Origin of the sequence: Prevotella sp. P3-122, from assembly GCF_002251365.1 — a bacterium.
GTDB lineage: Bacteria > Bacteroidota > Bacteroidia > Bacteroidales > Bacteroidaceae > Prevotella.
Window position 1 is genome coordinate 1 of the sequence record NZ_NPJH01000016.1, and the last position, 57,671, is coordinate 57,671.

Below are 57,671 nucleotides of genomic sequence, written 5' to 3' on the forward strand. Positions count from 1 at the left end.
AATAATATTCTTATGGAAAAAGACATTTGTTGTATAGGACATATAACCCGTGATAAGATTATAACTCCTGACAATACGGTTTACATGGCTGGCGGAACATCTTTCTATATGGCATGGGGAATAAACTGTCTTCCTCCAAAGACCTCATTCAAGCTTGTTACCAAGGTTGGCGAGGGACAGATGGGCGAGGTAGAGAAAATGAGAAATGCCGGTATTGATGTGGAATGTCACAAAAGTACGCATACGGTTTATTTCGAGAACAAGTATGGAGCTAATTCCAACAACCGTACTCAAAGGGTGTTGGCAAAGGCCGACCCGTTTACTCTGGATGAGTTAAGAAACCTTGATGCAAAGATATATCATCTCGGCACGCTGCTTGCAGACGACTTTTCGTCGGATGTTGTGAAATATCTCTCCACAAAGGGACTTATCTCCATTGATGTGCAGGGTTATCTACGTGAGGTACGAGGCGAGAGCGTTCATGCCATAGACTGGAAAGACAAGGAGGACGTGCTCAGATGTACGGATATTCTGAAGCTCAACGAGCACGAGATGGAGGTGATAACGTCATACAAGAACCCACGTACCGTGGCCATGCACCTTGCCGAGTATGGCGTCAGGGAGATAGTAATTACTCTCGGCAGTTACGGCTCGCTTATCTATGCCGATGGCAAGTTCTATGAGATTCCGGCATACAAGCCTTCCGTGCTTGTGGATGCTACAGGCAGCGGCGACACCTATTCTACTGGATATCTCTATTGCCGCTCACAGGGAATGGGATGCGAGGAAGCCGGAAAGTTTGCTGCGGCCATGTGTACCCTGAAGCTTGAGCACTCAGGACCTTTCGACCGTACCATCAAGGACATCAGAAAGATAATCAGATAGTTGCCCGTGCGACATCTCGTGCAATGTTTTCTCCATCCACCAAATGCTGTCGGCCATTTTTTCGGCAAGCAGCAGGTCGTGTGTGGAGAGCACAATTGTTTTGTTCATGTTATGGGCAAGACTTCTGAAGAGTTGCATCATTTCCACCTTGCTTTGGAAATCGAGAAAGGAGGTCGGCTCGTCGAGCATTATTACAGGTGTAGACTGTGCAAGTGCCTTGGCCGTCATCACCTTCTGACGTTCGCCGTCACTGAGCTCGCGCATGGGCCTGTGTGCGAAACTGCTCATGCCAACATCATCAAGATGACTGGTCACTATTCTTTTGTCGTCATCTGACAGTGTGCCCCAGAAGCCAGTATAGGGATTTCTTCCCATAGCCACCACTTCTGCAACCGTCATGTTTGCAACATCGGGCTTGTCGGTAAGAACAATGCTTACCGAACGTGACAGTTCCTTCAGAGACATCTCCCTGATGCTTCTGTTGCTGTTGCTGTTGCTGTCATTATATATTATGTCTCCATATATTGGCGGTTGCAGCCCCATCATTGTTCTCAGGAGCGTCGACTTGCCTATTCCGTTTGGTCCAAGCAGGCACGACAGCTCACCGTCCTTGAATGTAGCATTAAGTTCGGATGCTACAGTTTTCTTTGAATATCCTATACTGAGATTTGATAATGTTATAGACATAACTGCTGTTTATATGTTGCAAAGTTAGCATAAAGAAATGATATTTCATGTTAAAGGCTGCTTCTTTTGTTTTTTTTCCATAACTTTGCAGTTATGAATAACGACCGTTCAATACAGCTGTTGCAACAGCAGCGCATACTCCTTGAGATGGAATACGCTGCCGAGAAGGAGGCTTTCAGAAAGCAGACGGAAACCATTGGCATCCAGCGTAAGGTAAAGCGTGGCGACGCATGGTTTCCCATCACCATAGGCAAGTGTTTCTACAACTCGCTCAATCAGAGTGTTGTGGAGGTATTCAGAAATGCCGATGATGACACAGAGCATAATTTTGAGTATGGCAGGCCGTTAGTTTTCTTTACTCTCAGCGATGACAAACCTCGTTATTTAAATTTCACGGCCAGTGTGTCTTATGTCGACGGCAACAGGATGCTTGTCGTATTGCCTTCAGCCGAGAAAGCAGCAGAAATGGCGTCTAAGGAGAATCTGGGCGTGCAACTGTCGTTCGATGAGACCAGCTATAGGGCAATGTTCGATGCTTTAGACAGAGTGGCAAGAGCTGGCAGCGGACGGCTGGCCTACCTGCGTGACCTGTTTGCATCGAGACAGATGGAAGCACAGAAGTTCAGGTTCACCGATGTGGCGCTGCCATGGCTGAATGCCACACAGCAGCATGCCGTCAACGAAGTGCTGAGAGCCAAGGATGTTGCCATAGTGCACGGGCCTCCCGGAACAGGAAAGACCACAACCCTCGTTGAAGCTATCAATGAGACTCTTGCCCGTGAGAGTCAGGTACTGGTATGCGCACAGAGCAATATGGCCGTAGACTGGATAAGCGAGCAGCTTGTCGACAGAGGCATAAACGTGCTGAGAATAGGCAATCCGACAAGGGTAAACGACAAGATGCTGGAGTTCACCTATGAGCGGCGCTTTGAGGCACATCCCAGCTACACACAGCTATGGGCCATACGCAAGGCCATCAGGGAACTGAGAACCGTGCGCAGGGGAAGAACAGAAAACTGGCATCAGAAGATGGACAGGCTCAGAAGCCGTGAGGCGGAACTGGAGATAGCCATTAATGCCGACCTCTTCGGGCAGGCACGTGTAATAGCCTCCACACTCGTAGGAGCATCCCACCGCATACTCGACGGACAACATTTCTCTACTCTCTTCATAGATGAGGCAGCACAGGCTCTTGAGGCGGCATGCTGGATAGCCATACGTCGGGCAGGAAGGGTCATCCTGGCTGGTGACCATTGTCAGCTGCCTCCTACGGTGAAGAGCATGGCTGCCCTGAAAGGTGGACTTGGCAAAACTCTGATGGAAAGGCTTGTAGAGACCAAGCCAGAGGTTGTGACGCTGCTTAACGTGCAGTACCGCATGAACGAGGCCATAATGAATTTCTCAAGCCAATGGTTCTACGACGGAAAGGTAACGGCGGCACCACAGACTGCCCACAGGGGAATACTGGACTATGACAATCCCATGGAATGGATAGACGACAGCTCATACGACGAAGGCGATAGTGGCGAGACATTTGTCGGTGAGACCTTCGGACGAGTGAACAAGCCAGAAGCCCACAAGGTAATGGAAGTGCTGCAGGCATACTTCGGAAAAATAGGCAAGAGCCGTATTCTCGACGAGGGCATAGACGTAGGAATAATATCCCCATATCGCGCACAGGTACACTATCTGCGTCATCTTATAAAGAAGAATGTTTTCTTCAAGCCGTTCCGCCATCTGTTGTCCGTCAATACCGTTGATGGTTTCCAAGGGCAGGAGCGTGACGTTATAATAGTATCGCTGGTACGCAACAACGCCGATGGGCAAATAGGCTTCCTGCGTGACCTACGACGCATGAACGTGGCCATGACAAGGGCACGCTCGAAACTCATTATTATTGGCGATCACAAAACACTCTCACATAATTCTTTCTACGATAAGCTATATAAATATGTGCAGGACACGTCCCGCTATCTTTTGCCATAGCAATAGCTTTCAAATGTGCGTATGATATATTAGATATCGTTTCCACAAATAATTGCATCACTGATAAGGTTAATAACCTTACGGCTGTAAGGTTATTAACCTTAAGGCCGAAAGGTTATTAACCTTATCGGCTATGAAATCAATATATACAGACCACGCAGCAATATTCGTTTATCACTCGAACTGTTATATTAACCTAAACAATGTGTTAAAACTATCTGCTAACACAACAAGACAGAGTACGCTCTATCTCCTCTATCTTATCTAACCTTCTCTATCCTTATGCTTTTCCTTGCGGAGTAGACGTAGATATCGGTTTGTCCGTTGGAGTATTTGTCCTCATATCCTTCCTCTACGAGTGCAAAACCCAGTCCCTTGACCTGCTCTACAAGGTTGTTGAATGCGGTGTTGTTGAACACTGCTATCAGCACGTTGCTGTTTATGGCTATATAGCTCGATGTTCCCTTGGCGAGAGGCTTTGGGGTGTCCTCGTAGATGTCGGTGCCGAGTTTCTTTGGCAGCCGGCAGTTCTTGTACATCATCATGTCGTAGTTGTCGAGCCGGTAGATGCCGTACTTGCCTGCAACCTTATAGCTGTGTTTCTTGGCTATGGCCGCGGCGTTGCCGGGATTGTCAAGGAGTGCTATTGCTTCAGCCACGCTGACTACATCCGGGTGTGCCTCTACATCGTAAACAACAGGTTTCTGCACTACAGGTGTGTCAGCAGCAACAGGCTCTGTCGGCTGAACTACAGTCTTTTGGGTGCCGCATCCTGCAAGCAGGAGGGCACCAAGGAAAAAGTATGATAGTCTTTTCATCGTGTTGTCTTTATTTCAGATATTCAGAAAAATCGGTCAGTCTCATGTCTCCCTTTCTCAGGAATGTGTCGTGGAAGGCAAGTGCCGCAACCATCGACTGTGGCTCGTGTCCCATTGGGGCAATATGGTTCAGATAGTCGCGGAGCAATGGCTTGTAGTCGGGATGAGCGCAGTTCTCGATAATCTCATGTGCTCTGCGTACCGGTCCTTTTCCCCTGAGGTCGGCTACACCCTGCTCGGTCACGATGATGTCTACGTCGTGCTCTGTAGAGTCCACATGGCAGCACATAGGAACAATGGCGCTGATCTTGCCTCCCTTGGCAACGGACGGTGTGGTGAATATCGACAGATATCCGTTGCGCTCGTAGTCGCATGAGCCGCCTATTCCGTTCATAAGTGCCGAGCCGCATATGTGGCTTGAGTTCTCGTTGCCGTAGATGTCACATTCAAGAGCAGTGTTCAGGGCTATCACTCCCAGTCGCCTGATAACCTCTGGTGAGTTTGCAATCTCGCTCTGCCGGATGGTGAGGTGTTTGGAGAAATAGTCCATATTGTCGTACACTCTTTGCAGGCACTCGTTGGTGACTGTCATGGCGGTGGCTGACGCATCGATAATCTTGCCCTCAAGCATGTAGTCGACGGCTGCATCCTGTACCACCTCGCTATAGACGTTGAAGCGCGGAATGAGCGGACTCGTTCCCAGGGCTTTCAGTACGGCGTTGCCCGTTGCCCCCACTCCACTCTGTATAGGAAGGAACGACGATGGTATTCGCCCGTGCTTCATGTCGTTGGCAAGCAGGTCGGCCACGTGGAGTCCAATCTGCATGGTGTCGTCATCAGGCTCCTTGAATGCCCTTGCCTCTTCCGGAATACAGCTTTCTATGACACCTACAATCTTCCGTGGGTCTATGCTTACATAGTCTTTGCCCAGGCGGTCGTATGGAGAGTGTATGTCCATGACCTCCCTGTTTTCCCAGCACTCGTGCGGCTCCCATGTGTCGTGCAGGAAGCGTGAATTGGGATTGTGGAACTGGTTGTGTTCTATGATAATCTTCTTGGCCAGTCTGACAATTGTCGACACGATGCCGCCCGCCGAGGTAAGGAAAGCCTTGCACTCGCTCTCTCCCTCCTCCATGCCGCTGACCTCTACGACGGCCCATTCTATCTCACCATAGAAACCTCGGCGCAGTCTCTCTGCCATATGTCCGAGGTGCATGTCCTCGTAGTCCACCTCACCTAAATTGGTGTGCGTGCGGAAATCCTTGTTCGTAGAGAATGGTGCCCTGAACTTCAGAGCCTTTGCGGCAGCCATGTCGCCCTCTACGCTTTGGCACGACGATGCTCCAGTAAGGATTCCTACCTGGAAAGGTATTCCTGCATCGTGCAGTTTTATTGCCCTCTTCGACAGTTCCCTGAAGATTGCTTTCGGGTTGCCGTTTGGTGTAAAGCCTGACAGAGCCATCATGTCTCCGTCGTTAATCATCTCCGCAGCCTCGGCGGCAGTAATTCTTCTGTAAGCCATATATATATATGTATGTTTGTATTGCCATTAGCCGGAGCAAAGATAAGTAAAAAACTTCAAACACCATGTCTGTAGAAGTGTATTTTTATGAAATAAGTGTCTTTTTGTTTTGCATTTAGCCTAATTTGCCGTAACTTTGTAGCCATAAACATGTTATTGACAAACAACTGAACATATATATGTAATAGCAAAAAAAGTCAGAGAGAAAGATCATGGAACAGACACTTGTTATATACAATACCCTTACCAGAAGCAAGGAACGTTTTCAGCCGTTGCATGCACCCAACGTGGGTATGTACGTGTGTGGACCGACCGTATATGGCGACCCGCATCTGGGACATGCCCGTCCGGCAATCACGTTCGATATTCTTTTCCGCTATCTCAAGCATCTGGGTTACAAGGTGCGCTATGTGAGGAACATCACCGATGTAGGCCATCTGGAGCATGATGCCGACGAGGGAGATGACAAGATAGCCAAGAAGGCAAGGCTGGAACAGCTCGAGCCTATGGAAATTGCACAGCACTACACCAACCGATATCATCAGGCCATGGAGGCTCTCAACGTGCTGCCGCCAAGCATAGAACCGCATGCCACAGGACATATTATAGAGCAGGAACAGCTTGTAAGCCAGATATTGGACAACGGATATGCCTACATGAGCAACGGCAGTGTGTACTTCGACATAGAAAAATACAACAAGGACCATAAGTACGGCATTCTATCGGGAAGAAGCCTTGAGAATATCATCGACGAGAGCCGCGCGCTAAGTGGTGTCGGCGAGAAGAAGAACCAGGCCGACTTCGCATTGTGGAAGAAGGCACAGCCAGAGCACATCATGCGATGGCCGTCACCATGGAGCGACGGATTTCCTGGATGGCACTGCGAGTGTACGGCCATGGGAAGGAAATATCTCGGCAACCACTTCGATATCCACGGCGGAGGCATGGACCTCGTATTCCCACATCATGAGTGCGAGATAGCACAGGCCGTGGCATCGCAGGGAGACCAGATGGTGAAATATTGGATGCACAACAATATGATTACCATCAACGGACAGAAGATGGGAAAGAGCCTCGGCAACTTCATCACCCTGGAACAGTTCTTCACAGGCAACCACCCGTCGCTCGAGCAGCCGTATTCGCCTATGACCATCAGGTTCTTCATACTCTCTGCACACTATCGTGGAACAGTAGACTTCTCCAACGATGCCCTGAAGGCCAGCCAGAAGGGTATGCAGAAGCTCATGGACGGACTGGCAGACATTGAGCGCATAGCACCGCAGGCTCAGAGCGACAGCAATGTTCATGACTTCGTGGCAGCATTCAGGCAGAAGTGCTATGATGCCATGAACGATGACCTGCAGACACCGCTCGTGATAAGCAATCTCTTCGAGGCTTGCCGCATTGTCAACACCATCATCAATCACAAGGCCTCCATCAGTGCTACTGACCTTGACGAGCTGTCATCGGCGATGCGACTGTTCGCCCATGACATTCTCGGACTGCGTGCCGACTCAGCCGCAGGCAATGACAAGCGCGAGGAAGCATTCGGAAAGGTTGTCGACATGGTGCTCGAACTAAGGAATAAGGCACGAAGCGAGAAAAACTGGACTGTATGTGACCAGATACGCGATGCACTGAAAGACGCAGGCTTCGAGGTAAAGGACACCAAGGACGGATGTGTCTGGAAACTCAACTGCTGATTAAACCCAAATCGGTCATTAGCGTTATGATGATAACAACTCTTGTTTTTGAACAGATGTCTCTACGTTTTGAGGGCGCAATGGGGTTCCATTGTAACCGAAAAACGGAAAGGCAGATGACAAAAAGAACCATTTCGTTAAGCCAAATGAGCAGAGCCAAGCGTGCTTGAGCTATGCCATGGCGAGAAATGGTCGGATTTATTCCAAAGTTTGTTAGCGCATAATAGTCTAATGACCGATTTGGGTTTACTGGGTGGAACAGCCTGTCCTTCGTCCCCAACGCCTCTATTTCCTCCATTGTGAATGGTGGTCGCCAGCGCATAGTCCCGTTGTTTGTCCCTACACCTTTTATATAATAGCGGTTGCGGTAGCCATCTGGCGTGAACTCCCCCGTCCCGCCAATATCACCTATCTTCATGCCGTGGTTGTGCAGGCATGTGGTAATCATCACTTCTGAGTGTGCCGAGTGTCCTTCCCTCATGTAGCTGTCCAGCAGTGCCAAGGCACGGTTGGAATAGCGGCATATAGGGTTGAAGCCTTTCACGCATTCCTCCAGCGCATATCCGCAGTCGTTACTCCTGTACCACCATGGCCATTGCCTGTTGTCCTCGCCAAACCTCTCTATATGGCAGCTCAGGAAGTCGTAGCCGCCAAGGATGCTGTCGCAGTCTTCCATCAGCGTGCTCCATCTGCCCGTGAACACCACATCGTATTCAATGAACCAGTAATGTCGGTAGTGCGGGTTGTCGAGGAAGAAACGTAGCGGGATGAAATGCGGGCTGCCAGGAATCAGCGTGATGACGTTCAGGTTCCTCCCGTTGACGCCCTGGTCCACCATCGCCTGCGACAGGAACGGCAGCACCATCTGTATCAGGCTGCCCAGCAGCATTGCCAGCAGCAGCTGTCCTATCATGCTGCGGTAAGGAGTGAAATACCGTGCAAACGACAGCAGGCCACGGCTGTTTTTCCTGTACTCATCCTCGACCTTGCCGAAGTTGTCACCGGGTTCGAGCATCAGTGCCACACCGCAGCTGCACTTGTCCGCATTAGGACCAATCCAGCACTGTGAAAACTCCTCTCTCGTATAGCTCAGGCGCTGTGAGGCAGGGTCGGATATGCGGATTTTGTATCCTCCAATCTTTTGCTTCTCGATGCCACTGCAAACTACGAAGTGGTTCTGATTCCAATGCAGTATACATGGGAACACTCCATATTCCTCCAACTGCTCGAAAGTCATCTTCACCCCCACTGTGTCGAAGCCTATATACTGTGCCGCCTCGCTAATTCCGAGCATATTGACCCCATGCCTTGTGATGTGGCAATGCTTCCGCAGCATCTCTGTCGAGTAATCAAGCCCATAGTGCCGTGCTATCATGCGCAGGGATGTCGGCCCACAGTCACAGGAATTGTTCTGCTTGAAGTGTGGAAAGCGTTTGGGGAATTTCATACTCTTATCTATTTCTTCTTCGGGTTCTTGTTCCAGTGATATACAAGATGCGCCATAACGTAGTGGGGCAGCGAGCGGTACCAGGTCTCGGTGCGTCCCTGTGCGTTCACGGTGTATTGGGTGGACGACAGCTGGTGCAGCAGGTCGAAGGCCTCAATGCGAGCGATGAGCTTACCCTTGAAGAAGGACTGGCTGATGGAGGCATTCAGCACGAAGTCGTCAGTGTTCAGCTCGCTGCTGCCATAGCCACGGCGGGAGTACATCGTTCCGTCAGCCGACAGGGTGGTATTAAGTACAGGTATGGTGTAGCGGGCAGAGAGTCCGTACTGGAAGTCGGTGGCGTTCAGTGTCTCGAAATCATACATCTTGCCCTCCGAGTGCCGCCATCTGATGTCGCCCGTGGCGCGGATATTCAGCGGGCCTTTGCTGTATTGTATATATGCGTTGTCGTGCATGGTCAGGGTGTTAACGGCATTCAGGCGGCTTTCGGTCTCGCCTGCGAGCATTGCATGGTCGATGGAGTGGTGGTGGTTGGCATCCATACAATTCTGCCATGTCCATAACCGTTTCTCACCAACAGAGCTGTATATTTGGTATTTCACGCTGGCAAAATACGCTCCTCTTACATTCTCTGGCTTATAAGTGTAGATTCCATTTGTTGGATTGTACATTACCGACTGCGATACATCCCTATGATGATAGTCAAACGATGCAGAGGCCTTCCACTGTTTCTGGCTGTGCCCATTTCCATGACCGAGATACTCTATTCCGAAGTTTGTGCTCGCATTGCCTTTCAGACCTGGTGTTCCCAGCTTTACCACCAGTGGGTTACTGTCATCCCGATAGTTGATCATGTCGTAGATGTTTGCCGTGGCCTGTGTGTGCCTGATGTTCAGGCTTAGCTCGCGTTTATTTGCAGTCTTCAAGCTATACGACAGCCATGGAGTGACAAACAGCGTCGTGCTTGTGGCAATAGTGTCAAGCGATCCCCTCTGGTAGTGAAGTTTCTGGCGTGTGAGTGGCACTTGCAGGCCAAACAGCCAGTTGGTACACGACTTCATGTCCGGTTGCAGCTCATTACTGGTGTAGATGCTTATTTCGGTCGTATTTGTTTGCGTGCGGAGCTTACTGTCATAGCTGTTGCTCAAATCAGTAATGGAAGAAAGTGCTTCCAGCTGAGAAGCCAGCAGCAAGGTGTCGGGATGATAAAGATAGTCATGGATAGCGGTTCGAGATAATCCCGTGATGTTCTTTATTCTGAATTGAGTCTTGTCAAACGCTTTGCCTATATAGTCAAGCTTCAGCTCTCCTGATGTCACCTGCTTTCCATAATCCCCAATGTTATAGCGCTGTTCCACCGATGGTGTTACATAGTTCCTGGTATTGTAATGGCTGGCACTCTCCGACTTGTCGCTGCTATGCTCCGCCTTGGCTACGTATGTAATGTTCTTCCCTTCGCCAACTCTGATGTCACCCAGCACCTGCATCAGTCCATTCCACGAAGTTCCCTCGCTCATACCGATGGTGCGCATGGATGCCGTGAGCGTGTCGCCCCACTGTTGGAACATGGAGTTGGATGTTCCTTTACGTTTTCCATAACTGAAATCAGTGTAAACCATCATGAAGAACGGGGCGTACATGGTGAAGTTGTTGTTTAGCGCAAGCTGCCATTTTTCCGATTGTCCCGTTCTGTCGGTAATGGATAGCGGGGTGTTGCCTGCGAGGAATTGCTCATGTCTTTGGTACATTTGCAGTTCCTCTTTTGACGATACAAACTCTGCGCGGAAGATGTCTTCCAGCATATCATCACGTGAATGATAGTCAGTCTCTGAACGCACACTCCGTGTCGTAACCATCAGGTGTGGTGAACGTTCTGGAGACCATGAGCCTGTCTTACCGATATGCTGCGTCTCATTGACGTTATTGGCATTGCCAACCAGTGTAAAACGGCAGAAGTCAGTAAAACCAAGTCCAAACATTCGTCCCAACCAGCGATTGTCCGTTCCGCCAGCTCCTTCAATATTGGCAATATAGCCGCGTTGGTAATCCTGCTTAAGATTGACATCCATCACATATTGCCTTGGAGCATCATCACGCCCCGTCACCTCGTCCCTCTTGCTCTTCTTGTCATACACCTTGATATGCTTCACCGTGTAATACGGCAAGTTATCAATCAATATCTGATTGTTACTGCCGAAAAACGAGCGTGAGTTAAGCAGCAGCTCGTCAACTTTCTTGCCGTTAACAAATATCTCCCCTGCTTCGTTCATCGTCACACCCGGCATCTGGCGGATAAGGTCATCAAGCATCGAGCCATCAGGCAGGCTGAAGGCGGAAGCATCATAAACGATGGTGTCGCCCCTATAGAACATTTTCACTTTCGTGGCCGTCACAACGACCTCACCGAGCGTGACATGACGTGCCCGTCTCATCTCTATTGTTGGCACAGGAACCTGTTTCTCCGGGGAGTCCGACACGGAGACCTTCTGCCACACCACATCATATCCCTCCAATTCTGCCCTGACAAGATAGTCATGCCGGACGGCTTTGACATGTGCATAATAGGGAGCTATGAGAATGTCGCCATTGTAGTCCTCTATCCTTTCGACGTGGACAGAATCCAATACGCATGTCGTACTATCCATCTCGTAAACGGAAACCTTGGCAACAAGGGGCTTTTTCAAGAACACATCCTGAACTGTCCCTACAAGCGTGACACTCTGTCCCATAGAAGTTTGTGATGCGAGCAATGCAAGCAAACACAGAAGAATATGTGATATAGTGTGTCTCATAACCATTAAATTTTAAAATGTTGGAACATATCGAAATGACATAAAAGGCAAGATACCAATTATAAATAAGCGGAAGCTCTTTCTTATTAATATGATATCACGCCTTTTTGTTGTACCAGATTGCAAACAATCTTCGTTCTTCCCACTTCCTTCCTCATAATTATAATCTTATAATTATAATCTTTTCGCTATATCTACAGATAAAACCTGCTAACACATTTGGTTAGATTTGGAATTTTGAAAAGATAAAGTAAGTTGAAGAGTAGGAACCGTAATGCAGTTTACCATATTCCATTAATGTGATAAAGAAATTGGCAAGACGCACTAGTATATCCCTGACAATCGTTTCTTAACACTCCGGATTCTGCTGGAGACTGACTCGTAGCTTTCACATTTACGGTTCTTGTATAAACACTTCCACACGACTTTGTCAAGGAACAAGTACATTTGAAAATGTCAACATTACTCCATTCGACTCCTCCTGCAATAGATAGCATCTCCATTGCGGACAAATGTTTGTTTAATTGAGACGAAACCATAAATTTGCGTATTTTCCTCATAATTTAAACATTTAATAGTGCCTACTCTATTTTAGCTTTTCGGCATCCGCAATTTATTTCTTCTTCGGGCTATTGCATTAGTACACTGTCAAGTTAGGTATGTACTTTTAATCTCCCATCTATCGTCCGACATCCCCATTGAGCACCAATAAAGAAGTGTTCTTTACAGGATGATAGAATGTCATACCCGCATGTTCGTTGACATACAGTTTCTCGAACACATTGGCAGGTCCCCATGAGAGACAGAACCTGTAGCCGAAATTCTCAAATTGCCTGACAACATATCTACCACTATACGCCATTGTCGGCATCAGAAACTCATAATGGATTGTTTCATTAGTCTTTATGAAATCTCTTAAATCATCAAGAAAGCCCCTGCTGACATAAAACATCTGACTCCACGAAAACCATAGACTTTTAAAAGTGTTGTCACGGATATAGCTCAAAGGCCAATGGTTTGACGTTCCACCTTCCATATCGGTTGCTATGTGGATATAATCAGCATCATACTGGCTGTCAACCGTCATTACAAACTTACGGAAGCTTCCGACCAAAGCTACATCGTATTCGATTAGCAGGTAGTGCTCATATTTATGTTGTTGGGAAAGTTCCAGAAGAGGTATCAGCGAGTTGGCCAGCAGCCGGTCACCCATATGGAAGAAGTTCTGTAAAGTGGACGAGTCAAATTCAAAGAAGGGAATACCAAAAAACAGATTGCTGTCAGCCTGACGACCATGACTGTCGTATAGAACTATCATATCCATAATTCCAGACACCTCCTCATTTATATATTTCAAGTATCGTTCTATTCCATCGTTTAACACATGGGTTATTAGTACAATACAGTTTCTGTTGTCTTTTGGCATCTTCATATTCCCCTCATTACACAAATTGTTCTTTGTTACCATTTTCTTGCAGTCATTTTTTAATTTCACACCATCACTTAAGGTGGGTTCTATTAATTCGGTGGGAATTAATAGAACCCACCTTATGTGTATTCACGAACAACGGAAGACTTTTCCCATGCCGCGAGGGCACTTGCAATAGTCTTATCCATATCGTAATAAGCATATTCGGCAAGTCTTCCTCCGAAAATCACATTCCTCTCCCCTTTGGCCAATTCCATATAGTTTCTGTATATAGTATTGTTGGTCCCATCATTTATGGGATAATAGGCCTCCTTGCCATCGGCATAGCAGTCTGGATACTCTCTCGTTATAACAGTTTTAGGATTCGCATACACATCATTGCCGAAACAGACGAAATGTTTGTGCTCGATAATGCGCGTATATGGCGTTTCCCTATCCGTAAAGTTCATTATTGCAACACCCTGGCTGTTGGGGATACCGGCCACCTGAGTCTCAAACCTTAACGACCTATATGCCAGTCGCCCGAGACAGCGATGGAAGTAATCATCTATCTTGCCTGTATAAACCAGCTCATGAGCCACGTCCCTCCAGCATCTGTATAGTCCTTCAAAGAAGTTTACCGAAGTACGTGTCTCTATACCTTCAAGAAGCTTATCGACAAGAGTATTGTATCCATCGACAGGCACACCCTGATATGGGTCATCGAAATAACTGTTGTCATATACAAGCCTGACGGGGAGCCGCCTAATGATAAATGGAGGAAGCTCACAGCAACTACGTCCCCATTGTTTCTCGGTATATCCGCTTATCAGTTTGCGGTAGACATCCTCACCTACCATTGACAGTGCTTGCTCCTCAAGGTTGGTAACGACTCCCCTGAACCGCTGACGCTCTATCACGGCATTCGCCTCCTCTGGCGTTACGGTATTCCACATCTGCCTGAACGTGTTCATATTGAATGGAAGGTTGAATATCTCCCCATGATAATTAGCAAGTGGGCAGAGACGGAAACTGTTGAAGTTTACAAAACCGCAAACGAAGTCCCACACTGTTTTGTCGGAGGTGTGGAATACATGGGGGCCATAGGAATGTACGGTTATTCCTTCCACTTCGGTACAATATACATTTCCACCCGTGTGTGGTCGGCTGTCTATCACAAGACAGCTCTTGCCACTTTGTCTGGCCATGTATGCGAACGTTGCTCCGAACAGTCCTGAACCAACTATCAGGTAGTCATATTGTCTTTTCCTCATCATTTCTATTTTACAGGATGATATATCATGTCTTTCAGTCTCATCTCACTCTCCTTATGCATGGGGCGATACCTGTGTGTCCAGCCTGGACTATCGCCGCCGCTCACATCCTCCTTGTAGAAAAGGTTCTCACAACCTGGGGACACAAAACTGCCCTGTCCTCCAAAATCTGCAATGCTCATGTCGAAATATCTGAACAGCGTAGCCATAAGAACTTCGTTGTGCCCCCGGTCTCCCAGAAGGCACCTTCCATGTAGTAGCCTTAGTGCCCTGTTCGAAAAACGGCAAATGGGATTGAACGACTTTAGCATGAAACTATTGTCGGCTGTTATGCCTGTAAGCTCAATCTCATGCCAGCGAATCCATGTGCAGTTATCGGAATATGTTTCTATGCAAGCAGACCAAAAGTCCTCATCCTTATCCTCAAAGAAGGTGAAGAAAGTATTCCAGTTACCAGAGAACCGCACGTCATACTCTACAAGCCAGTAATAATCATAGTCTGGATGCGAGAGAAAAAAGTCCAGGAGGACAAAATGGAAGTTGCCATCCATAATAGTACAGCCCCAGCTCCTGTAGCCGTAACCATTCAAGCGACAGACAGAAAAACCATGTGTCTTTGTTCTCAGACCAGCTGGAGGAGTCACCCTGTCAGACTGGTAGACTACGTAAAGGTCGGCCTTTTCCGAAGTCTCAGCCGAAAGTTTCTCTATCTCCCTTACAATGTTCTCGGGAAAGATATGGGTAACATACATAATCGCCGTTTTCATAGATTTACACAGATATGGTGGGTTATACATTCGTCATCATCTCACACAGCATGACGGCATCATCAAGCGTTATCAGCTGCGGACGCAGGTTTGAGAGTTCCTCCGCGGACATCCTAAGATAGGTATTGCCGCAGCCATGTTTGTAAAGCCTGTAATGCAGCCATGCACGGCTCACATGTCCGAGACCTGCATCTTCCATGGCCTTCTCTTGCTTTCTGACCATACCTCCCGTATCATGTCCCAGCCATTTCAGGTAGTCAAGGGCATCAAGCACGACACCAATGTCCTCAGCCGTACTATTGTCCAGCCTGTCTGTTATTGCAACGGCAACACTACTACACAGAGCCTTGTCACCGCTACCAAAGTCATGGTTCTTCAACATAAGGTATTTGCCCAAGCCTGCAAGTCCATCCAATCCAATTTCCGAGACATGTTCCGAACCATAACACAATATATGCTTGTCAACATCCTCAAGCACGCTGTCAGGACTGTCATTCACAAGTCCCTCAGCGTACAGGTACCTAACAAGCCATGCGCACCCTGTTATTCCATGCCGGAAACTCATGTCGTCAATAATCATACCTGCATAATCCTGAACACGCGATATAATGTCCAAGCCCATGTCGGCATATTGCCTTGACTCAGTTGCCATGCTGAGAAGAGACAGAAAATAGGCATAGCCGAAATAACCGTCCATACCCATCGTCTGGGCACACAGAACTTCCGTCCCAATCCAGTGAACGAGCATGTCTCTAACAGCCAGAAATATATCCCTGCGCCACAAACCTGACGTAAATTCCCCTATGCAGCCGTACTCCTCAACCTCCGTTACCAGACCATACTTGTTGAGGTATGCCGTAAGCTCCCGATTGTGCAGCTCCTGTCCGGATTGTATCGGTCGTGAATGCACCACCATAATCTCGTCGATTATGGCCATGTCATTCTTTCCACGGCCAATCAGCCTTGGCCAATGGGTCTCGGTCCCCCATCCCGTACTGTTCTCTCCAAATGTGAACAGCACATCATTCAGCGCTTCACGCGAGAAGCATGGTACCATCATCTCAACGAAATTAGTGTAACGCAGCTTACAGAAAGGGTCATGTAGAGTATGCGGCCAAGTATAGTATGACCTCTTCAGCGACGGCTGGGCTATTTTAAGTCCATAACGGCGCATGGCGGCAAACAGTGAATTTATTGCTGCTGCATCCATGCGGATGTCATCATCTGGCAGAAAAAAATAGTCATACTTGTCCTTTAGCTGAGGATTGGCCTCAAGATACTTGTGAATGACATTCAGTTTATATCCCCTGATGTGGCAAACATATTCTGCATCATTGCGGAAATAATCCATGGAGTCATCATATACTATCAGGTGCAGCTCAAAGTCACAACACCCTTCTGTCCACATTCGGTGGACGCTGCCTTGCCCAACGGCAGAGATTACGCAGTTTCTTGTTCTCATTTCACTTATACTTTGACGTTATCTGTTCTATCGTGTAGCTCAATATCTCCCTTGCCAACTGTTGGTTGTGTCCGTGTGACATCAGGAGGCAAATGCCAGCAGTAATCATCAGTATGGCGATGACCGTCACACCATGTCGTGTTACGAAAGGCAGTCGCCCACCCATGAGCCGCTCCACCTCCGGGCAGTGTTGCCGTGTCTGTTCTTTTCTCATATCTTCGTATATATTCTTTTTACTACTTGCGAAGTTGAGTTACTCTATGATATTTATCTGGTGACGGACAAGCTCATAGTATCTGCCACGCTTCTCCAACAGAGACTCGTTATTGCCACGCTCCACTATTTCCCCTCCATCCATGACCACAATCTGGTCCGCATCACGTATGGTGCTCAGACGGTGGGCACTGACAACGACCGTGCGGCCTTCATAGAAATGACGCAGGTTGTCCATAATCATTGCCTCGTTCGCGGCATCGAGCGAGTTGGTTGCCTCGTCAAGGAAGATATATTCGGGATTCTTGTATATCGCACGTGCAATCAGTATGCGCTGACGCTGTCCCTGGCTCACGCCCTTTCCCTCCATGCCTATTATAGTCTCATAGCCCATTGGCAGGGACTCTACGAAGTCATCTATGCGGGCCATACGTGCGGCGCTCACCATCTGTTCCCTGTCCGTACCGTCCGAGTCGACGGATATGTTGTTGGCTATGGTGTCGGAGAATATGAAGCTGTCCTGCATCACGGAGCCTGTGGCAGCCCTCCATACATGCGGATTGATTTCAGACAGGTTGACGCCGCCAACCTCAATGCTGCCACGGGTAGGCTCGTAGAAACCCTGCAATAGTTTTATCAGCGTGGTCTTTCCGCATCCGCTCGCACCAACAATTGCCGTAACCTTATGGGACGGAATGGAGAGCGACACATTCTTCAGGGCCAGTTCTCTCTCAGAGCCGTTGTAGCTGAAGGACAAGTCTTTTATCTCAATGTCACGCTTTGCAGGCAGCACTGCAAGCTTCCTGTCAATGCCAGTCTCCTCATCGTCCTGCGAGTGTATCTCGTTCAGACGCTCCAGACTTATCCTCGCATCCTGGAACGACTGGGCAAATCCAATGAACTCACCTATTGGCGCAGAGACCTGCCCTATGATATATGTGAGCGACATCATCATACCGAGAGTCATCGAGCCGTCCACAACCGATTTGGCGGCTATGTAGTAGATAAGAATGTGAGTCGTCTGGGTGAAGAACACCGAGCCGGACTGCTGTATCTGTCCTATCCTCAGTCCTTTCAGTCCAACCCTGAACAGCCTTACCTGTATGCGCTCCCATTCCCATCGCTTCTGCCGCTCGCAGTTGTTGAGCTTTATGTCCTGCATTCCCTGCACCAGCTGTATCAGCTTGCTCTGCTCCATAGCAGACAGGTTGAAGCGTTTTATGTCCAGCTCCCTCCTGTAGCGCATGAAGAATGAAATCCAGACAACATACAGCGTGTTGCCAATAACGAATATCGCCAGCACCACAACATTATAATATGCCAGTATGGCAAGAAAGACCACGAAGTTGACAAGCGAGAACACTATGCGCATGCTGCTGGACAGCAGGAAGTTCTTTATGCGCCCATGGTCACCGATGCGTTGCAGAATGTCGCCCGTCATGCGCGAGTCAAAGAAGTGCAGCGGCATGGCTGTCAGCTTTATCAGGAAGTCTGCTATGAGCTGTATGTCTATGCGCGAGTTCATGTGGAGCATTATCCATGACCGCACATAGTCGATGCTCAGCGTGGCGGCGAAGAAGCCCAGCTGCGCGAGCAGTATCAGCGTGATGACGTTCAGGTTCCTCCCGTTGACGCCCTGGTCCACCATCGCCTGCGACAGGAACGGCAGCACCATCTGTATCAGGCTGCCCAGCAGCATTGCCAGCAGCAGCTGTCCTATCATGCTGCGGTAAGGAGTGAAATACCGTGCAAACGACAGCAGGCCACGGCTGTTTTTCCTGTACTCATCCTCGACCTTGCCGAAGTTGTCACCGGGTTCGAGCATCAGTGCCACACCGCAGCTGCACTTGTCCGCATTAGGGCCAATCCAGCACTGTGAAAACTCCTCTCTCGTATAGCTCAGGCGCTGTGAGGCAGGGTCGGATATGCGGATTTTGTATCCTCCAATCTTTTGCTTCTCGATGCCACTGCAAACTACGAAGTGGTTCTGATTCCAATGCAGTATACATGGGAACACTCCATATTCCTCCAACTGCTCGAAAGTCATCTTCACCCCCACTGTGTCGAAGCCTATATACTGTGCCGCCTCGCTAATTCCGAGCATATTGACCCCATGCCTTGTGATGTGGCAATGCTTCCGCAGCATCTCTGTCGAGTAATCAAGCCCATAGTGCCGTGCTATCATGCGCAGGGATGTTGGCCCACAGTCAGAGGAATTGTTCTGCTTGAAGTGTGGAAAGCGTTTGGGGAATTTCATAAATTCTATTATTTTTTTCTTGTGTCAAAGACATATCGGAAAGTGAGGGTGGCATAGTGATGCAGGAAACTCCTGCCAGACTCGGTGTGGGTAGTAGCGGTGATGGAAGAGGCGTATTCGGTTTCCTTGTTCAGAATGTCACGGGCTGCAAGGGTCAGCTCCGCACGGTTCTTCAGGAACTTGCAGCTGACTTCTGCGTTCAGGACGAGCAGGTTGTTGTTCATCCTGTCAGAGACATATCCTCGGTTCAGATAGAAACAAGGAACGATTGTGAACGTCCAACGGCTGACATCGTAGCGGAGCCTCAGCTCCGTAGAATAACGGAAGATATTGTCTGTATTCTGGGCATCATCGCTGTAGTCATAGCGGTTCCAGTTGAAATCGTGATATGACGAGAGGGAAAGCTTATTGAAATCATAGACAAGTCCCAGTCTGGCCATAAGGTTAGAGAGGTTCTGGCGGTTGTAGCATATACCAGTCTGCTCGTCAATCATAGTAAGGATGCCGTAGGACACATTCCATTGTTCTGAGACACTGCTCTCCAACAGGAGATTCTTAGCCAACGAGCGTTCGTAATTCAATGATGCGCCCCAGCTGCTTCCGCCACGTACATTCTGCTTTTGTGAGCGATACGCTCCAGTCTGCGAATTGTATTGCAGTACAATGCCTATAGGGGCGTATACCCTTGCATAGTTGACCTCTACGCCAAGGACCTGACTGCCACGAGTCTGCATGAAGTTATATCGGAGATTGGCGTTCAGTGTATGTGATGTTGTCAGGGAAGGATTGCCCTGGTATACCAACAGTGGATTTGTGTCATCGGTATAGGCTATGCAGTCGAGGAGGTCGGCAGGAGTCTCGTCGTAAGAGAGATAGCTTTTCAGGCTCATCCCCTTTCGGATGCGCCATGTCAGCTCCAGCGATGGACGTACAAGCAGGAGGTCACGATGCGCCAACGTATCGAGGGCTGCCCTGCGGTAGTCGGTCTGCTCATGACGGTGAGTCAGTACGAGAGCTGGTTTCAATGTTATCTTCTGAAATGTCAGATTCATGTCTGTATTCAGTTCGTTGAGCCATAGGTCATCAGCCCTGCGGAAGCTGTTGTCCCAATCAGTCATGCCTGCCCTGTAGCGGCGCTCGTTGCGGAAGGTATGGGCATAGGTTGTGTGCCAATGGGCATGGAACATTGCCTGCTTTGTGAAGCCATGACTGAGGCTGAGACTTCCTGATATGCTTAGTTGGCTGTTAGGAGCATCATAGCTTTGCTTGTCCACGGTCTCCGTGGCTGTCTGGTGGTAACGGTACTCGCCAACGGAGTTGCCGTGATCATCCGTGTCAGAGTAATGTAGGCTTGCAGATAATGTGAAGGAGCCTTTAGCTGTATAGTGAGTCAATTCGCCATCAATGGTACCTGTAAACATTCTCAACGATGACAATGTTTGCAGAAGGGAGGAGTTGACGGGGTTGAGCGTCAGGGACTCAAACGTCTGCTGCTCTGAGCGGTTGCTGGTTTCATCTTTCTCGTACGCCGCATGTGCTGTAAGGAAAAGCGTGTTCTTAGGGCTAAGATTGATAAAGGACGAGAAGTCGAGGGGAGCCTTGAACTGGTGCCCGTAGCTGTACAGTTTGCTGTTGGTCTGCGTGGGTGTAGTGCCAGGAAGGAAAGTCCGGGTATTCTGCCAGCTGCTCTGCGGACGATCTGCGTGATTGGCTCCAGCAGTCAGGGTCATGTAGCTGCTGTTCTCCACCTTGAAGGCCGGTCGCCATGCATGCTTGTAGCCTGCCGCCCCCATCTGCTGACGTACGGCAGTACCTCCACTCTCGCCACCAGAGCTGCCCATGGTGTGAGTCACAACCCTTTTAGGCTCATCGCCAACATGGCCGAACAGCATGACTGGGTCGGAGTCGCTCAGGCGCATGCCGTCAAGTTCCGTACCATAGTTCTTGCTGGTATAGCCTGTCGCCTCAACGCTGCCATACCAGTTGTCCATAAATCCGGGCTTGATGGTAACGTCAAGCACATGTTCCTGAGTGCCGTCAGCTATGCCCGTTCGTTTCTCCAGCTCGCTTTTGCGCTCGTATGCCTTCACATCAGCCACAGCTTCTACGGGCAGCCGCTTCAGCAACAACTCCTCACTCAGTGCTTCCAAGCCGTTCATGCGGATTTTCAGTGGCTCGCCGTTCCACAGCAGGCGGTCGTCCCTCACGCTTACGCCGGGCAACTTCAAAACAAGGTCCAGCAAGCGATCGCCATCATCCATCTGGAAAGCACCTGGATTGAAGACAACCGTGTCTCCTCGCATGTAGAAGCGTCGCTGGCTGCCACTAACCAGCACCTCATTCAGCAGCACCTCACTGGGCTGCAGCAGGATGTCGCCTATGCGGATGGTGTCGCCAACATCCGTCCCCCTCATACGGAAAACTCTTGCCTCGTAGCCAAGGAACTTGACCATGAAAACAAGGTTTGTCCCACCAGAACATCTATAGCCGAAATATCCCAGAGAGTCCGTATATGCTACTGTGCTCATGGTGCAAAAGTCAGGTATTTCCTCCGACACCTCCACATGTGCGCCATCCAATGGCTCACGTGTTTCAGCATCAAGCACACGACCTTGAATCATGTCGGCATTAGCGACATTTGTAAGACAGAGTGCTGCGATTAGTATTATGTATTTTAGTTTCCTAATCATATAGTCGCTTTAAAGAGGATTGGTGGAAATCCACCAACCCCAACTTTTACTACTCACAATATTTCCAATACTGCTTAGTGGGACCTATGCATGCAACATAATGCCCTTCTTTAGCCCGACAGTCACCATTACAATTAGTAATACTTATTTGAGGATTTGAACCGCAAGAAGTGCTACAGGAAGTTGTTCTTGAGGAGACTCCTCCAACAATCTCACTCATTGATTTTATGTCCAAAGGATGACATGACGGATTTATCACAAACTTTTTCAGTTTCTTCATGGCCGTATTATCAATATGTTAAACAATCACACTGTCTCTTCTGCAGATAGCTGGTCTGCTCCCAATGGCGTAGTGCTTCGGCCATTGATATCTTGCAAGATATTTTTCTGTCTAATATAAACATTGGTAATCATTGCTAAGTCTTCCAAACCGTATTCATTTGGAATTATATGGCCATTTACCAATACCGTAGGGGTGGCAACCAAGGAAGTCTTCCTACGCCATGCGGCATGCTTCTTCATTTCCTCTTCTATCTCAGGAGTATGTATGGATTCAAAATTCTGCTTTGCTATCCTCTCATAATCATATTTTTCTTTCGTGTACCATAGCGCAAACCTGCGAAGAGCTTCTTTTCCCGTATTATTAAGATAGCAGGATATAAGATACCTGCTGCTGTCCTCCAGTTGCTTGTTAAATGACGTAAAGACATATTGTACGCAAATTTCCTTCTCTTCCATACCCAATAGCTCTTCAACGCGCTTGTGCATTCGCGCACATGGATTACAGTGAGGATTGCTTAGTATTGTCACACGCATTTTTGCATTAGAATTACCAAATATAATCGAAGAGTCACTGAGAGATGTCTCGTAGAACTCGCCTTTCTCGATAAGTGCTTTGGCTACATCTCCATTGGCTTTGATGGCACGGTACCGCTGTACGGCCTGCATGCGCTCATTTTCGCTCATATGGGCTAAGGCGTACTGGTGAGTCGCAACTATACAGACTGAAAAGGCAACACAAGACAACAGGCAGCTGGCAAAGTCGAACATAAAAGGTGACGTTAATTGCTGTAATACTGCCATTATGCCCATTGTCCAAATTACGACCTGTACAATCATGCACAATGCACACCAGCTTTTAGCAACACGCCCTTGGTAGTAAACACTCCAAATACCATACAGCATCGCTATCCAATTGACAGCAGCTACAAAACTTGAAGACGATGGCATGAGCGCAAGGAGCATTATGTTGGCTGTGAAGTAACCCAGTCCCACCTCACTCCAGCTGATGCCGAAAACTTTAGCCATGGGACCGTCAAGTACACTGTTGCAGTCTGCATGATGAAACAGGCTGCATACCTTGTCGCCATACCGACTTTCGCCAAGCAGCTGTTTTTCCATAAGCAGGACACATACGATGACACCTGCTGAACTCAGCGCTATGCGTGCCATGTGGAGGATTCCTATATCGTTGATATTGCTTGCCATTCCAACAACCACTGATAGAATCAACATTACAGGAATGATACATGTCTTTGCCATTGAGGCAATCTCTTCACGAAGATGTATCTTGTAATCAGGCTCTACAGCTTCTGTTGCTTCCTGCACGACAAGGGCATTTCCGGTCCATGTATGCAGAAAAGCGTCATGCGCCAGAGTTGTTTCCCTGCCATGCTGCAGGAACCTGATATTTTCAGCACCACACTCCAGACCTATTACAAAGTCGCCATGGGTATGCAATATGCAAGGATAGTTCATCTCTGAAAGATTCTTGTTTTCCACATACACGCCGAGCGTCTTCACACCATACACATCCAGCATCCTCTTCAATCCGTACATGTTGTTCTTGTGCGGATGCTCTTGGTATAGTGCCCTGATGAAATGCCGTGTATAGCCTACATCTAAAGCATCTAAAAAATGTTCAAGAATCGTCTTCATTTTGATATATATGTTTTCAATTCATCCGGTGACATGCAGCAGACCCTCACAAACTCCTCTCTCAGGGTTCTTGCATCATCCGCAGACTGGTAATTGGAATTTACGCCTCTTGGATGATACAGGTGGAAGAGTTCACCAGAGTGTATGTGGCAGACCTTGTGGCCAAGAATCGTAACACGGTGCAGACGCTCTGCGTCTTCAGGTCCCCAACCAGTGAAACGCTCGTTCTCGCCACCGCACTGTAGATACCGCCGTTTATGGACAATATAAGCCCCACCGCACAGCTTGCGTCCGAGAAAGGATTTCATTTTGAGGTTCTGGAGGTAATCAAAATCCAGCTTGCGGCGTGTTTGCTTCGAGAGTTGCTCTGGCAGCATGACAAAACGCCCGTCGTATGGATACGAGATGGTTGCCCCATTGTCAATGAGCTGCAATGCGGAATGTATCTGTCGGTAATCCACAAGGACATCGCTGTCCCAAATGGCTACCGTGTCTGTATGTGCCATTTCAATAAGTTGGTTTATGTAATGCGTCCTGTGGAAAACATTGCTGGTGTCCCGCACAAAATGGTATTCGATGTTGCTGCCCTTGCATATTTCGCTGGCCTGCGGCTCTGCATCTGCCTCCAAAACGATGACGGGACATTGCAGGGCGGCAAGGTATCTGACTACAGCCTGTAAATTTGCCCTTCTCTCCTCGCTGTCCATGCGTACGGGGATGCAGAATGAAACTGTCCCACTGTCAATTCCGTATGTGTTCATATCTTGCACGTACATATCCTTAAAGCATTATGCAGTATCTCATGTTCGGATGGGAAGCGTGCCTCACGAATGGCTGTACCGACATACAGGAGCGTCGTGTCAACCTTTGTAGGATAAAACGAATGCTCCCTCATGCTGAGAAGCATCGCAGCAAGACAGGGGGGAATATTATCATCCGTTTCCGCGACTTCACAAACCCAGTCCATATAATATATAAGGTGCTCCTTAATAAATGCCAGCTGGCCCGCCTCTGCAGCAGTTCCTCTCTCCAGTTGCAGAACACGCCACCAAAGATATACCCCTATGCCCGTCAAGCCGTAGAAGTCCAAGTCTATATCTGGATGGCTGTTTATCAGGCCAACCATCCGTGTGTCCAGATGCGGCAGGTAATCATATGGCAGCAAGCTGCTGGAGTTTTCCATTACGCCCCGTAACGATGCCCTTACACCTTCAGCCATAGCTGAGGAAGTATATTTCTCGTTATATTGCCTGAGGACAGCGCTGGAAGCACGGCGATAGGCAGAGTCGTCGGAAAGGAGCATGTCCAACCGTATTGCTATCTGGGATATGAACTCATCATCGTTGAAATCCGATTCGTTAATATGTACCCTTAGGTCTGGTGTCGGGTCAAGCATCTCTCCCAAGCCGGTAGAGTCTGTGCCGACAACGGGAATGCCATGCCTCATCATTTCTATGGCTGTATAGCTGCATTGCTCATGGAAAGAAGGCATGACACCGATGTAGGCTGTCTGATAAACACCTTCCACCTCACTTTGCGCCATCTTGCCAACAAAGGCTATCCTGCCTGTCAGCTTCCTTCCTTGAACCATATACGGCTGGAAATCTCCGTCCCCCACTATTACGAGACTTGCCTCCTTATGTTTTTCTGCAATCAGGGCAAAGGCTTCTATCAAGTACCTCAACCCTTTAATCTCGTCCAGACGGCCAACAAAAAGTATCTTGCGATCACCGATTTTATTATTTGCACCATTGCCATACACGTGCTCACCGATACCATTGTATACAAGTTGCATCTTGTCCACCGGTACTTTGTAATCGGAAGCAAGAATTCTCTTTGTGTTTTCAGAAAGCACCATTACCCTGTCCGCCAGATGCAGGAACATCATTTCTGCTGCGAAGCTTTGTGCGACAGCCCGTTCCATATCATCTGAGGGAATATGTCCCTCTGCTGTGATTTCCCTCATACGTCCGACGTTACCCCTCAGCTCAAAGCACCACTCCATATAATGCACTGTCAGCAGAATCCTGCTGTTCTTGTACCACGACTTGAGCAGCAATGCCAAGGGATAATGCTGGAAGTAGTTGAACTGGAACAGCACCATGTCATCCTTTCCGGCACCAATGCTTCTTGCAAGGAAATAGAAAATTGTCCGGCAATATGTCTCATTCTCAATGCCGGACAGAATCTGTGGTATGAGATAGTGGCGGACACCATTCCCGTCATCAGATATGGAGAATTCCTTGGTGTCGGCCTGCATCTCCACAAGTGAGACTTTCACGTCAGGCTGAGCGGACAGACAAACTGACAACTGCCTGACATATGTGCCGATACCGTAGTTGGCAGCGCGGCTTGAGTTGTTGAAAATAAAAATGTTAGTCATACGGGCAGTTCCTCCAGAATGTAGTATGCCGATCCGCCGTCTATGCCAATGGGCTTCTCCAAATAGTCTTCTATATCGAATGTCGGGCGGTTTAGCAGGCTGATGACATCAATGTCTGTAGCAGCAACCGCCCTGACAGCCAAGGCAGCCTGCAGCTCGGAAACATACAGCTCGTCAAAAGTCAACACCTTGCTGCAAGCCTTCTGCCTCATGGATATATAGAGCTGAATACCGGCGGCACCGGAGCGCACGGACATGTCCGTCATGCGGCGAGGGTCACGCTCCATTATTTTCGCGTCAATGTCGGCAAGTATGTCATTCAGGTCACAATCTACAAAGCCATGCATCTGCAACAATGTAGTTCCGTAGCCTATTCCTGCCAGACCATATTCCAGCCCTACTGGCATGTCTGTGTAAACCGCATCATTGACCTGCTGTATCAGGTCCCAGGCATATTCCTCTATCAGCTCATCATCGTAATGGTTGGCATAAGCATATAATGCAATGGCAACTCCCATCTTGCCATGAAACAGACCTAAATCATTCATGTACGAACTTCGTAATAGAAGGTAGTTTGTTATTTTTTCAAGTTCCGTATTTATTTCCATTTATTGCATAATTATGTGACAATGCTTATGAAACACTTTGTCAAACATGAGTTATTTTGAAGAAAACATGTATTCTATTGTCTTCTGTAGTCCAACCTCCAAAGGCACAATCGGCTGCCATCCACCAAGTGTACGAATGGCGAGAGAGATATCAGGGCGGCGGCGCTGAGGGTCGTCAAGAGGAAGATCACGCAATATGATTTCCGAGCGTGAGCCTGTCATTGACACTATCTTACGGGCCAAAGTCAGAACTGAGGTTTCACATGGATTGCCTATGTTCACAGGGCCTGTAAAGTCATCGGGGGTTCTCATAACCCTAAACATCGCATCAACGAGGTCATCAACATACATGAAAGAACGTGTCTGGGCTCCATCGCCATAGACGGTTATAGGCTCTCCGTTCAGGGACTGAGCTATGAAGTTGGACACCACACGTCCATCGTTAAAGGCCATACGTGGACCGTACGTGTTGAAAATACGGATAACTTTCACCTTTACACCATACTGCCGGTGGTAGTCCATACATAGGCTTTCGGCACAGCGCTTTCCCTCATCGTAGCATGAGCGCACACCTACAGGATTGACATTACCCCAGTAGTCTTCAGTCTGAGGATGTACATGCGGGTCTCCGTACACCTCGCTCGTTGATGCCTGCAACATTGGACAGTTGTTACGCCGAGCCGTTTCGAGCATGTTCATGGTTCCGAGAACCGCTGTCCTTGTTGTGGCAACGGGGTCTTTCTGATATTGCACAGGTGAGGCAGGACATGCAAGGTTGAATATCGCACTGATATCATCAGTACATACAAAATTTGCAATGTCATGATTAACGAACTTAAATCTTCCGTCTGGCATCAACTCTGCCACATTGGACTCACTGCCGGAAGACAAATTGTCCACACACAGCACAGATCGCCCCCGTTCCAACAAATGGCGGCACAAATGGCTACCAATGAAACCAGCACCTCCTGTAACAAGAACTCTGCTCATTGATTTCTGTTTTTACAGTTCAACCTCAGCACTGTACATCTTATCGCCTACGTACAGCACGAGTGTAAAATAACCTGTAAGGTCATCTGGAACAACTACCATGCCGTCCTGACCTATTACAGATGTGTACACAATGGTGCCGTCAGACACAACCTCTATGGTCTCGCCTGCGAGATACTCCGCGAAAGTGAAGACATGGTCAGATTGGATTGCGGATATTGGAGCCGGGGGAATCCGAGTTATAGGATGACTTTCATCATGAGGGTCATTGTACCTAAGTTGAACACAAATTGTCTCATCAACAATACTCTCTCCTTTGACATTGCTGGAAATAGCCAAAAGGAGCATTAACAATAATGTCTGCGTAATCTTTCTCATAATTTGTTTTTGCTGCAAATTTATCCGTTTTTAATTTGTCCGCATCAAAAAATGCGCAGAAATTTTACACCAACTTTACACCAAAAACAATATAACTTTTTGGTTGCCAGTACCATAGATAAATAATACACCAATTTTACAACAATGGTCATCAGCACTAAATGATGGTACCGGTAACTTTTTGCTTTTGTTGTGCGCCTGTAATTGCAACTGCTGTATTTTGCATGTTTTCCAATAGAGTCTTGGCACTTTTATCAGAAAAGAGCTTCTCGTTAGCACTCGCCTTGGCATTGCTTACAACTTGTGCTTTACAATTTATCAGATTGGCGATTTCCTTATTCTCAAATCCCAACCACAGCAAAGCGCATACTTTAAATTCTTGATGGCTCAGTTTTTTATTTTCAGTAAGTGTTGTATACAACAAAGGAAAATGACAAGAAAATTCCTTTCTAAAAGACATCCAGTTAATATCTTGGTTATTACTGTTTTTAGGTACAATTCTTGTCCGCTCTTTTAAAACAAGGTATATATGGCTTTTCTTGAAATCTTCCATTGAAGCGTTTATGTCCAACTTATACAACGAGGCAGAGAGCTGTTCTTTTTCGAAAGTTAAGTCGTAAATCTCCTTCTTGTGTTCTTCGTTACTGTAATCCAATTGTGAGCGTAATTTATCAACCTCACATATTGCTTTCTTATGAGAGTTGGAAATTTGACGGTACGCTTCTTCCGTTTCAGACAAGGAATTACCCAGATTTGCAATTCTACTCTTATATCTCCGGAACAGTCGTCTGCCATAAAATACCAATACAACTGCAACAACTGCGCATAGTAGTGCTATGCCAGTTAGGATCTTTCCAGACTTCTTCGCTTTTGTTTTTATCCTGTCAAAGGTGTGTGAGGAAGAGGCCTGAATCAACTCACTGGCTTTCTTCTGAGTCAATATGCTGTCCATCTCTGTCTCGCACAATCGTGTGTATTTGGAAACAGAATCGTTATCATGTTTTACAGAATATACTTTCAGTAAGCCCTGAGCCGATTCATAACCGTAGTTATAGTTTCCAAGTTTACGGTAATAATACTCTGCCGAATCAACATCTCCAACTCCAAGACTGTACATACCACGGATTTTATAATAATGCTCATGTCCTGCAAGAATGTTGTTTGAAGAGTCAAAAAGCCCTGACTCCCTTTCGTAAATATCCATATAATAGCGGGCCTTACTGAACTGTCCCCGTTCTAAACAGACGTATATCAAAACAGGATATACTCCTGCCGCCTCTTCATGCATCCCGTGCTCAAGATACCTGTTGCGGCAATCTTCCACCTTGCTTAATGCAGAAACAGTATCACCTAACGCATAGTGCAGATAAATCATCGCTTCGTGTCCGAAGCAGGCACTGACAGTATCTCCTGCTTTTTCAGAATACAGAATGTATTTCTCAAATTCTTTTAATGACTCATGCGGTGAATTGTATTCTTTGTACAGACCTGCCAGTTGTCCGTAAATACCGAACAAAGTCCTGTAATCGCAGTTCTTGTCCGTTGTATCAGCCTGTTCCGCAGCCTCAAGATACCATCTTACAGCTTTCGGTCCATTATCCTGGTCCCTGTATATACATCCCAGCAGATAGCGGGACAGCATGCGGTCGTTGGCAGAGCCGTGGCTGTCGTAATAGGAGACGACTTCCATGAAGGTGCTGTCGGATGGCATGGGGCGATAGAGCTTGTTCTGCGCCTTCGCCAATAGAAGTTGCAGCCGCATCTGTCCTGCCCTGTCACCATCATAGAGGTGAAGGGAGTCGAATAGCGAAAGGCTGTCGTAGGCAGCCTGCGGGTTGCTGTCCATCAGGCTGTCTATATGCTGGAGCCGAGCGTCATACGGGCTGCTGCATGTGCCGGAAAACAACATCACAGCAGCAAGTGACAGCAAAGCAACTATGGCAACTGTGAGCGTACGTTTCATGTGTTGAGACTGATTGCTGTTCATTTCACTGCAAAAATACAAATAATTAGTGAGCTTACAAAGTGTGATGTGTTAAAAAGTCAGCAAGCAGAAGGGAGGTATTGGTGTAGATAAATTATTGTCCCACGGAATTAGGATGTGCTTTATGTTCATCGGAATCCAATCGGATTGAAACGCAGCGTCAGTTTACGTTCCGTTTGCAGCTACAGGTCAATGGTCTTAAACAGACGAGAGGGCGTGACAACGTGACAACATATAATATATAAAAAACATGGGAGAGGAAATTAACGTACTATATAGTAAGCGAATTTCCCACTATATAGAATTCATATATATACCGTTGTCACGTTGTCACGCTACGTGAGCAGGAGGAATAGTCCATTTCCTGAAATGGGGCATGATGTTTCCCTTAATCGAAGTCTATAGTCCGAATACCTGTTCGTCTGTTATATTCCCATCAGCATCGGCAACTCGCCAATGGTCGATGTTGCGTCCGTCGAAAGCACGGAGCACGCTGAATGGGGCATACAAATCCTTACCGTTTCTTGATAAATGGTAGCCGTCGTAGTTCTTCTTCAACAGGGCGTAAGCCTCATCGGTCGTGATATTAAGGTTCTGCGCATATTCCTCAACACAGGGACGCAGCACCGTATTAAGTTCCTCCTGGGTTATGCCACACAGCCCGGAGTATTCATCGTACATGGATATCTGCGTCAGGTTGTTCAGCTCTGAGAAAATGCTGAGCTGCGAAAACTTCTGTGCCAATGAGGAAGAGCCAAGCTCGCTTGAGCTATTCCGAGTGCAGCCAGAAGTCATCATGGATAACTTCGTCACGCCCGTTATGAATACGAACCTTAGATAAGCACCCTCGTCCTTCAGCACCTGATAGAACTCACGAAGCATTGTGCGCATGGCTTCAAGCTGCTCAGGCTCGTACATAAGCCGCATTATGGCGGAGTCGTATTCATCGAGTATCACCACAGCCTTCTCGCCAGTCTGCTCGCAGGCATGATGGATAAGATCTCTGAAGCGGTCACCAGGACTTACAGACAGAGGGTCCGCCCATAAGTGCTTTCATATCATCTTATCAGAGATTCAAGTTTAGTCTTGGCTTCCAGTTCAGGCAGGTTCTTCAGTTCGCTCATGGTGAACTGTATTTGCTGACAAGGTCAAACACCATGTCGGTCTTGTCAACATAAACCTTACCGTCCTTGCGTATGTCTGCAAACTGGTCGGTATCTACAGGATATAAGAATCTGCCCATATTGCCTTATAAGTGAAGAAGACCCTCCCAGCCTCCCTTAAAGGGAGGAGAAGGAAAGTTAGAATTAAGAATCTGCACAAAGATAGTGGAAACGAGTGATGTGTCAAAACAAAAATGACTTTTTTGTATATCCGAGTGTAGCCTATCTTATTCTTCTTCATTTCATAAAAAACTTTAAGGAAACGTCTGTCATACAAATAATTATTATAACTTTGCCATTGTTATTGTTTTGTCTAACTTTGTAATATAGGAGATTTGTTTATGCTTGCAAGAAGAATTATTAGAAAAATATCGTTCTTGCTTTTGTCTTCAAGAGAGCGGCTGACACAGACTATGGCCGTTATATTACTATGTTCTCAGGTTTCAGCCATGCAGTCCTGTAAGCAAAGTACACAAAAGGAAATACTCACAGAACGGCAAATAGAGCTAAGGAACGAACGGAACCTTGCTGGAATACGTTTGAAGGAAATACTCGAAGAAAGGAATTTTGAGCGAGCACTCCTGTATGTGGATTCCCTGAATAGGGTTTTTCCCAATGACCCGCAATTTTATTTTACTGAAGGATGGGTGTATGACATGCAGGGAGATAGTTTACGGGCACGTGCCGCATACACCAAGTCCATAAGTATTTATGACTCGCTCATTGCCGATAAGCCCAATTTTGATGACATGATCAACAGGGCTGTGGTAGTGCAGATTCTATATGGAATGGAGGCTTATAACCAGGCACTGGATGAGATGCAATCAACATTCACAACTGCTAAGGATTCAGCGAATATAAAAATGTGGAAAGAAATTGGTGCGATAAAAAAAGAAGAGTTGTTCATAAAGTCCCCCCAGAAGAACAAGTAAAAGTGATGTTGAGGAATAAGAAAACACTGGCAAAATAAATATCCAAGTATTAACTATTATGATGAAAGAAATAATGGATGCATATATAATTAGATTCCGTAACCGTAAGCTACTTGCGATTGTACTGGCATTATTGAGCGTATTTCCTTTATCCGCCCAACAGAATGCTGTCGACCAAGAAACTACTGAAAGAGATACCCTGTTTTATTTATGGCATGACGCCACAACTGATGAATACCCCAATATGACTCCCGAAGACAGTTATATGGAACTGTATATAGAGAATGGTATATTGAAAAAAGGATTCTTTTGGGGTACAACAGACGAATTCGACAGGGGTAGGGAAGGCTATGAGTGCGGTTTTTTCGTTTTGCCAATGACGGAAATCCGACATGAAAAGGACTCAATACTGTTTAAGTTAAGTCCCATCAGGACAGATAAAGGTGAAACAGAGAACTGTTTTGTTAAGGCACCTGTAGACCGGCACATCCGTTCATGGCAGGAAGCCATGTCCCGTTATCAAACATGGGATAATATCACTGGAGGTTTGTTCGAAAAGGACTTTCTGTTCAGCATATCCTTTGGTCAAAAACAAAAATGCACGACACCCTATCGTTTCCCAACGGTAGACTCGATATCCGTACACAACCTGACCAATAATTCGCTCGAAAAAAGAACTTTCATTTTATTAAAATGAATCTATGGTTTTTGTGAAATCATTTCGGAAAGTCATTTTTTTCTAACTTAATAATATAGGAGATTTTTTATGCTTGCAAGAAGAATTATCATTCCACTATTGCTAACGTTTTTGTCTTTATGTGAGATGCAGGCACAGACGAGGTCACAGGCAGAACAGATAAAAGACTTTTATGCCTGTTATATGAAAGCTATTGAGACTTGCAACCAGAAAGAAGAAAACAAGTTGCTACAAGACTTCTTGACACCTGAGATGCAGGAAAAGAAAGGACGTCTGGTACAGGTAACAGGCTCTGACCCGCTGCTACGTGCACAAGATGTGTCAGAATATGGCAGACAGAGCTTGGCGTGCAGGCATTTGGATGGCTCATGGTATGAAGTCTCGTACCGATGGGATGAGAGTGACACTGTTGGTATAAAGATACCTGTAAGGATAAAAACAGACGCAAAGGGAAAAACGCGCATCTGCTATGTTACTCCCTACTGGGGAGGAAGCAGCTATGGCGACAGTCTGCTCGACATAGCTGAACAGACTGTAGATGACGGCAAGGATGCGGAAACCTTTGTGGCAACATTCTTCAAGACTTATGCCTACAATTACGTGAAAATGCAACCCACATTAGAGCAGGAGCTCGGACTGTTGCGTCAAACCTACTGTACGGCTGACATGCTGGGAAAATACAATGCTTTGTCACAGCAGTATATGGATGATGCCAGTCCGGTAGATCCTCTGATAGGATGTGCTGACTTTGATGCTTTCTGGTACAGCTCGCTAAGGGTAAAACCTTTAGGGAAGAACTGGTTTGAGCTGAGTTACAATGCAGATGCCAATGGCTGGAGCATACATGTAAAAGTTATGGTGTCGGAACAGAACGGGAAATACCGCATCTCAGATTTGGAGTAATTAAAGTTTAGAGTTGAATTAAAGTTTATGGTTTAGAGTTTAATGTTTAATGTGGAATGTTTTAAAGTTTAGAGTTTAATGTTGAATGTTTAATGTGGGATGTTTTATAGTTTATGGTTTAGAGTTTAATTAAAGTTTAGAGTTTAGAGTTTAATGTTTAATGTGGAATGTTTATCCCGAAAAGTCGATGACATTCAACATTAAACTATCAACATTAAACATTAAACCTTAAACATTCAACTTTCAACTTTCAACATTCAATATCCTCGAATGGTTTTGCGGAAATGCACTTCAGGTTCTTAGCGAGCTGCTGCGTGCTGCTGGCTCCTACAAGAACGCTCGTCACGCCCTGCTGGTGTAATATCCATGCGAGCGCCATCTCGGCAAGCGTCTCGCCGCGCTGCTTGGCTATGGTGTTGAGTCTTGTTATATACTCCAGAAGCTCAGGTGTGAGTTTGTCACTCTTGAGAAATCTCTCTTTTGACATCCTTGAATCCTGCGGAATACCGTTGAGGTATCTGTCGGTGAGCAGTCCCTGTGCCAGTGGCGAGAAACTTATGAAGCCTATTCCGTTATGGTTGCAGTAGTCGAGTATTCCTTCCTTGACAGGTTCGCGGTCGAGAAGGTTGATGCGTCCCTGATAGATGAGCAGAGGCACGTCGTGGTCACGCAGGTATTCGTCGGCAACTTTCAGTGCCTCCAGTGGCCAACGGCTGATGCCGACATAAAGGGCTTTACCTTGACGGACAATGTCTACGAGAGCCTGCAACGTCTCCTCGAGTGGAGTGTTGGGGTCGTATCGGTGGCTGTAGAACAGGTCTACATAGTCGAGGTGCATACGCTTGAGGCTCTGGTCGATGCTCGCCATGAGGTATTTGCGTGAGCCCCAGTTGCCGTATGGTCCCGGCCACATGTCGTAGCCGGCCTTAGTGGCTATGAACAGCTCATCCCTATAGGGCCGGAAGTCATCGTCGATGAGCCGTCCCATTGTCTGCTCTGCCGAGCCGTAGGGTGGTCCGTAGTTGTTGGCAAGGTCGAAATGTGTGATGCCGTTGTCGAAAGCATAGCGTGCAATCTCCCTGCTTCTCTCGTAGGGGTCTACTCCTCCAAAGTTATGCCAGAAGCCAAGTGATATCTTCGGCAGCAGCACGCCGGAGTTGCCGCATCTGCGGTACATGGTCTCCGCATTGTCGTAACGGGTAGGCGAGAAGCCCGAAAGAGTCTCGGCTGGAGGGATTGTGAAAATGTTTGCAGTCATGGAGCTGTTTGTTTTCTAAGATGTTAATAATTAAGTTTCGCATGTGCTCCGCTCGGCTTTGCCGCTTCGCTTTGCGAAGAACTTTAGGAGTTCTCTCTTAGGAGAGCGGCAAAGCCGAAACTCGCTTAGGCGAGCGGCAGAGCCGAAACTCTCTTAGGAGAGCGGCAAAGCCGAGCGATAAGAAGATATTGTTCCCTTTGGTCGCTCAGGAAGTTAAAAGACATAACCTCGCATCATACGTCATTTATCTTCATTTATCTCCTTTTTACTACTTACGAAAGTTAAGTTAATTATTTTTCTCTTCTCTTTCTATCAGTTGCAGCAGTCGGGTGACGGCTTCTTCCTCAGGGATGTTTTTCTCCACGCATACTTGTCGTCTGTATAGCGACACCTTGCCCGGTCCTGCTCCTACGTAGCCGTAGTCCGCATCGGCCATCTCGCCAGGTCCGTTGACGATGCATCCCATGATGCCAATCTTCAGTCCCTTCAGATGATTGGTAGCCTGCTTTATTCTGGCTATAGTCTGTTGCAGGTTGTAGAGCGTGCGCCCGCATCCTGGACAAGATATATATTCCGTGCGGGTGCTTCTTAGGCGTGCAGCCTGCAGGATGGCGAAGGCGGTATCCTCGATGTCTGCATCGGCAATGGTACCATTGTTCATAAGCCACAGTCCGTCTGTCAGTCCGTCCATCATCAGTGCCCCCATGTCGGCGGCGGCATCGAGCTGGAATGTCTCCTTGTCGTCGAGTGAGTACATCTGTGCAAACACAACAGGGTTGGTTACTCCCGCATGCATCATCTCGTTGACGAGGGCCCGCTGGCATGCGAGCTTGTTCTGATGGTTGGAAACGCATACCACCACTACCTCGGGATGCAGTCTGAGACAGGCAAGGTACTCCTCGGCAGGAGTGCCAAACTGCAGGACGAGGAATTTCAGAGGAGCCTTTATGGCAGAGATGAACGGCATTGCCTGGGCAGGGAAGATGGGGAAGGTGTTCGCCGTGCCGTCATAGACGTTGTAGTCAACGATATACCTCCGTCCGTCTGCCTTAGGTTTCTTGTCTCCCACGTACACATAGTCGGCCTTCTCTCCCTCTTTCGACGTAATGACTATTGGCAGGCAGTCGCCACCGATATTCTCCACAGCCACTGTCTTCCTGCGCGACGGATGAAGCCAGTCGTAGGCATCGGCCTTCACTGCAGGAACCACCATGTGTCCCTGCCGTCTGGTGATATAGTCTGCCAGATGCTTGGCCACAGGAATCTCTGCCTCGGGCTCCTCGCTCAGCGACACACGTATGGTGTCGCCGATGCCGTCGGCGAGCAATGCTCCTATGCCTACAGCGCTCTTTATGCGGCCGTCCTCACCCTCGCCAGCCTCCGTTACACCGAGATGGAGCGGGTAGTGCATGTCCTCATGGTCCATGGCGTCTACGAGCAGCCTTACAGACTGGACCATCACTACTGTATTCGATGACTTTATGGATATTACAATGTCGTGGAAGTCGTTGTCACGGCATATACGCAGAAACTCCATGCAACTCTCCACAATACCCTGTGGCGTGTCACCGTAGCGGTTGCGTATGCGGTCGGAGAGAGAACCGTGGTTGACACCTATTCTCAAGGCCGTGTGGTTGGCCTTGCAGATGTCGAGCAACGGCACCAGCCTGCTTTCAATCTTCTTTATCTCCTGGGCATATTCCTCGTCGGTGTAGCTAATCTTCTCGAACTTTCTTGCCGGGTCTACATAGTTGCCGGGATTAATCCTCACCTTCTCGGCATATCTTGCAGCTACATCGGCAACATTGGCATTGAAGTGTACGTCGGCGACAATAGGCGTGAGAAATCCCCTTTCCCTGATGCCGGCATTGATGTTGCGCATGTTCTCAGCCTCACGTGTGCCCTGCGTGGTGAACCTCACCAGCTCGCCTCCAGCCTGTATAATCCTTATGGCCTGCTGTACCGAAGCCTCGGTGTCGTTGGTGTTTGTTGTCGCCATCGACTGTATGCGTATGGGGTTGTTGCTTCCCATACGTATGCTGCCGACATTAACCTCGGTGGTCTGTCGTCTGTTGTATTGGAATAGGTCGGTCATGGTATTCCGGTCGTTAGCACTTGTATTCATACTCGCTGATGGCGGCAAGGTCGCGGTTGGCTTTCTCTATCTTCTCGCCAAGACCCTTCTTCCATTGCTCTATTTTCCCGGCTACCTCGCTGTCGGCCAGCGCTATCATCTGTGCAGCGAGAATAGCCGCATTCTGTGCAGCGTTCACTCCCACCGTTGCCACAGGGATGCCCGGAGGCATCTGCATGATAGAGAATACGGCATCGAGTCCGTCGAGAATGCCACCCTTTATAGGAACACCGATGACGGGCAACGGTGTCGATGCGGCTATAACGCCAGGCAGGGCGGCTGCCATGCCGGCACCGGCAATGATTACCATCACGCCACGCTGCTTCGCATTCTTGGCAAACTCCTCGACTGCATCGGGAGTGCGATGTGCTGACAGGGCGTTAACCTCGAAAGGAATCTGCTGGTCGTTGAGCCACTTCATGGCCTTCTCCATAACGGGCAGGTCGCTTGTTGAGCCCATTATAATACTTACTTTTGGTGTCATTGTGTATATTTTATTTGTATATTATATATTGATGTTTACTTGTCTACTTGTAAGCTTGCAACTACAGAATCAGGAAGAATCCACATACAAGTCCTACGGCAAATCCGGCTACTATCTGTTGCAGGCTATGCTGCCGAAGTATCATCCTCGCCGTTCCCACGACGCCTGCCGTCATTACAATTATTGAGAACCACAGCGTGGGATTGAACTCGAACACCAGCGACACAGCGAACAAGGCTCCCGCCATGCCGCCTATGCCTGCCATATGGATGGATATCTTCCACCAGACGTTGATGAGGGCGCATACCACCTGTATCATGAGTGCCGTCACGACAATGTTTGCCATAAACTGCGGTATTCGCAACACTATCATTATGTAGTAGCACAGGAAATAGCACATGATGGATGTGATGTATGGCACCATCCTTCTCTCCTTCTTTCCCATCTGTGTGGACGTCCATCCCTGATACCGGCGGTACATATAAATCATCACCGTAGGCAGCAGGATGGTGAAGGCATAGACAATGGTTAGAACCTGCAGCTTGTATCCCAACGGCAGGTTGCTCATGTAGCTGAACAAAAACAGCGCAATGAGACTTACCAGCGGCAGGTAGAAAGGCGTGAATATCATGCTGACAATGCGTGCGGCCAGAATGACGTGTTTCACATTGCCGTGCCATACCACCATGTTCTGGTTTCCAGCCGGACTGCTATCTCCAACAGTGCCGCCAAAAGTCATAGGTGTCGTGTTGTGCTTGTCTTGTGATAAGTTTTCCATAAACCGATTATGAAGATGATAATATCTTTTTTGTTTGTTCCCTTTTGCCACGAAGACAATAATCAGCCGGGTGCTATTCCTTTCTGAGCCTTGCCACGGGCAACCCCATCTGCTCCCTGTATTTAGCCACCGTGCGCCTTGCTATTGCCATTCCTTTACTGGCGAGCATGTCGGCAATGGCATCATCGCTGAGAGGTTTCTTCTTGTCCTCGCCGTCAACGATTTCCTTGAGAGCCATCTTTATCTTGCGTGTGGACACGTCCTCACCATCGGACGTTGTGTATGAGTCGGTGAAGAAGAAGCGTAGCGGATAGGTGCCCCATCTTGTCTGCGCGTACTTCATGTTGCTCACCCTGCTGATGGTGGATATGTCGAGCCCCGTCTTCTGTGCAATGTCCTTTAGTATCATTGGCTTAAGCTCGCTCTCGTCACCGTCTTTCAGAAAGTCGTGCTGCCATTCTGCTATGGCCTTCATGGTTTTGTATAGCGTCTGCCTTCGCTGCCTTACGGCATCAATGTATGCCTTGGCCTTGTCGACCTTCTCCTTAGCGTAGAGCAGTGCCTCCTTGGCTTGTCTGTTCATGCCGGCACTGTTCTTGCTGAATTCCTCTGCCATGTCGGCGAAGCTCCGCGACACACGCAGATCGGGTATCTCTCCCTTGTTCAACGTGAAACTGACGTTGCCTTCGTCATCGGTATCGATGATGAAGTCGGGAGTAATCTGATTGACGCTCCTTCCTACTGTCTCTCCAAGCGAAGACCCAGGCTTCGGGTTCAGTCTTTTCATCTCCTGTTGTAAGGCTTTGACCTGAATATCGTTGAGTCCCAGCTCCTGAGCTATGCTCCCCCAGTGTTTCTTGGTGAACTCGTCGTAATGGTTTCCCACTACCTTAGTCATCAGCTCCTTGAGCTTTCCATCTGGTTTGCGCTCAATTTGTAGCATCAGGCACTCCTTCAGGCTCCTTGCGCCTACGCCGGCGGGGTCGAAGCCTTGCAGCACCGTCAGCACATCGGCAACCTCCTCTTCACTGACGTCCACATTATTATAAATGGCAAGCTCATCGCACAGGCTGCTCAGGTCTTTGCGCAGCAAGCCGTCATCGTCGAGCGAGCCTATGAGGTACTCCATAACAGTCTGCTGTACAGGCGTCAGTTCCACCTCGGCCATCTGCTCCTTAAGCTTGTCATAGAACGAGGTGGTGTCACCATATACCATTTCCTCATAGTCGGCATTGTCCCTGTCGTTTCGCTGCCATATCTCCGGCATCTCGTCGTCCATTCCGATACCTTCAAGAGCCGTGTCGAGAGCCTCCTCTCTTTCCTCACGCTCGGTCTTGGCATCGAAGTCCTCGTCCTCGTCATTGCCATACTCTTGCTGCCAGTCGGCATTGTCAGGGTCCTCGTCACACTTTTCCAAAGCAGGATTGTCGTCAAGCTCAGCCATGACGTTCTCCTCAAGCTCCGCAAGCGGCATCTCGAGCATCCTTATCACGGCAAGCTGCTGCTGGGTGAGCCTGAGCTGCTGAACCTGTTTCTGTTCCTGTATTTGTATCAAGTTTTGTGCCATGGTGCAAAATTACGAAAAATATTCCTTTAGCTGCTGGGCAAGGGCCGACAATTTTTCCTGTCCTTCGTTGGCATGGACTTGCCATATCCTCAAGCAATGAGCGTCAAGCTGCGTGGGGATTTTCTGCTTGTGGGCCAGGCATGGGTCGCAATTGCGGAATGCCGCAAGCGCAGCAACAACATCACTGGCATCTATTTGCATGACTTTAGCCAGCTCTATCACCTCAGGAGTATCTGTAACCATGGTCTGAGGGGTGAGCCGGAAATACAGGTCGAGCACCATCACAAGCATCACAGGCGTGAGCACGGTAGAGTCATCAAGAGGACGGAAATCTTTCTCGAAGCTCTCGTTAACCTCCACACCCTCATAGAAAATATCCGCACTGCCAAAGCCAGACATGCCACGGAGCTTCTCTACCTTTTTGGCCAGCTTTCTGAGATTTTTGGCATAGCGTTCCATCAGCCCACTCAAAACCCTCGAACCCCTCAAATCCTTCGAACCCTCAAATTCCTCTATCTCTTCAAGCTTTTGCATCATGCGATACAGGTATTGAGGATGGATATGTAGCTCAATAGCCAGGTCTATGACAGCTCTGCTGTATAAAGGCTTGATGCCAACGGGTTTTCTCAGATAAAGCTGAATGAGTAAAGGCCAGTAATCATCGTGCCACAAAGATTGTCTTCCCATGTCGATACATTTTTTGCAAAAATACAAAAAACTTTCCTACCAATGGGTATGTATATTGCAAAAATAATAAAAAAACTCCCTTACCTTGCTACCTGCGCGACAATTACACACATGAGCATCTGCATTTGGGTGCCCAATTTTTGCACATCAAATTGTACACCCTATTTATGAATTAGGAAATATGAATTAATCTCGCGTCGCTGCGATTAAGAATTACGAGTTATGAATTATTGCCGACTTGCCAAAATGATTTCACGAAATAATTACTTTATCGGATGGAACAGCCTGTTCCAATCTTCATACCCCCAACCATAGAAACGTTCGTCTTCCTTTCCTGCTCGTATAAATGCATCAGATGTGATAAGCAACGCACCGCCTCCCATGTTGTCCCCCGTTATTTTTTTGCATATTATTAAGCTATTCTCGGTAGCAAAATTACTGCAAAAAGTTTAATTCGCAGTAATTTTGTGCCGAGAATTCATACCTAAATGTTTTTGATGCCAGTTGTTATCTCACGCCTGCTACTTCAACATCTCGTATGTATCGATTCCATCACTTGGTCCAATAAGTCCTTTTGTGACCAACTTTGTCACAAACACACCTTTTGTCTTGTCGAATGACTGTATTGATGCGCAATACGTGATTTTCATAATCTCGTTCGCCGAAACAATGTAACGTCCTTTAGTGTTCTTCCCAACCTTGGAATAGTCGAATTTGGAATATTCGTATGACGTTATAGGAGTATCTGTGAAGTAATATGGACTTGGACTAAACGAGCCGTCTTTGTGGCGCCAAATTTCCTGACTCTGGGTGTATTCGTAGACGTTGCCACTTGTGTCCCCTTTTACTCTCCATTTTGTTCCATTCAACTGTGAGGTTGATACTGTTACCTGTGCCATGCTTATAGAGGCTATAGCCATAAACAAGCCTGTTGATAATGTTCGTAATGTTTGCATCTTTATGGTACTTTTATATTATTAAAAGATATATACACTTCATGTATCATACTACCTCCATATACACATATCTGCTTCATAATATCCTTCTTTGGGACTAAGAACGAGTGGTGTGGAGTATCTGAATGAGCTTATCTTGTCAAACATATCCGACAGTTCTTTAGTAGTGAATATATTTAAAAGACTGACATTCGATTTAATTCGTGTACAAATAACATGGCCGTCATCTATGATTATTGTTCTGACAAATATACCCATATCCTTAACTGACAGCCTTCTTTTGTTGTTGGTAAATAAATCTTTACAGTATTGAGCCAAGTTCTTAGCCTCCTGCCTACGCAAGGGGTCGTTAGTCCAAGCTGGAGTTGTTGCTAGCCCAACTTCATCGTAAGCCTTTTTGGTATTCTTTATATTTCTCGCCTTTTCGTTATACACATTTATTGTATAATAATACAAATCGTATTTCGATACGTGGTATTCTGTAACAACTCTATCCCCGACCGTTTCTGTTCTGATATCATCAGCGAAACAATATTGATAAAAAAAGAGAAATGCTACGAGGCAGATAAAACGAGAAAACTTGATGTTGCCAAAACCGTCTGTTAATATGCAGTTTTTAATCGTTTGCAAATATTTATCTAATGTCATAATATTATATATTTTATTGTTTTTCCTTTATTTTTCCATTTTGTTCCATTCAATTGTGATGTTGATACTGTTACCTGCGCCATGCTTATTGAGGCGGTTGCCATAAACAAGCCTGTTAATAATGTTCGTAATGTTTGCATCTGTATGGTATTTTTATGTTCTGTTGAAGCGGACTGATAATCCGCTCCAACAGGCATCATATTACTTATTCCGAAATACGTTTAAGAGTTAGGGTAACATAACCTGCTAACCGACCTATTGTTTTCTCTGTATACGTTCTAAGTATCAGAGTGTCATTTTTAAGACTCATTACCTCATAATACTTGATTCTCTTCAGTTTTTCAGCATAATATATTATATGTGTTCCACTTCTTGTTTGCCCGACTAAGGACGGTTCGTATTTGCTTGGAATACCAGTAAACAGATAATATGGTCTACTATATATTGAAGGGGCATCAATAAGCTTATATTTCCAAGTCTGTTTCATTGTATCTCCCGTAAACTCCCAAGTGTTAACACAATCTTTATAGTTTTCGTCAATTAATCTCCACTTCCCTACTAATTGGCTACGCAACACAGGAGTTCCCGCCTTGCTTGTACAGCAAAAAACAATAAACGTCATTAATAATAATATTTTTTTCATATTCTGTCAGATTTTGATTATTATTATTCATCCACGTCTGGTAGCCAGTATTCCCATTCTCGAAAGTGAAATTCTGTGCTTTGATGAAAAAGGCATCACCGAAGCCCATTAATGGAAGTAAAGTTAGCAAAAATATTACTATTCCAAATGTCTTTCTCGTCAGTTGTCTCCTTTTTTAACAATTATTGTACGAAGAACCTGCTTGCCTGCTGAGATGTTCAGCACATGATAGCCCGGTCTTATGTCAGGACTAAGCGTAACTTTGTGTTTCCCAGCCTCAAACGTGCCAAGGCTTTGCTGCCAAATCAACACACCAAACTTGTCGAATACCCTTGCCGTGGCAGTGGCATTCTTCCGCAGCATCTCTGTCGAGTAATCAAGCCCATAGTGCCGTGCTATCATGCGCAGGGATGTCGGCCCACAGTCAGAGGAATTGTTCTGCTTGAAGTGTGGAAAGCGTTTGAGGAATTTCATACTCTTATCTATTTCTTCTTCGGGTTCTTGTTCCAGTGATATGCCAGATGAAGCATCCCGTAGTGTGGCAGCGAGCGGTACCATGTCTCCGTACGCCCTTGTGCATTCACTATATAGCTCACGTTACTCAGCTGATGCAGCAGGTCATACCCTTCGATTTGGGCGATAAATCTGCCATTGAAGAATGACTTGGAAATTGTGGCATTCCAAACTATGTCGTTACTGTTCAACAGGTGATCTTCGTAGCCGCGTCGGGAATACATCTTCAGATTAGTAGACAGCTTTATTTCCCAAGGCAAGCTGTAACGACAGCTCAGACCGTAGCTGTAGTTCCATGCGCTCACGTCGTATTCGTCGTCGCCATCCCGGCTCACCTTGTCCCATGCGATGTTTCCAGTGAGAGCTATGAAGAGCTTGCCTTTCTGGTACTCCATGTTCAGGTCTTGTTCCGTGAGGCAGTTGTTCACCTTGTTTAGTATGCTGTTGGTGTAGCCTTCGAGCATGGCAAGGTCTGCATTTCGGAAGTAGCTGAAGCGGGTGGTAGAGTTGACGAACAGCCTCTTTTGCCTGTCTATCGCCTTTCTGACATTAAGTTGGGTCTGGCTGTTCCAGTTGCCATTGACATTTTCTGGCTTATATGTATAGATACCCGTACCAGCATCGTAGGCAACACTTTCGGCAATGAGCCGGTTCATGACGTTTACGCTTTGCATTAAGGATATATTTTGCGAATAATCGTTCAGGCTCCTTGTTATGCTAAGCCTTATGGCATGTTTGTCTGAGGGCTTCAGGCCTGAGTTGCCGAGTTCCTTTCTTAGCGGGTCTGAAGTGTCGCTATATCCTATTGTCTTAATGATGTCGGGAACATCGCGTCTCAATGTATAGTTCGCTGTCCATGACCACTTCCCCTTGGTCCTGTAAAAATGCAGATTAGGCTCTATCAAGAGATAGTTCCTGCTTACATCCGCGTCTATCTCTCCACGTTGGTAGTATTCCCTTTCATTAAGGTGTGAGATTTTCACCTCCAGTGATACTGTCAACTGATCCAAGCCCTGCCCTTTGAGATATGCCATATAGGGTATAGCTTCATGCTTACGGGCATAATGACGGCTGGTATAGCTGTTGGCAAAGTCCTGCTGCCGCTTGAAATCTGTGACCGATGGGAGCTCACTGATATCCCAGCTGGCCTTAAAGAGATTGCTCCGCGTAGAATTATAACTCTGTTGGTAATGATAGCTTGAGCCGAAATGGAATCCAGATAGCAGATGGAACCGATAGGCTCCGCCAATGGCATAGCGGTATCTGCGCTCATTATGCTCACGGTATTGGTCGCGTCTCTCCTGCCGTATCGGTGACTGGTAGAAACTCAGCCTGTAGAGATTGGTGTTGTCACGGTTGGTGTTGCCCACTGAGCCGTCAAAATCCAAGGCGTAGTCATCACCCCACTTTGTGTATTTTTGCCAGTTCACTTTCTGACCCAGCGTCCATTCCGTACCGTTCGTTTCCATTTGGTTGCTCATGCTGTTGGTCGCTATTCTACTTATAGCCGAGGACGTGCTTGCCTGCAGTAATGAGTCCAGTATGACGGTCGTAGTGCCAAATGATGACGGCGATGCAGCAAACTGGGCTGAGCGTCGCATGGCCGTTCCGTCGTTTCTGTGGTGGTTCCACTCAGAATTCAGAGTCAAGGCTCCTACCTGAAACTTATTTCTTAAGTCTATCTGTTTGTTGCGTCCTGCCGTGAAGTCATGCTTCCTGCCAAACGCCGTGCCTGAGGCAAGATAACTTTCCGTGGCACTGCGCATTTCGTCTTCGCTTTTATCCCATCTGACAGTTCCCTCTGCATGCTCGTTGAACCTGCCGTCCTTGTCATCCACCTCCACGTCTATGCCAATGCGCCTGGTGGTAAGCTCGTCCGTCTGGGTTGTAGCCGTCCAATTGCCACCATTGCTTGGCTTATTTGTCTGGTTTACATTGTTTGCGTTGCCGAAAACGCACAAGCGGGAGTTGTTGGTGAAGCGGAGGTTGAAGGTGCGGGCCAGCCAGCGGTCGCTTGTTCCGCCGGCAAGCTCGGCATTGCCAACCAGACCTGTCTGATAGTCGCGCTTCAGCGTCACATCCATCACATAGTCTTTTTGCAGGGTGCTGGCATGTTTCTCCTCGTCCTCTTTCTCGTAGAATTGCAGTTTCTGAACCACATAATAGGGCAGGTTGTCGAGCATGACGCTGTTGTCACCTCTGAAGAATTCCTTTCCGTTGAGCAACAGGTAGTCCACCCGCCTGCCGTTCATCAGAATTTCCCCGCCAGGCTTCAGCTCGCAGCCGGGAATGCTGCCAACGAGTCCGCTGAGCATGGAGCCTTCCGGAATGTTGAAAGCATTAGCATTCACCTCTATGGTATCCCCCTTGTAGGCTATCTTAACTATTGAGGCCGTAACAACGACCTCGTCGAGAACGAACCGTCTTTTCATAAGCAGGGTGGAAAGTTCCAAATACCTGTTGCGATGCAGATTCCTCAACTCTACACTCATCTCCCCCGTTTCGTAGTCAGGGTGTTCCACTCTTACAATGTATTTGCGTGGAGTCCGTTCCAATTCCTTATCCCAATAGCCGTTACTCCCTCTTGTTCTCATTGTGTCAATAACCGTGCGTGTCTCATCCAACAGAGTCACCTTGGCGTTTGGGATTCCAGCTTTTGTGAAACTGTCCTTCACATACTGATACACCGAGATGGTCTTAACCGTCTGGGCATCGGTAAATGTGGCTTTGAAGCCGAACAGCATAATTACGATACAGGCGAAACGTAACATAGAGGCCGGATTAATAAAGTTGTTCATTTTCATGCACTTTTTCTCGCTATGGCAATGATTGAGCAAGCTCATCATTGCTTATCTGGCTTAACGAAAACGTTCATTTCTGCGTTTCCTATAGGCTTTATACCATTATGGATAACAAATCTTTTTAACTTTTTCATTTTCTGACATGTTATGTATAACTATGCACAGTCTCTTCAGCAGATAGCTAGTCTGCTCCCAATGGCGTAGTGCTTCGGCCATTGATATCTTGCAAGATATTTTTCTGTCTAATATAAACATTGGTAATCATAGCTAAATCTTCCAACTCGTATTCTATGAACCAGTAATGCCGGTAGTGCGGACACTTATCGTGCAATTGCTCCATTGTCATCTCAAATGATGCGCTATCTGCACCAATCTGGTTCAGAGCATCACGTATGCCAGCCACACTCACACCCTCACGGGTAAGATGCGAAAGGGAACGTAGGATACATGCCGGACCGCAGTCCATCCGGTCAAACTGTCTTGTAAATACTATTGTCTTTGCCATATCTAATCCGCCAGTTCATGCGAATGTCCGATTTCCTTTATCGGCTATGTTTCTTTTTCTGGTTGAACTTGTAAGTAAGGCTCAGCATGGCGTACCTGCGAAGAAGATTACGGTAGGTCTCCTGTTGCATCTGTGCGTTAATGAAGTAGCTGTAGCCTGACATCTTGTCAAATAGGTCAAAGATCTCCAGTTCCGCACGTATCTTCCCTTTGAACAGGCTCTTTGCCAGTTTGATGTTGGCAATCAGCTGGTTGGTGTTATAATTGTCATCAGAATAACCCGCCCTGCTGTACATCCTCATTTCCGCATAAGCCTCAAACCCTGCAGGCAACGGCATCTGCCCTCTCACGCCATAATCATAATCTATGGCATTAAGCGTCTGAAACCTAGCGCTTTCAGAGTGGTTCAGGGTGAGATTGGCTGTGAAGTTGACAGAATAAAGCTTACGATGCCAGTTCACGTCGAATCTCTCTGATGCCAGCAGTCTTCCAACCGAGTTTACAGAAGGTGCAGCTGAGCCGGAGGTGTTGAGATAATCACGACTGTTCCTGAAACTTATCCGTGACTGTGTGGTGAACTTCCATGATTTCGCCTTGTCCAAAGGTGTCTCGTATCTGACGTTACCCTCTATATTCCAGTTGCCGGAAATGACATCCGGGCGATATGTATAGACACCTGATGACATGTCGTAACTCATTGCCTGGCAAACCATATTCTCCCAAAGCGTATATGTCAACGATGCTGTAAGAAACCTGCGCTTCTTGATAAGCGACCGTGAATAGCTCAGGACTGCACTGTGCTGGTGCATGGCGGAAAGATTGCTGCCGCTCTCCCTGACAACAAGCGGTGTGGCATCGTCACGGTATCTGACGGAGTAAAGCAGCGACGGAGCCGAATGGGTAAGGGAATAGTTCAGTTTCCAATGGTATTCCAATCCTTTCTGATTGTTCTCGTCTATCCTAAGTTCCAGCGAAGGCTCCGCAAACCAGCGTGTACGCCTGATGGTGGTGTCGGTTCCTGCTCTATAATATTCTATCCTGTCGTAAAGGTTACGGAACTGTATTCTTGGAGTCATGCTGATATTCAGGTAGTCATCGCGCTTGCTGTACATATACAGTTCAAGTGCGGCGGTATTTGTCCTGTTCCACAGGCGTGAGTCATAGCTGTTTGCCCAGTCTATGAAGCCGATTATTGAGTCTTTATTTGAACCGAGAGCGTCAATGTCCCATAAGGAAGCTGAGCTGTTGTCAAGTTTGTAATAGTTGCGGCAATCCGAGCTGTATGACTGGGCGTAGTTGTATTCAGGTATGATGTACATGGTAAATTTAGGAAAGTCAAGGAAATACTGGTACGACAGTGAAGTCTCGTATTTGAAGCTCCTTTGCGGTCTGTCCGAGTATCTTGTTGTTTCGTCCCCGGCTTCCAACCTTCTATAGTCTGTAAGACTGTGGTTAGACTTGTCGCTGTAGTTCCCTGATACATGGAAGTTCAGTCTGTCTTCCCTGAACCTTGCTGAGCCGGACACCTTCCCGTCCGTCATCAGCTCATCCCCCTTGCCATTGTACAGTCTTTCAAGCGAGCTGATGAGAATCTTCCTGTACTCATATCCCGCCCCATATCCGAAAAGGCTGTCAAGAGCCTCTCCCATGTAATGCTCTGCCAGTTCCCTGTTGAAGTCTGCAGACCTGTCAGCAGCATTGTTATTATAGTGGTAATAGGTGATGTTCGGGACAAAGTCCAGGGAGAATTTCTTCGACGGTACATAACTGTTTTTGCCATTGAACCTAAGCCTCAGGTCTCTGTTCGTACTGTGCCTTGCATGCCGGCTGTACATATTGTCGCCCACGAAGGTTGTCCCCGACGACAGGCTCACGTCCTCACGTTTCTGTTTCTTCACGGAAAGATAGTCAGACAACTTCCATGTCCTTTCTGTATTCTGCAACAGTCCATCTATCTTTATCTCCTGAGTCGTAATGTGTCCTGAGTTGCCATATGGGTTCTGCCAGTTGCCGTTAGCGTCGTAGTAGCTGTCACCACGCACGTCGTTGGCATTGCCCACTACTGCTAAATGGGAGTTGGGTGTGAACCTCATGGCGAACAGGCGCAGGTCGAAGTGTTTTCCCGTGCCTGCTCCGGCAACGGCATTGCCTACCCACGATATGCTGTATTCCCTTTTAAGTCCAACGTCCAGCACCAAAGGCAAACTGCTTTTCTGAATGTTCCTTAACTCTGCCGGTGTAAAAATCCTATCGTCCAGCTTGCGGTATACCTTTATCTTGTCAACCATATACGCAGGCAGATTGTCCAAAGCCACCTTCGGGTCTCCGTTGAAAAAATCCTCACCGTTCACAAGCAGGCTTTCCACCTTCTGACCGTTTACATATATCTCACCATCATGGTTGAGCTGTGCACCTGGCAACATCATAACCAGCTTGTCAAGCATAGAACCTGAACTAAGCTGAAAGGCATCGGCATTATACACAATCGTGTCGCCACGCATCACCATCTTTATCTTCGTGGCACTAACGACAACCTCGTCCAGCGTTACCTCCTTCTTCATCTTTATCTTGCGCATCAGAACCTCACCGAAGCTGTCACCCGTAAGTCTATACTTCTGGTACTTGAAATTAACGTTCTTGTATGTCGTGTAATAGCCGTCATGTTCGAATTTCATGATATATTTCCCTGGTGCGGAAATGTCACGGTATACCTGCCACCATCCGTATTTGTTGCCATAGAAGCTTTCAACGACAACACTGTCCATGGTCATCATCGTAACCTTCACCGAGTCGATGTCCTCCTTGGTGAACGAATCCTTTATAAATCCGTCAATGTGATACGTCTGGGCGGACAACAAAGACGGAAGCAGCATTATTGACAAAAATATTTTCCTCATGACTTCATTGAATTATGTTCTATTTGATATGATTTACAAATCAGTCCCAACAGAAATATATATATGGCACATCACAACTATCACTTCACCATTTCGTATTCGCACATTCCGTCGCCCGTCCCGATGAGTCCTTTTGTCACTAACTTTACAACAAACACACCTTTTGTCTTGTCGAATGACTGTATGGAGACGCAATACGTGATTTTCGAAATCTCGTTCGCCGAAACAATGTAACGTCCTTTAGTGTTCTTACCGACCTTGGAATAGTCGAATTTGGAATATTCGTATGACGTTATAGGAGTATCTGTCAGGTAATATGGATATGTACCAAACGAACCGTCTTTGCGGTGCCAAATTTCCTGACTTCTGGTGTATTCATCGATACTGCCACTTGTGTCCCCTTTTATTTTCCACTTGGTCCCATTCAACTGTGAGGTTGATACTGTTACCTGTGCCATGCTTAATGAGGCTATAGCCATAAACAAGCCTGTTGATAATGTTCGTAATGTTTGCATCTGTATGGTATTTTTATGTTCTGTTGAAGCGGATTGGTAATCCGCTCCTTGGGTGTCATATTGCTTATTCTTTCACACGCAGAAAGGTCAAAACCACATAACCGGCAGACAATCCTATAGCATCATCTGCATAGTATCTAAGTGTCAGAGTGTCATTTTTAAGACTCATAACCTCATAATATTGGATTATCTTTCGTTTCTCTGCATAATATATTATGTGTGTACCGCTTTTTGTTTGTCCTATCAAAGACGGAACGTACTTACTTGGAATACCTGTAAACAGATAATATGGTCTGCTGTATGTAGAAATTTCATTAATAAGCTTGAATTCACATGATTGTGTCATTGCATCTTCTGAAAACTCCCAAGTCTCAATACAATCTTTATAGTTTTCGTCTATTAATCTCCACTTCCCTACTAATTGGCTACGCAACACAGGAGTTCCCGCCTTGCTTGTACAGCAAAAAACAATAAACGTGATTAATAAAAATATTTTTTTCATATTCTGTCAGATTTTGATTATTATTATTCATCCACGTTTGGTAGCCAGTATTCCCCGTTCTCGAAAGTGAAATTCTGTGCTTTGATGGTAAATGTATCACCGAAGCCTATTAATGGAAGCAAAGTTAGCACAAATATTACTATTCCAAATGTCTTTCTCGTCAGTTGTCTCCTTTTTTAACAATTATTGTACGAAGAACCTGCTTGCCTGCTGAGATGTTCAGCACATGATAGCCCGGTCTTATGTCAGGACTAAGCGTAACTTTGTGTTTCCCTGCCTCAAACGTGCCAAGGCTTTGCTGCCAAATCAACACACCAAACTTGTCGAATACCCTTGCCGTGGCAGTGGCATTCTCCCGCAGCATCTCTGTCGAGTAATCAAGCCCATAGTGCCGTGCTATCATGCGCAGGGATGTTGGCCCACAGTCAGAGGAATTGTTCTGCACGCAATGAGGAATGCACTTAGAAAACTTCATTGTATGAATATTATAATTGGTACAGATTTTTTTTGCTAATTGTTTTTAACAAATAGTTTATACCCCAATAACCATTAATCCCTATCCCAGTCGAGATTGTTGTATTATTCCGCAAAGAGATTAAACTTTTATTATTTAGTATTAATGCTGTGTAATAGTCCCAATTTAGTTCAAACACGGTTGTGTTTCGAAGCCGATTAATCATATATAACATAATATATATACCTGTAAGTCCATCTGATAAATATAACCTATTACGTGAACATTCTTCTTCTATTAAATACTTTACAGATATATTACCTCTCAACAATTCAAAATATTCATCCCAAACATGGGTGACCTTAACTACGTTAATTATTTTGGACACTAAAAATAATCTAATTAGTCTATTGTAATGCAAAGAAGGTATAGATGCAAACAATTCTATAATAATCTCTTTGCAGATATGTTCTATTCGAGTTTGATAAATTCCTTGTTCATACATTAGACACAATGAATAGAGGAAAAAGAATTCGTTGCAAAACAACAATCCAGGATATTCCTCAGCAAACCATTTGTTTTGTCTATTTGTATAGATATATTCTAAAAGAGAAATAGCTTTTTTTTCATATAAACGTTTCTTATAATCATTTACAATTCCATATTTCAAGTGGACAGATATATAAAACAGCCCCTCTGAAACAAGACCAAGGTTCATAAATTTCTTAAAATTTGAGATATCAAGGCTTTTATATAAGACGGCATCTATATCATCCAAGACATAATCTGGATTGCCTTTTTTAAAATATTTCATGATAAAATCCATAGCTAACGAGATGCCAATTAGGCCACGTCCAAATTCTATAGGAATATTTTCACTTATATCAGACATGAGACTTTCCATTATTCGATTATATACAGGGGTGAATCTTTTATCTTTTTCACTTAACTCTGCATAATACAATGCCATTCCAGCCTTTCCATATAATAGGCCGGACTCCATCTTTTCCAACTTTAAATCCAAGATTGATAAAAGCTCCTCGTCTTCCAATATCTTCATGTTTGACTACGATTTGTTTAGTACTTCTTACGTTATAAATATTGAGAATATGCAAGTTGCTGATTACACAGTTTGTTCTGTATTTCGGAACGCATACAGCCATTTATATCTCGTGGGTGGCAGAGATGATACATGGGGCCTTGGGACCGATGTATAATGTATCCCAAATTCTGCCAACGTAACACCCTGTCAAGATCTTCCGGCCCCCATCCATAGAAATTCTCATTTTCGAATCCAGACAGTCTGTATTTTTCCATATTAATAATAAATGCACCTCCTACAAAATTATCATCATACAGTTGGCTCATATAGTTTTTAAATCTATGTAATTTCTTTATATTGTGATTCACCAAATACAGATTTCTAATAATGATGTCAGTGTTGAGGAAAATGCCATTGTATGGAAATGACAAATCCGCCTTTCCTTCCCTTAATACATTCATAGATTCTGCAATTTGTATTTTATCAACCAATACATCAGCATCCCATACAGAGACAAATTCTGTATTCACTACACCTAGTGCAATATTTATTATTTTTGTCCTATGAAACACCACGTCATCATCTTCAATAAACATGTATTGAATTCTATCATTCCTTGGTAAAAGTCTTCTTAATATATTGTTCTGTATAGTGTTTGATTCAACAACTATTATGAATGCTTTTATGCTACAAAGGAACTTTATAATTGCTATTATATTTTCCAGTCTATTCACCGTGTCCACACGAATCGGAATAATAAAAGTAAGATCACGCATAACCATTATTTACAGATGCAACATTGTTCTTGAAAACGAAAATAACAATAGGGTGAACAAAGAAACCATCCTTTTTCTAATAACAGAGTTCAGAATGGTTTCCTTGAATTAGAAGACTATAATGACAAATAAATACAAAAAAGTATCTACGTGCAAAATAGTCCCATACAAATATGTGCTAATTAATAGAGCACACCTTGCTTCCTGCCCAATTGGGGATATCTGTGCATTTAGCACAAGTTCCTCCGCACTCACTACTTGTATTGCAGAAGTTATTACACTTGCTCGAATCTTTTGAGCCACTTCCCCCGTAGATTAATTTCAATTCATCACGGGACAACACAAGTTTCTCTGTGTTCTTAACCAATTTGATTTTTTTCATTCTTAATAAATTTATTAAACAATTATTCGACCTCTATGGCCTTGCATTTATTTTATATCCCAGACACAGCATAAAGTAGTTGGGGATGCTGTTGGTGAACACCTCCGTCCTTCCCTGCCCATTCACTTCAAATGTATGGGTTGAGACCTTGCGCAGCATGTCATACCCAGTGAGCCTGACGCTCAGAGCGTTTTTCAGGAAACTGCGCGACAGCGACATGTTCCATATCAGATAGTCGGTGTTTGCCCCATTCCACTCATAGCCGCGGCGGCTGTACATCTTCATGTCAGTTGCAATGTTGACATTCCACGGAAGGGTATAGGTTGCCGTCAACCCATAGCTGAAATCAACAACGTCAACGGAAGATGACAGCTCCATGCCATTGGAGGCCTTGTGCCAGTCGACATTGCCAACTGCCGAGCCACGGAATTTGCCCTTCTGCATTGTCAGGCGGATTTTCTCCGCAAGGTAGAGGTTGTCAACCTTGTTCCGCACGCTCATGTCTGTCTCTGACATGGTAACGAAGTCTACATTGCGGTTGTAGGTGAAATTGACATTGTTGTCAAGGAACCACATCTGCGATGAGCCAAGCGACAGCGATAGCGTGTTGCCGATGGTAGCTCTCCAGTTGCCGTTGATGTTCTGCGGCTGGAATGTGTACACGCCTGTTGCCCCATCGTAAGTTATGGTGTTGGCTATCAGATTTCTGTCCACTACGACATTTGCCGTAAACCCATACTGCATCTTCAGCCTTGCTATACGGTTGCGGTATTCCAGACCGGCATCATGTGATACCGTATTCCGAAGGCTGCTGTTGCCCTTGACGATAGCCAAGGGGGCTGTGGTGTCAGTATAGCCCATGGTGCTCTTCATTTCGGGTGTGGTGGTAGTTGCATTATAATGTATGGCCAGCTCCATACCTCTGTCTTTGGTAAGACTCCACTTCGCAGATGGCTGGAACAGCCAGTTGGTCCTGCGTCCGACGGTGTCTGTCTCTCCGCGCATGTAGTGCAGCCGCTCGTGTCTTGAGAGCAGCGGCAGGGCAATGTCGAGACGCGACTTGGTGTTGCCACGCTCCTTAACCCATGATGTTCTTAGGGCAACCCCATTCTCCGTATTGTGGTGCCATGCCTTGTAGCTGTTGTCGGGGGAAAGGGCCAGAAGCATTGAATCGCGCGTTGAGGGAAGCTCGCCTATGGCATGATTGCCGTCTGGCCATCCGGCAAGCCAGTCGAGCCTGTACCGGCTGCTCTGCTCACGGCGGTACGACTGCGTCAGCTGGTACTCCAGGTTGAAGTTCCATCCGCTGAGCAGCGACAGGTTGTATGCGGCTGTGCTGTTGACCCTGTAATCCTCAGTTGGAGCGTCGCTGTATTGTTCCTGAATGTCGCTGGCACTGGAGAGATGGTACAGGACATTGTAGTTGTCGAACGAGCGGTTGTTGCTCTTCTCGTAGCGCAAGGTCACCGCAAGGTCGATGTTGTCTCCCCATGGCAGTTTCCTTGTCGCACTTAACGTCTCCCAAAGCGTAGACCTGTAGCCTTTGCCGAGATTGTATTTCTCCATGGTGTTTATATGCATGGAGTCCGCAAGGGTTGAGGAGACATCGGATGATATGCCGTCAGACTTGATATATATCCAACCTGTATATGAGTTCACGTACACTGGTCCCATGAACTCCAGGGAATTGCTGACAAAGGAGAACAGGCCATTCGAGCGGCTCGACAGGAGGCTCTCTGTAGTGTTGTTGCCCGAGGGCAGGAATGTGGACGCAATCTTTCGGGTGTCAAGGTCGTTGTCTCGCCAGTCGGCATTGGCAGTCAGACGGTTCGTTACTGTCTCGTCCCTGTTCTTGAGCATCAGCTCCATACCTGCCGACTTGGTAGCGAGCCTTCCCGAGTTGAGATTAGACTCCATCCACTCGCCATCGGAGCCCGGGCGCAGGTAGCTGTTGGTATTGTTGGTGTTGCCGTACAGGGAGAAGCGGGAGTGCGGTGTGAACCTCAGGCCAAACAGGCGACCCATATACCGCTCATGGGTGCCGTAGCCTCCCTCTGCGTTGGCGACATAGCTCCGTGAGTATTCCTTCCTCAGCTGCACGTCCATGACAAGCTTGCGCTCCGTCACGTCCCGTCCGAGATATTCCGAGCGCTTGTCGGCCTTGTCATAGAAATCTATTTTCCTAACAGTGTAGGAAGGGAGGTTCCGCAACACTATGTTCTTGTCGTGCTTGAAGAAGTCGTCACCATGAAGCAGAAGGCTCTCCACCTTCTTGCCATTGAGGAATATCTCTCCGTCATCACCAAGGCGGACACCGGGTAACTGCCTTACCAGCTCGTCAAGCATGGAACCGTTGGGCAGGTTGAAGGCATCGGCATAATACGTCACTGTATCTTTCCTGAATACCATCCTCACCTTGGTGGCCTTGACCACCACTTCGGCAAGGTCACCTCCAGACTTCATCTTTGGCTTTCTTGTCATGTAATGGAACGGAGCGTCAAAAAACGTGTTCCGGGCCACGTACCTTACATTGAAGTCAACATAGCATGGGGAATAGTCGGGATGTTCGGCCTTGATGATATATTGTCTGGGCACGGCCGGTATCTTGAACTCGTAATATGAGTCCATGTAGGTCTTGTCCTCATCGAAGTACCTGACCTTCTGGGTATCTACAACGCAGCTGTCTGCGTCCATGAGGGTAATCATGACATCCTTGATGCCGCCATTGGTGAAGGAGTCCTTGACATGTCCCCACAGAGAGATTTTCCTCTCGGTATTGTCCTTCACCGCCATGGCGGCATTGGTGCCAAACGTCATGACAAACAGAAGTATCATTATAGTATTGCTCCTAATGTTTAGCTTCATAACTGTATAAAGGTTTAAAGGTTTTTAAAACATGATGTTCAAACAAATACATCTTTCATTAACTATTCAATACATACCGCAAATCACTAATGGAGTACATATTTGGCAATTGATGTCCATTAACAAATATTGTTGGTGTACCATTAATTAGGTTGTCTTTATAGAATTGGCACATTGCCCAAGCGTTTTTCAGATTCCTCTCTGTACACTTCTGTTTTGTTCTATATTTACTATTGAATTCTTCAATATTTTTTCTGTCAATGCTATACCATTCAAAGATTGCCTTCTCAACATCTTTCCCTTCATAATACATACTAAGGAAAGTATCTATTGGCGTTAGATTGTAGTCTTTATCATCTGGACATATATTAAATATCATTTTTACTTGAACTTCATGATTGTCTTTTATGATTTTTTGTAGTTCTATTTGAGCTTCTGCGCAATAACGGCAATTCGGATTACAAAATTTCACAATCTGATATTTCCCGTTAGGATTACCTATTGTTATACCCATGTCACATGACGGAGTTTTTATCTCTTTCTCCTTCTGTAATAAAGACTCAAAAACCGTTTTGTCGCTTTTAATAATATTGTTTACATGATAGTAATGATGAAAATCCCTAATAGTATTTGACAACTTGCATGATAACCGAATAATCACAAATGATATAAAAATACATGCTATAACTTTTATGACGGTATATAATATTTGAACATCAACAAATATATAACCACCAAAAAGCGATATGCAAAAAATCAATACTAAAATAACCATTACCACCAAGCAAAGTGGACACCAGACCTTAATATAATATTTCTGACATATTATTGAAAATGCCACATAGGGTAATGTAATAATTATTATTAATGAGATACTTGATAAAACAGAAATGTCAAAATTTGATGCCAATACAGAGAATAACATCCCTACAAAATATGACAATCCAATCTCTGACCACTTAATTCCAATAAAGGTTGAATATCTCGATTCTAAAACAGCAGCACACTCAACTTTATGACTTCGACTACAAATTTTTGAAACTAACGGACTATACAAATTCAAATCCTTAACTACTAACATGACACAAACGACACACCCTATGAAAATTAAAAGAGTCAACAAATAGGTATATACATGAGTAAAATCGAAAAACAATCTGATAGTTATAAAAAGAAAGATGGCGGCAGGTATAACCAATGCTATCAAAACAAGCAAACTCTTTTTAAATAAATCTTTTAATCTGTTTGAAGTAAAAGACGGCTCACAATATCTATCATTAGACTCTGCAAACATAATATATCCAGTATAAAGCTGCATAAACTTAACGAAATCGATTTTTTCACGGCAAAGCTTTATTGGATTATACCAATCCACTGT

Annotated in this window: 48 protein-coding genes (1 of these 48 running past the window's edge); 6 read left to right on the plus strand and 42 right to left on the minus strand. The window is 46.4% G+C overall.

Annotated features, from left to right (window positions below; genetic code table 11):
* The first annotated feature begins 12 nt into the window (after window positions 1-12).
* Window positions 13-885: a PfkB family carbohydrate kinase gene (locus CIL02_RS03140; RefSeq protein ID WP_094399073.1), complete on the plus strand. Its 873-nt coding sequence runs from the start codon at window positions 13-15 to the stop codon at window positions 883-885.
* Here CIL02_RS03140 and CIL02_RS03145 read toward each other — a convergent pair.
* Window positions 835-1,572 carry an ABC transporter ATP-binding protein gene (locus CIL02_RS03145; protein WP_094399033.1) on the minus strand — a complete coding sequence of 246 codons (738 nt, stop codon included), beginning with the start codon at window positions 1,570-1,572 and terminating at the stop codon, window positions 835-837. The two genes, CIL02_RS03140 and CIL02_RS03145, sit on opposite strands and share 51 nt — an antisense overlap.
* A 93-nt stretch (window positions 1,573-1,665) precedes the next feature.
* Between CIL02_RS03145 and CIL02_RS03150 the strand changes: the two genes are divergently transcribed.
* Complete coding sequence (locus tag CIL02_RS03150) at window positions 1,666-3,558, plus strand: AAA domain-containing protein (protein ID WP_094399034.1); 1,893 nt, start codon at window positions 1,666-1,668, stop codon at window positions 3,556-3,558.
* A gap of 260 nt (window positions 3,559-3,818) precedes the next feature.
* Here the strand turns inward: CIL02_RS03150 and CIL02_RS03155 are convergent, their stop codons facing one another.
* Together CIL02_RS03155 and CIL02_RS03160 are read right to left on the minus strand one after the other, a co-directional pair.
* Window positions 3,819-4,376 carry a hypothetical protein gene (locus CIL02_RS03155; protein WP_094399035.1) on the minus strand — a complete coding sequence of 186 codons (558 nt, stop codon included), beginning with the start codon at window positions 4,374-4,376 and terminating at the stop codon, window positions 3,819-3,821.
* A 10-nt stretch (window positions 4,377-4,386) separates the two neighbouring features.
* Window positions 4,387-5,898, minus strand: a complete 1,512-nt coding sequence (locus tag CIL02_RS03160; protein ID WP_094399036.1) for an acetyl-CoA hydrolase/transferase C-terminal domain-containing protein — start codon at window positions 5,896-5,898, stop codon at window positions 4,387-4,389.
* Between the two features lie 212 nt (window positions 5,899-6,110).
* Between CIL02_RS03160 and cysS the strand changes: the two genes are divergently transcribed.
* Entirely contained in the window at window positions 6,111-7,601 is a 1,491-nt protein-coding gene (cysS, locus tag CIL02_RS03165) for a cysteine--tRNA ligase (RefSeq protein WP_094399037.1), read from the plus strand.
* Here cysS and CIL02_RS16630 read toward each other — a convergent pair.
* The 18 genes from CIL02_RS16630 to CIL02_RS16845 all read right to left on the minus strand — a co-directional run bounded on the left by CIL02_RS16630 (window position 7,591) and on the right by CIL02_RS16845 (window position 31,435).
* Complete coding sequence (locus CIL02_RS16630) at window positions 7,591-9,048, minus strand: cysteine peptidase family C39 domain-containing protein (protein ID WP_240513510.1); 1,458 nt, start codon at window positions 9,046-9,048, stop codon at window positions 7,591-7,593. The two genes, cysS and CIL02_RS16630, sit on opposite strands and share 11 nt — an antisense overlap.
* An 8-nt stretch (window positions 9,049-9,056) precedes the next feature.
* Window positions 9,057-11,840: a hypothetical protein gene (locus CIL02_RS03175; RefSeq protein WP_141210099.1), complete on the minus strand. Its 2,784-nt coding sequence runs from the start codon at window positions 11,838-11,840 to the stop codon at window positions 9,057-9,059.
* 679 nt (window positions 11,841-12,519) lie between these two features.
* A complete protein-coding gene (locus CIL02_RS03180; protein WP_141210100.1) occupies window positions 12,520-13,164 on the minus strand; it encodes a hypothetical protein in 645 nt (214 codons plus the stop codon).
* A 224-nt stretch (window positions 13,165-13,388) separates the two neighbouring features.
* A complete protein-coding gene (gene glf / locus CIL02_RS03185; RefSeq protein ID WP_094399074.1) occupies window positions 13,389-14,522 on the minus strand; it encodes a UDP-galactopyranose mutase in 1,134 nt (377 codons plus the stop codon).
* A 5-nt stretch (window positions 14,523-14,527) separates the two neighbouring features.
* A complete protein-coding gene (locus CIL02_RS03190; protein WP_094399040.1) occupies window positions 14,528-15,289 on the minus strand; it encodes a hypothetical protein in 762 nt (253 codons plus the stop codon).
* 22 nt (window positions 15,290-15,311) lie between these two features.
* The gene (locus CIL02_RS03195; RefSeq protein ID WP_094399041.1) at window positions 15,312-16,751 is read right to left on the minus strand and encodes a lanthionine synthetase LanC family protein; all 1,440 of its coding nucleotides are present in this window, start codon (window positions 16,749-16,751) and stop codon (window positions 15,312-15,314) included.
* A gap of 1 nt (window position 16,752) precedes the next feature.
* On the minus strand, window positions 16,753-16,965 hold the full coding sequence (locus CIL02_RS03200) for a hypothetical protein (RefSeq protein ID WP_094399042.1): 213 nt from the start codon (window positions 16,963-16,965) through the stop codon (window positions 16,753-16,755).
* Between the two features lie 39 nt (window positions 16,966-17,004).
* Entirely contained in the window at window positions 17,005-19,221 is a 2,217-nt protein-coding gene (locus CIL02_RS03205; RefSeq protein ID WP_094399043.1) for a peptidase domain-containing ABC transporter, read from the minus strand.
* 8 nt (window positions 19,222-19,229) lie between these two features.
* Window positions 19,230-21,911: an outer membrane beta-barrel protein gene (locus CIL02_RS03210; RefSeq protein ID WP_094399044.1), complete on the minus strand. Its 2,682-nt coding sequence runs from the start codon at window positions 21,909-21,911 to the stop codon at window positions 19,230-19,232.
* Window positions 21,912-22,217: 306 nt separating this feature from the next.
* Window positions 22,218-23,849 (minus strand): vitamin K epoxide reductase family protein, encoded by a 1,632-nt coding sequence (locus CIL02_RS03215; protein WP_094399045.1) that lies wholly within the window; start codon window positions 23,847-23,849, stop codon window positions 22,218-22,220.
* Window positions 23,846-24,610: a galactosyltransferase-related protein gene (locus CIL02_RS03220; protein ID WP_240513511.1), complete on the minus strand. Its 765-nt coding sequence runs from the start codon at window positions 24,608-24,610 to the stop codon at window positions 23,846-23,848. Before CIL02_RS03220 ends, CIL02_RS03215 begins: the two co-directional genes overlap by 4 nt.
* On the minus strand, window positions 24,607-26,232 hold the full coding sequence (locus CIL02_RS03225; RefSeq protein ID WP_094399047.1) for a glycosyltransferase: 1,626 nt from the start codon (window positions 26,230-26,232) through the stop codon (window positions 24,607-24,609). The genes CIL02_RS03220 and CIL02_RS03225 overlap by 4 nt, the downstream gene beginning before the upstream one ends.
* A complete protein-coding gene (locus tag CIL02_RS03230; protein WP_240513512.1) occupies window positions 26,229-26,780 on the minus strand; it encodes a hypothetical protein in 552 nt (183 codons plus the stop codon). The genes CIL02_RS03225 and CIL02_RS03230 overlap by 4 nt, the downstream gene beginning before the upstream one ends.
* 111 nt (window positions 26,781-26,891) lie before the next feature.
* Entirely contained in the window at window positions 26,892-27,830 is a 939-nt protein-coding gene (locus CIL02_RS03235) for a UDP-glucuronic acid decarboxylase family protein (protein ID WP_094399048.1), read from the minus strand.
* A gap of 12 nt (window positions 27,831-27,842) precedes the next feature.
* Complete coding sequence (locus CIL02_RS03240) at window positions 27,843-28,208, minus strand: hypothetical protein (RefSeq protein WP_094399049.1); 366 nt, start codon at window positions 28,206-28,208, stop codon at window positions 27,843-27,845.
* 157 nt (window positions 28,209-28,365) lie between these two features.
* Window positions 28,366-30,171: a hypothetical protein gene (locus CIL02_RS03245; protein ID WP_141210101.1), complete on the minus strand. Its 1,806-nt coding sequence runs from the start codon at window positions 30,169-30,171 to the stop codon at window positions 28,366-28,368.
* Window positions 30,172-30,591: 420 nt separating this feature from the next.
* Window positions 30,592-31,224, minus strand: a complete 633-nt coding sequence (locus CIL02_RS03250; RefSeq protein WP_256387546.1) for an AAA family ATPase — start codon at window positions 31,222-31,224, stop codon at window positions 30,592-30,594.
* An 88-nt stretch (window positions 31,225-31,312) separates the two neighbouring features.
* Window positions 31,313-31,435, minus strand: coding sequence for a hypothetical protein (locus tag CIL02_RS16845; protein ID WP_256387545.1), 123 nt, complete (start codon window positions 31,433-31,435; stop codon window positions 31,313-31,315).
* 261 nt (window positions 31,436-31,696) lie between these two features.
* Here CIL02_RS16845 and CIL02_RS03255 point away from each other — a divergent pair, with 261 nt between their 5' ends.
* The 3 genes from CIL02_RS03255 to CIL02_RS03265 all read left to right on the plus strand — a co-directional run bounded on the left by CIL02_RS03255 (window position 31,697) and on the right by CIL02_RS03265 (window position 33,887).
* Window positions 31,697-32,287, plus strand: coding sequence for a hypothetical protein (locus CIL02_RS03255; protein WP_141210102.1), 591 nt, complete (start codon window positions 31,697-31,699; stop codon window positions 32,285-32,287).
* A 58-nt stretch (window positions 32,288-32,345) separates the two neighbouring features.
* On the plus strand, window positions 32,346-32,984 hold the full coding sequence (locus CIL02_RS03260; protein ID WP_206073467.1) for a hypothetical protein: 639 nt from the start codon (window positions 32,346-32,348) through the stop codon (window positions 32,982-32,984).
* Window positions 32,985-33,167: 183 nt separating this feature from the next.
* Entirely contained in the window at window positions 33,168-33,887 is a 720-nt protein-coding gene (locus CIL02_RS03265) for a hypothetical protein (protein ID WP_094399053.1), read from the plus strand.
* A gap of 250 nt (window positions 33,888-34,137) precedes the next feature.
* Here CIL02_RS03265 and CIL02_RS03270 read toward each other — a convergent pair whose 3' ends face one another.
* The 21 genes from CIL02_RS03270 to CIL02_RS03365 all read right to left on the minus strand — a co-directional run.
* On the minus strand, window positions 34,138-35,145 hold the full coding sequence (locus CIL02_RS03270) for an aldo/keto reductase (protein WP_094399054.1): 1,008 nt from the start codon (window positions 35,143-35,145) through the stop codon (window positions 34,138-34,140).
* Window positions 35,146-35,431: 286 nt separating this feature from the next.
* Entirely contained in the window at window positions 35,432-37,240 is a 1,809-nt protein-coding gene (locus tag CIL02_RS03275; RefSeq protein WP_094399077.1) for a 4-hydroxy-3-methylbut-2-en-1-yl diphosphate synthase, read from the minus strand.
* 13 nt (window positions 37,241-37,253) lie between these two features.
* Entirely contained in the window at window positions 37,254-37,763 is a 510-nt protein-coding gene (gene purE / locus CIL02_RS03280; RefSeq protein WP_094399055.1) for a 5-(carboxyamino)imidazole ribonucleotide mutase, read from the minus strand.
* Window positions 37,764-37,824: 61 nt separating this feature from the next.
* A complete protein-coding gene (locus tag CIL02_RS03285) occupies window positions 37,825-38,451 on the minus strand; it encodes a hypothetical protein (RefSeq protein ID WP_094399078.1) in 627 nt (208 codons plus the stop codon).
* Between the two features lie 163 nt (window positions 38,452-38,614).
* Window positions 38,615-40,108: an RNA polymerase factor sigma-54 gene (gene rpoN, locus CIL02_RS03290; RefSeq protein WP_094399056.1), complete on the minus strand. Its 1,494-nt coding sequence runs from the start codon at window positions 40,106-40,108 to the stop codon at window positions 38,615-38,617.
* A 9-nt stretch (window positions 40,109-40,117) separates the two neighbouring features.
* Entirely contained in the window at window positions 40,118-40,795 is a 678-nt protein-coding gene (locus tag CIL02_RS03295; protein ID WP_094399057.1) for a hypothetical protein, read from the minus strand.
* Window positions 40,796-41,316: 521 nt separating this feature from the next.
* A complete protein-coding gene (locus tag CIL02_RS03300) occupies window positions 41,317-41,751 on the minus strand; it encodes a hypothetical protein (RefSeq protein ID WP_141210104.1) in 435 nt (144 codons plus the stop codon).
* A gap of 51 nt (window positions 41,752-41,802) precedes the next feature.
* A complete protein-coding gene (locus CIL02_RS03305) occupies window positions 41,803-42,399 on the minus strand; it encodes a hypothetical protein (RefSeq protein ID WP_094399059.1) in 597 nt (198 codons plus the stop codon).
* Window positions 42,396-42,599, minus strand: coding sequence for a hypothetical protein (locus CIL02_RS15975; RefSeq protein ID WP_141210105.1), 204 nt, complete (start codon window positions 42,597-42,599; stop codon window positions 42,396-42,398). Before CIL02_RS15975 ends, CIL02_RS03305 begins: the two co-directional genes overlap by 4 nt.
* 5 nt (window positions 42,600-42,604) lie before the next feature.
* Window positions 42,605-43,042, minus strand: a complete 438-nt coding sequence (locus CIL02_RS03310) for a hypothetical protein (protein ID WP_141210106.1) — start codon at window positions 43,040-43,042, stop codon at window positions 42,605-42,607.
* Window positions 43,043-43,201: 159 nt separating this feature from the next.
* Window positions 43,202-43,516 (minus strand): cysteine peptidase family C39 domain-containing protein, encoded by a 315-nt coding sequence (locus CIL02_RS03315; RefSeq protein ID WP_170934996.1) that lies wholly within the window; start codon window positions 43,514-43,516, stop codon window positions 43,202-43,204.
* 8 nt (window positions 43,517-43,524) lie between these two features.
* Entirely contained in the window at window positions 43,525-46,353 is a 2,829-nt protein-coding gene (locus tag CIL02_RS03320; protein WP_170934997.1) for a TonB-dependent receptor, read from the minus strand.
* Between the two features lie 184 nt (window positions 46,354-46,537).
* The gene (locus tag CIL02_RS03325; protein ID WP_141210107.1) at window positions 46,538-46,861 is read right to left on the minus strand and encodes a hypothetical protein; all 324 of its coding nucleotides are present in this window, start codon (window positions 46,859-46,861) and stop codon (window positions 46,538-46,540) included.
* A 37-nt stretch (window positions 46,862-46,898) separates the two neighbouring features.
* Window positions 46,899-49,757, minus strand: a complete 2,859-nt coding sequence (locus CIL02_RS03330; protein WP_141210108.1) for a hypothetical protein — start codon at window positions 49,755-49,757, stop codon at window positions 46,899-46,901.
* 80 nt (window positions 49,758-49,837) lie between these two features.
* Window positions 49,838-50,272: a hypothetical protein gene (locus CIL02_RS03335; RefSeq protein ID WP_141210109.1), complete on the minus strand. Its 435-nt coding sequence runs from the start codon at window positions 50,270-50,272 to the stop codon at window positions 49,838-49,840.
* Between the two features lie 64 nt (window positions 50,273-50,336).
* Complete coding sequence (locus CIL02_RS03340; protein ID WP_094399066.1) at window positions 50,337-50,774, minus strand: hypothetical protein; 438 nt, start codon at window positions 50,772-50,774, stop codon at window positions 50,337-50,339.
* Between the two features lie 160 nt (window positions 50,775-50,934).
* Entirely contained in the window at window positions 50,935-51,249 is a 315-nt protein-coding gene (locus CIL02_RS03345) for a cysteine peptidase family C39 domain-containing protein (RefSeq protein WP_094399067.1), read from the minus strand.
* Window positions 51,250-51,259: 10 nt separating this feature from the next.
* A complete protein-coding gene (locus CIL02_RS03350) occupies window positions 51,260-52,288 on the minus strand; it encodes a hypothetical protein (RefSeq protein WP_094399068.1) in 1,029 nt (342 codons plus the stop codon).
* A gap of 32 nt (window positions 52,289-52,320) precedes the next feature.
* On the minus strand, window positions 52,321-52,866 hold the full coding sequence (locus tag CIL02_RS03355) for a galactosyltransferase-related protein (protein WP_206073469.1): 546 nt from the start codon (window positions 52,864-52,866) through the stop codon (window positions 52,321-52,323).
* A 595-nt stretch (window positions 52,867-53,461) separates the two neighbouring features.
* Window positions 53,462-56,293 carry an outer membrane beta-barrel protein gene (locus tag CIL02_RS03360; RefSeq protein ID WP_094399070.1) on the minus strand — a complete coding sequence of 944 codons (2,832 nt, stop codon included), beginning with the start codon at window positions 56,291-56,293 and terminating at the stop codon, window positions 53,462-53,464.
* A 58-nt stretch (window positions 56,294-56,351) separates the two neighbouring features.
* Window positions 56,352-57,671, minus strand: partial view of a vitamin K epoxide reductase family protein gene (locus tag CIL02_RS03365; protein WP_094399071.1) — the 3' portion only. The gene runs 312 nt beyond the window's last position; the window shows 1,320 of its 1,632 coding nt (coding positions 313-1,632); its start codon lies beyond the right edge, outside the window — the gene reads right to left on this strand; the stop codon is at window positions 56,352-56,354.

Excerpts from the sequence above, each read along its gene's own strand:
- cysS (WP_094399037.1), top strand. The coding sequence starts at position 6,111 with ATGGAACAGACACTTGTTATATACAATACCCTTACCAGAAGCAAGGAA.
- CIL02_RS03175 (WP_141210099.1), bottom strand. The coding sequence starts at position 11,840 with ATGAGACACACTATATCACATATTCTTCTGTGTTTGCTTGCATTGCTC.
- CIL02_RS16845 (WP_256387545.1), bottom strand. The coding sequence starts at position 31,435 with ATGGGCAGATTCTTATATCCTGTAGATACCGACCAGTTTGCAGACATA.
- CIL02_RS16630 (WP_240513510.1), bottom strand. The coding sequence starts at position 9,048 with ATGAAATTCCCCAAACGCTTTCCACACTTCAAGCAGAACAATTCCTGT.
- CIL02_RS15975 (WP_141210105.1), bottom strand. The coding sequence starts at position 42,599 with ATGATGCCTGTTGGAGCGGATTATCAGTCCGCTTCAACAGAACATAAA.
- CIL02_RS03215 (WP_094399045.1), bottom strand. The coding sequence starts at position 23,849 with ATGAAGACGATTCTTGAACATTTTTTAGATGCTTTAGATGTAGGCTAT.
- CIL02_RS03260 (WP_206073467.1), top strand. The coding sequence starts at position 32,346 with ATGATGAAAGAAATAATGGATGCATATATAATTAGATTCCGTAACCGT.
- CIL02_RS03340 (WP_094399066.1), bottom strand. The coding sequence starts at position 50,774 with ATGAAAAAAATATTTTTATTAATCACGTTTATTGTTTTTTGCTGTACA.
- CIL02_RS03200 (WP_094399042.1), bottom strand. The coding sequence starts at position 16,965 with ATGAGAAAAGAACAGACACGGCAACACTGCCCGGAGGTGGAGCGGCTC.
- CIL02_RS03305 (WP_094399059.1), bottom strand. The coding sequence starts at position 42,399 with ATGACATTAGATAAATATTTGCAAACGATTAAAAACTGCATATTAACA.
- rpoN (WP_094399056.1), bottom strand. The coding sequence starts at position 40,108 with ATGGCACAAAACTTGATACAAATACAGGAACAGAAACAGGTTCAGCAG.
- CIL02_RS03240 (WP_094399049.1), bottom strand. The coding sequence starts at position 28,208 with ATGAGAAAGATTACGCAGACATTATTGTTAATGCTCCTTTTGGCTATT.
- CIL02_RS03315 (WP_170934996.1), bottom strand. The coding sequence starts at position 43,516 with ATGAAATTCCTCAAACGCTTTCCACACTTCAAGCAGAACAATTCCTCT.
- CIL02_RS03295 (WP_094399057.1), bottom strand. The coding sequence starts at position 40,795 with ATGGGAAGACAATCTTTGTGGCACGATGATTACTGGCCTTTACTCATT.
- CIL02_RS03155 (WP_094399035.1), bottom strand. The coding sequence starts at position 4,376 with ATGAAAAGACTATCATACTTTTTCCTTGGTGCCCTCCTGCTTGCAGGA.
- CIL02_RS03150 (WP_094399034.1), top strand. The coding sequence starts at position 1,666 with ATGAATAACGACCGTTCAATACAGCTGTTGCAACAGCAGCGCATACTC.
- CIL02_RS03190 (WP_094399040.1), bottom strand. The coding sequence starts at position 15,289 with ATGAAAACGGCGATTATGTATGTTACCCATATCTTTCCCGAGAACATT.
- CIL02_RS03325 (WP_141210107.1), bottom strand. The coding sequence starts at position 46,861 with ATGGCAAAGACAATAGTATTTACAAGACAGTTTGACCGGATGGACTGC.
- CIL02_RS03355 (WP_206073469.1), bottom strand. The coding sequence starts at position 52,866 with ATGTTTATTGAAGATGATGACGTGGTGTTTCATAGGACAAAAATAATA.
- CIL02_RS03140 (WP_094399073.1), top strand. The coding sequence starts at position 13 with ATGGAAAAAGACATTTGTTGTATAGGACATATAACCCGTGATAAGATT.
- CIL02_RS03245 (WP_141210101.1), bottom strand. The coding sequence starts at position 30,171 with ATGAAACGTACGCTCACAGTTGCCATAGTTGCTTTGCTGTCACTTGCT.
- glf (WP_094399074.1), bottom strand. The coding sequence starts at position 14,522 with ATGAGGAAAAGACAATATGACTACCTGATAGTTGGTTCAGGACTGTTC.
- CIL02_RS03210 (WP_094399044.1), bottom strand. The coding sequence starts at position 21,911 with ATGATTAGGAAACTAAAATACATAATACTAATCGCAGCACTCTGTCTT.
- CIL02_RS03265 (WP_094399053.1), top strand. The coding sequence starts at position 33,168 with ATGAAAGCTATTGAGACTTGCAACCAGAAAGAAGAAAACAAGTTGCTA.
- CIL02_RS03255 (WP_141210102.1), top strand. The coding sequence starts at position 31,697 with ATGCTTGCAAGAAGAATTATTAGAAAAATATCGTTCTTGCTTTTGTCT.
- CIL02_RS03180 (WP_141210100.1), bottom strand. The coding sequence starts at position 13,164 with ATGGATATGATAGTTCTATACGACAGTCATGGTCGTCAGGCTGACAGC.
- CIL02_RS03195 (WP_094399041.1), bottom strand. The coding sequence starts at position 16,751 with ATGAGAACAAGAAACTGCGTAATCTCTGCCGTTGGGCAAGGCAGCGTC.
- CIL02_RS03145 (WP_094399033.1), bottom strand. The coding sequence starts at position 1,572 with ATGTCTATAACATTATCAAATCTCAGTATAGGATATTCAAAGAAAACT.
- CIL02_RS03235 (WP_094399048.1), bottom strand. The coding sequence starts at position 27,830 with ATGAGCAGAGTTCTTGTTACAGGAGGTGCTGGTTTCATTGGTAGCCAT.
- CIL02_RS03345 (WP_094399067.1), bottom strand. The coding sequence starts at position 51,249 with ATGAAGTTTTCTAAGTGCATTCCTCATTGCGTGCAGAACAATTCCTCT.
- CIL02_RS03330 (WP_141210108.1), bottom strand. The coding sequence starts at position 49,757 with ATGAGGAAAATATTTTTGTCAATAATGCTGCTTCCGTCTTTGTTGTCC.
- CIL02_RS03275 (WP_094399077.1), bottom strand. The coding sequence starts at position 37,240 with ATGACCGACCTATTCCAATACAACAGACGACAGACCACCGAGGTTAAT.
- purE (WP_094399055.1), bottom strand. The coding sequence starts at position 37,763 with ATGACACCAAAAGTAAGTATTATAATGGGCTCAACAAGCGACCTGCCC.
- CIL02_RS03205 (WP_094399043.1), bottom strand. The coding sequence starts at position 19,221 with ATGAAATTCCCCAAACGCTTTCCACACTTCAAGCAGAACAATTCCTCT.
- CIL02_RS03300 (WP_141210104.1), bottom strand. The coding sequence starts at position 41,751 with ATGCAAACATTACGAACATTATCAACAGGCTTGTTTATGGCTATAGCC.
- CIL02_RS03360 (WP_094399070.1), bottom strand. The coding sequence starts at position 56,293 with ATGAAGCTAAACATTAGGAGCAATACTATAATGATACTTCTGTTTGTC.
- CIL02_RS03220 (WP_240513511.1), bottom strand. The coding sequence starts at position 24,610 with ATGAACACATACGGAATTGACAGTGGGACAGTTTCATTCTGCATCCCC.
- CIL02_RS03310 (WP_141210106.1), bottom strand. The coding sequence starts at position 43,042 with ATGAAAAAAATATTATTATTAATGACGTTTATTGTTTTTTGCTGTACA.
- CIL02_RS03350 (WP_094399068.1), bottom strand. The coding sequence starts at position 52,288 with ATGAAGATATTGGAAGACGAGGAGCTTTTATCAATCTTGGATTTAAAG.
- CIL02_RS03230 (WP_240513512.1), bottom strand. The coding sequence starts at position 26,780 with ATGAATGATTTAGGTCTGTTTCATGGCAAGATGGGAGTTGCCATTGCA.
- CIL02_RS03160 (WP_094399036.1), bottom strand. The coding sequence starts at position 5,898 with ATGGCTTACAGAAGAATTACTGCCGCCGAGGCTGCGGAGATGATTAAC.
- CIL02_RS03225 (WP_094399047.1), bottom strand. The coding sequence starts at position 26,232 with ATGACTAACATTTTTATTTTCAACAACTCAAGCCGCGCTGCCAACTAC.
- CIL02_RS03285 (WP_094399078.1), bottom strand. The coding sequence starts at position 38,451 with ATGGTGGTATGGCACGGCAATGTGAAACACGTCATTCTGGCCGCACGC.
- CIL02_RS03270 (WP_094399054.1), bottom strand. The coding sequence starts at position 35,145 with ATGACTGCAAACATTTTCACAATCCCTCCAGCCGAGACTCTTTCGGGC.
- CIL02_RS03335 (WP_141210109.1), bottom strand. The coding sequence starts at position 50,272 with ATGCAAACATTACGAACATTATCAACAGGCTTGTTTATGGCTATAGCC.
- CIL02_RS03320 (WP_170934997.1), bottom strand. The coding sequence starts at position 46,353 with ATGAACAACTTTATTAATCCGGCCTCTATGTTACGTTTCGCCTGTATC.